Annotated in this window: 28 protein-coding genes; 21 read left to right on the top strand and 7 right to left on the bottom strand. The window is 43.2% G+C overall.

Annotation, left to right across the window (positions count from 1 at the left end):
* The first annotated feature begins 566 nt into the window (after window positions 1-566).
* The 14 genes from EO98_RS03035 to EO98_RS17370 all read left to right on the top strand — a co-directional run bounded on the left by EO98_RS03035 (window position 567) and on the right by EO98_RS17370 (window position 31,414).
* Window positions 567-2,279 (top strand): hydantoinase/oxoprolinase family protein, encoded by a 1,713-nt coding sequence (locus EO98_RS03035; RefSeq protein WP_048143094.1) that lies wholly within the window; start codon window positions 567-569, stop codon window positions 2,277-2,279.
* Window positions 2,276-3,892: a histone deacetylase gene (locus tag EO98_RS03030; RefSeq protein ID WP_048143098.1), complete on the top strand. Its 1,617-nt coding sequence runs from the start codon at window positions 2,276-2,278 to the stop codon at window positions 3,890-3,892. Before EO98_RS03035 ends, EO98_RS03030 begins: the two co-directional genes overlap by 4 nt.
* Before the next feature lie 741 nt (window positions 3,893-4,633).
* The gene (locus tag EO98_RS03025; RefSeq protein WP_048160025.1) at window positions 4,634-8,236 is read left to right on the top strand and encodes a NosD domain-containing protein; all 3,603 of its coding nucleotides are present in this window, start codon (window positions 4,634-4,636) and stop codon (window positions 8,234-8,236) included.
* Window positions 8,237-8,732: 496 nt separating this feature from the next.
* Window positions 8,733-10,937, top strand: coding sequence for a NosD domain-containing protein (locus EO98_RS03020; RefSeq protein WP_369799021.1), 2,205 nt, complete (start codon window positions 8,733-8,735; stop codon window positions 10,935-10,937).
* 752 nt (window positions 10,938-11,689) lie between these two features.
* Window positions 11,690-14,371, top strand: coding sequence for a PGF-pre-PGF domain-containing protein (locus EO98_RS03015; protein ID WP_052734504.1), 2,682 nt, complete (start codon window positions 11,690-11,692; stop codon window positions 14,369-14,371).
* A 312-nt stretch (window positions 14,372-14,683) separates the two neighbouring features.
* On the top strand, window positions 14,684-16,138 hold the full coding sequence (locus EO98_RS03010) for a NosD domain-containing protein (protein WP_235283583.1): 1,455 nt from the start codon (window positions 14,684-14,686) through the stop codon (window positions 16,136-16,138).
* 93 nt (window positions 16,139-16,231) lie between these two features.
* Window positions 16,232-16,909 (top strand): class I SAM-dependent methyltransferase, encoded by a 678-nt coding sequence (locus EO98_RS03005; RefSeq protein ID WP_048140150.1) that lies wholly within the window; start codon window positions 16,232-16,234, stop codon window positions 16,907-16,909.
* A 263-nt stretch (window positions 16,910-17,172) separates the two neighbouring features.
* Complete coding sequence (locus tag EO98_RS03000; RefSeq protein WP_235283582.1) at window positions 17,173-17,742, top strand: hypothetical protein; 570 nt, start codon at window positions 17,173-17,175, stop codon at window positions 17,740-17,742.
* Between the two features lie 852 nt (window positions 17,743-18,594).
* Window positions 18,595-18,969 carry a hypothetical protein gene (locus tag EO98_RS02995; RefSeq protein WP_235283581.1) on the top strand — a complete coding sequence of 125 codons (375 nt, stop codon included), beginning with the start codon at window positions 18,595-18,597 and terminating at the stop codon, window positions 18,967-18,969.
* A gap of 226 nt (window positions 18,970-19,195) precedes the next feature.
* The gene (locus EO98_RS02990) at window positions 19,196-23,539 is read left to right on the top strand and encodes a hypothetical protein (RefSeq protein WP_048140147.1); all 4,344 of its coding nucleotides are present in this window, start codon (window positions 19,196-19,198) and stop codon (window positions 23,537-23,539) included.
* A 670-nt stretch (window positions 23,540-24,209) separates the two neighbouring features.
* Window positions 24,210-26,330, top strand: a complete 2,121-nt coding sequence (locus EO98_RS02985) for a beta-propeller fold lactonase family protein (protein ID WP_162197881.1) — start codon at window positions 24,210-24,212, stop codon at window positions 26,328-26,330.
* A gap of 482 nt (window positions 26,331-26,812) precedes the next feature.
* Window positions 26,813-27,187, top strand: coding sequence for a hypothetical protein (locus EO98_RS02980; protein WP_156160996.1), 375 nt, complete (start codon window positions 26,813-26,815; stop codon window positions 27,185-27,187).
* A gap of 134 nt (window positions 27,188-27,321) precedes the next feature.
* Window positions 27,322-28,773 carry a C45 family autoproteolytic acyltransferase/hydolase gene (locus tag EO98_RS02975; protein WP_048140142.1) on the top strand — a complete coding sequence of 484 codons (1,452 nt, stop codon included), beginning with the start codon at window positions 27,322-27,324 and terminating at the stop codon, window positions 28,771-28,773.
* A 307-nt stretch (window positions 28,774-29,080) separates the two neighbouring features.
* Window positions 29,081-31,414: a M4 family metallopeptidase gene (locus EO98_RS17370; protein ID WP_052734502.1), complete on the top strand. Its 2,334-nt coding sequence runs from the start codon at window positions 29,081-29,083 to the stop codon at window positions 31,412-31,414.
* Window positions 31,415-31,522: 108 nt separating this feature from the next.
* Here EO98_RS17370 and EO98_RS02965 read toward each other — a convergent pair whose 3' ends face one another.
* Window positions 31,523-32,539: a cupin domain-containing protein gene (locus tag EO98_RS02965; protein ID WP_048140140.1), complete on the bottom strand. Its 1,017-nt coding sequence runs from the start codon at window positions 32,537-32,539 to the stop codon at window positions 31,523-31,525.
* A 526-nt stretch (window positions 32,540-33,065) separates the two neighbouring features.
* Between EO98_RS02965 and EO98_RS02960 the strand changes: the two genes are divergently transcribed.
* Window positions 33,066-33,848, top strand: coding sequence for an exodeoxyribonuclease III (locus EO98_RS02960; RefSeq protein ID WP_048140138.1), 783 nt, complete (start codon window positions 33,066-33,068; stop codon window positions 33,846-33,848).
* 125 nt (window positions 33,849-33,973) lie between these two features.
* Here EO98_RS02960 and EO98_RS02955 read toward each other — a convergent pair whose 3' ends face one another.
* Window positions 33,974-34,507, bottom strand: coding sequence for a flavodoxin domain-containing protein (locus EO98_RS02955; protein ID WP_048140158.1), 534 nt, complete (start codon window positions 34,505-34,507; stop codon window positions 33,974-33,976).
* 526 nt (window positions 34,508-35,033) lie between these two features.
* Between EO98_RS02955 and EO98_RS02950 the strand changes: the two genes are divergently transcribed.
* From EO98_RS02950 to EO98_RS02940, 3 genes are all read left to right on the top strand, one after another.
* Window positions 35,034-36,551 carry a catalase gene (locus EO98_RS02950; protein ID WP_048140136.1) on the top strand — a complete coding sequence of 506 codons (1,518 nt, stop codon included), beginning with the start codon at window positions 35,034-35,036 and terminating at the stop codon, window positions 36,549-36,551.
* 817 nt (window positions 36,552-37,368) lie between these two features.
* Window positions 37,369-39,753 carry a tetratricopeptide repeat protein gene (locus tag EO98_RS02945; RefSeq protein WP_082098450.1) on the top strand — a complete coding sequence of 795 codons (2,385 nt, stop codon included), beginning with the start codon at window positions 37,369-37,371 and terminating at the stop codon, window positions 39,751-39,753.
* A gap of 98 nt (window positions 39,754-39,851) precedes the next feature.
* Window positions 39,852-40,160 (top strand): hypothetical protein, encoded by a 309-nt coding sequence (locus EO98_RS02940; protein WP_235283580.1) that lies wholly within the window; start codon window positions 39,852-39,854, stop codon window positions 40,158-40,160.
* A gap of 322 nt (window positions 40,161-40,482) precedes the next feature.
* Here EO98_RS02940 and EO98_RS02935 read toward each other — a convergent pair whose 3' ends face one another.
* The 4 genes from EO98_RS02935 to EO98_RS02920 all read right to left on the bottom strand — a co-directional run bounded on the left by EO98_RS02935 (window position 40,483) and on the right by EO98_RS02920 (window position 43,549).
* A complete protein-coding gene (locus EO98_RS02935; protein ID WP_048140134.1) occupies window positions 40,483-40,839 on the bottom strand; it encodes a hypothetical protein in 357 nt (118 codons plus the stop codon).
* Window positions 40,840-41,364: 525 nt separating this feature from the next.
* Window positions 41,365-41,991 (bottom strand): LysE family translocator, encoded by a 627-nt coding sequence (locus EO98_RS02930; protein WP_048140132.1) that lies wholly within the window; start codon window positions 41,989-41,991, stop codon window positions 41,365-41,367.
* A 5-nt stretch (window positions 41,992-41,996) separates the two neighbouring features.
* Complete coding sequence (locus EO98_RS02925; protein WP_048140129.1) at window positions 41,997-42,749, bottom strand: ABC transporter permease; 753 nt, start codon at window positions 42,747-42,749, stop codon at window positions 41,997-41,999.
* The gene (locus EO98_RS02920; protein WP_048140127.1) at window positions 42,746-43,549 is read right to left on the bottom strand and encodes an ABC transporter ATP-binding protein; all 804 of its coding nucleotides are present in this window, start codon (window positions 43,547-43,549) and stop codon (window positions 42,746-42,748) included. The genes EO98_RS02925 and EO98_RS02920 overlap by 4 nt, the downstream gene beginning before the upstream one ends.
* Window positions 43,550-44,412: 863 nt before the next feature.
* Between EO98_RS02920 and htpX the strand changes: the two genes are divergently transcribed.
* The 3 genes from htpX to EO98_RS02905 all read left to right on the top strand — a co-directional run bounded on the left by htpX (window position 44,413) and on the right by EO98_RS02905 (window position 46,652).
* Window positions 44,413-45,297, top strand: coding sequence for a zinc metalloprotease HtpX (htpX, locus tag EO98_RS02915; RefSeq protein WP_048140125.1), 885 nt, complete (start codon window positions 44,413-44,415; stop codon window positions 45,295-45,297).
* A 46-nt stretch (window positions 45,298-45,343) separates the two neighbouring features.
* Window positions 45,344-45,973, top strand: a complete 630-nt coding sequence (locus EO98_RS02910; protein WP_048140123.1) for a hypothetical protein — start codon at window positions 45,344-45,346, stop codon at window positions 45,971-45,973.
* Window positions 45,974-46,121: 148 nt separating this feature from the next.
* Window positions 46,122-46,652: a metal-dependent hydrolase gene (locus tag EO98_RS02905; RefSeq protein WP_048140121.1), complete on the top strand. Its 531-nt coding sequence runs from the start codon at window positions 46,122-46,124 to the stop codon at window positions 46,650-46,652.
* A gap of 384 nt (window positions 46,653-47,036) precedes the next feature.
* Here the strand turns inward: EO98_RS02905 and EO98_RS02900 are convergent, their stop codons facing one another.
* Window positions 47,037-48,155: an ABC transporter permease gene (locus EO98_RS02900; protein WP_156160995.1), complete on the bottom strand. Its 1,119-nt coding sequence runs from the start codon at window positions 48,153-48,155 to the stop codon at window positions 47,037-47,039.
* Between the last annotated feature and the right edge of the window lie 87 nt (window positions 48,156-48,242).

The following is a 48,242-nucleotide window of genomic DNA, read 5'->3' as shown; positions in this document are numbered from 1 at the left end:
AAGAATCATGAGAAGGAGCATTAGCTACGTTTGGATAACATCTGGCAGCTTCAGTGCAACTAAAAACGTTAGAACCCGTAATGAGAATATCAATGTAGTCAATGTCGTTACACCTGGGAGGATTTATGCCCCGAACTCCGTACGTTTTTGAGGATTACTAATATATAATTATATTTTAAATGAAATTGAATTTTCGGCATTTCAAGTGCGTAAGTCCTAAGTATTATAGACGGTCGTATAGACAGTCATTGTTTTCTTTTCAGCGCCGCTCACCGCTTAAGTCCACCTGTGCATTGCAGACAAAAACTAAATTATTAGCTGTGTCAGGGTTTCGAGCCCGGAATATCAAGCGTGTGACCCGGGCATCAGACTAAATTGGTATGAAATGCACGGGCTCGGGATTACTTCTGAAAGAGATACTGTATAGACCTGCACTGTATCGAAACAAATTACACACTTATTTCTATATCGAAATCATTTGAAACTGAATTAATTAAATCCAGCTATAAAATACAGAAAAAAAGTTGAAAAATAAATTCATTCAGGTGAGGATAGGCGAATTGTGAATGCTTATAGGAATTGATGTAGGGGGCACCACCACAGATGCGGTGCTTATCCGGAACGGAGAAGTATACAGTACAGCCAAGGTTTCCACCGAGCGAGGGAATCTTCTGAAGTCTCTGCTCAATGCTCTTGATGAGGTCAGCAGAGGAGTTCCTCCGGAACAGCTCGAAAGGGTGGTTTTCAGTACAACCGTAATAACAAATCTTATTGCCGAGGGCAAAACTGACCGTGTGGCTCTACTGCTTATTCCGGGTCCGGGTGTTAACCCTTCAAGTTATATTTTTCCAGACAGTTTCTACCTTAAAGGAGCTATGGACTTCAGGGGAAGGGAAATCCAGCCCCTTGACGAAGCTGAGGTCCGGGAAACGGTGAACCGAATCCGGGAACAGGGTTATTTTAGAGCTGCCGTGGTAAGCAAATTCGGACAGAGGAATCCTTCCCATGAACTCAGGATAGAAGAAATCCTCTGGGAAATGTATCCGGACTGCCAGGTAGGACTCGGGCATAAGGTTTCGGGAAAACTGAATTTCCCGAGAAGAATCGCAACCTCCATGCTGGCCTCTGCAACAGGGGAACGTTACCAGGAGTTCGTTGCAGAGATCAAAAAAGCCCTTGAGGAACGGGACATCAGGGCTCCCGTATACATCCTTAAAGCCGATGGAGGGACTCTACCGATTGATAAATCAGTAGAGTTCCCTGTGGAAACTATTTTTTCAGGTCCCGCAGCAAGTACGATAGGAGCTCTTGCCCTTACCCCTGAGGGACAGACATCTGTTGTAGTGGATATAGGTGGGACCACTACCGACATTGCCCTTATCCTTTCCGGAAAACCGCTTATCGCTTCCAAAGGCGCAAAACTCGGAAACTTCCTGACCCATGTACGGGCTTTTGCCGTCCGCTCGATTGCGGTAGGAGGGGACAGCATTGTAAGGGTTAGAGAAACAGATCCCGGACTCAGGCTGGTAACCATAGGCCCTGAAAGGGCAGGTCCCGCTTACTGCATGGGAGGAGAAGAGCCAACCCCGACGGATGCCCTGAGAGTGCTCGGGCTTGTCGCGGTTGGAGACTCTGAACGCGCAAAAGAGGCAGTTGCATCCGTAGCCTCCAGCCTCGGGAAATCCGTAATTGAGACTGCTTCCTTGATAGTGGACACAACCGCAGGGATGATTGAAAAAGCCGTAAGGGAAATGTTTCTTGAATGGGAACAGGAACCTGCTTACAGGATATGGGAAGTCCTGCAGAAGAAAAAAGAAAGGCCTGAAAATGTTGTCGGGATCGGGGGCGGAGCAAGGGGCCTGATTTCCGTAGTCGCGGAAAAGCTGAACGCAAAACCGATTACCCCCGAATATTCGGAAGTCGGAAATGCCATAGGGGCAGCTGTTGCAAGGCCCACCCTTACCCTTAACCTGCGCATCGATACTCAGCAGAAGGTCTATTCGGTAGCTGAAGAAGGAGAAATTGTAAACCTTAACTCAACGGATATCGGGAATTTCAATAAAATGCGCTCGGAGGAAGCCGAAGCCCTTGCAACAAAACTCCTCAGGGAACGCGCAAAAAGGTTTGGGATTTCCGAGTATGCAGACGAAGCCGAGATTGCTAACAGTGAGGTCTTTAACGTGGTTGAGGGCTGGTTTACGGCAGGGCGGCTTTTTGATGTAAGTATGCAGATCCCGGCAGGCCTTATCCCCGAATGGAAGAGGGAGGAAAAAGCATGAAGCTAGGGCTTGGTAAAATTAAGGATGTTCTCAAAGGCGGAGCTGAAAAAAATACCGGGGCAGAGAAAAAAGCACGGAAAGAAGAGGAAATTGAGCCTGATAGAGTAGAGGGAGTTACAATGAAAACAAGAACTTCAGAGCCGAAATCTGAAGATGAATCGAGAAATGAACCGGAAAATGAATCGGAAAAAAAACCGGAAAACGAATTGAAAAGTGAGCCTGGGAAAATACCGGAAAACGAACCCATGGTTCCGGCAGACCGGGCAGGAGCAAAAAAGACCGGCCTTATTTTCTTCCCGGCCTTTGACTGGGCAATTTCTCCAACCCATCCGGAAAGAGAGGAGCGTCTCCTCTATACACGGGACCAGATTTTTGAAGAAGGCCTGATGGACCTGCCCCAGATAGAGGAGTATAAGCCCCGCCTCGCAGATTTCAAGGACATTGCAAGGGTTCATTTCTGTGTTCCTGACATAAAAGCCCAGGCTACAACCCCTCACCGGATTTCAGCAGGCAGCTGCCTGGTCCTTGCTGACGCGCTCATGCGGGGAGAGGTTAAAAATGCTTTTGCCCTTGTCCGCCCGCCAGGTCACCATGCAATGACAGTCGCCCACGGAAACCGCGGCTTTTGCAATATAAATAATGAAGCAATCCTTGTCGAATACCTGAGAAAAAAGTATGGGATTCGCAGGATTGCAATCGTGGATACTGATGTCCATCACGGGGACGGGACACAGGAGATTTTTTACAACGACCCGGATGTGCTTTTTATCTCCTTCCATCAGGACGGGAGGACACTCTATCCCGGCTCGGGCTTCATGAACGAACTCGGAGGCCCGAGAGCCCTTGGCAGGACAATCAACATACCTCTGCCGCCGGGTACTCCGGATGAGGGTATTCTCTACGTGCTCGATACCCTGGTGCTTCCCATTCTCAAGGACTTCAGGCCTGAACTTGTCCTCAATTCTGCAGGACAGGACAATCATTATACTGATCCGCTTGCAAACATGCGCTTTTCTGCACAGGGATATGCTAAACTGAACGAGAAACTTGCTCCCGACATGGCAGTGCTTGAAGGAGGCTATGCTATCCAGAGCGCGCTGCCCTATGTGAATACGGGAATAATCCTTGCCATGGCCGGGCTTGACTACTCCTGCGTAAAGGAACCCGAGTTCAAGCCAGGGATGTTTGTCCAGGCTGCAAGAGACAGGAAAATCCTGGAGGAAATTGTTGCAACCCAGCTCGAAAACTGGAAAAACCGGGACAGGCTTGTAAAAGCAGAAGTGGCAAAACACGGAGACTTTTACAGCCGGAAAAAACAGATCTTCTATGATACCGATATGATCCAGGAATTTCAGGAGGAAACAGTCCGGATGTGCCCTGATTGTCAGGGTTATGTGGCCATAGACTCCCATGCCCACAGGAGCATAAATGATACCAGGATCTTCGGGATTTCAGTCCCCATCTACGCCTGTGCCAGCTGCCAGGCTGAAGCCAGGGAAGAATACAGGAAGAGGCTCAATTATCCGGAATATGAATACGTTTACCTTCAGGATAAGAAAGTAGACGAATACAGGGCATACAATACCAGGACAAAACAGGAAACCGTTTACTGAAAGGCTCTATTTTGAGAAGCCCTTGAGAGGTTTTGAGAGTGGAAAATCATTTATTGAGGGACTATACAGGCTCCGGTCCCCATCTTCAATCTTTATATTACCCCGGCGGAGTTCGGGGACGCCGGAGCTCCTCTCCCCATTTTTAATATATGCATTTTACTCTTCATCTTCTTTATCTTCTATATCATCTTCATCTTCTTCATCTTCTTCATTTTCGTTATCTTTTCCAGTCTCCCCAATTTTTTTACATTTAGTTTTTCCTTTGAGTTAATTTATTTCTTACCTTTTCTTTTCTGGTTTTCTGGGAAGTTAATCCAAAATAATTTAAATATGATAATAAATTTTCAGAGAAAACATTTGAAATATATTAATCTTTCTCTGTATGATAAAAATTTAGATGTTTTTCTTAAATACTAATTCAAAAGTCAACCAAATTATTTCTCTAACTGGAAAGCTTACAGCCATCAAAATAATTTGATTTCAACTTCTATAATTATATTCAGTTGCCTGTAGTCCGCGTTAAATGATAGGCGAAGTGCCCTTTAATATAATATATTATACAGTATTAAGAAAGGGGGCAAAATTAATTCCAATAAATACAGATATGTATTGTCATAGTGCCTTATTATATTCCTCTTGAAAAATATTATTTCAGACCAATATGTTTATATTATACATATCTTTAATCCCTAATTAATTGAAGGAAGTGTAGTTGCAAATTTCTTCTATTTTTACGGAGGAATGAGAATTAACAGATTACAATTTTTAATGCTAACCACTCTCATAATCACATTAAGCTCCTGTATTGGGGCAGCGGCTGATATTCATGCCAATTCTACGAATTCTATACAGGCCGCAGTGGACAGTGCAAATTCAGGCGATGTAATTATCGTTGAATCCGGAACTTATATAGAAAATATTGATATCAGTAAAGATAATCTGGTAATCAGGTCAGAATCCGGGAACCCTGCGGACACGACAATTACTGCGGACAACCCAAATGCATCTGTAATCACTATACAGAATACAAACAACGTAACGGTTAAAGGGTTCAATATTACTGGGGCAGGAAATGACAACTCAGGAATTCATGTGCTCACAAGTCCTAACTGTACCATTGAGGACAACATATTATACAACGACGCCCTTGGAATATATTTGGAATATTCCGATTATAATGTCATCCGAAACAACATTGCTACCAAAGATAGTCCGGTAGGCGCAGGTCGAGGAATTAATATTGAGTGGTCTAAACATACCACCGTCTCAAACAACACGATTTCTAATCAGAGGTACGGGATATATCTCCAGAATTCCGACTCAAACAACCTTTCAGAAATCACTGAAAGTATGAGCAGTACAGGTATTGTTCTGGAGACCTCCAGTAATAATAATCTGGAAAGCAGCAGCTTTAATTCGAACGCCGTCTCTGGTATATATCTGGTAAATTCCAGTAACAATAAACTGAAGAGTAATACCGCATTTAACAACTCCAATAGCATTTACCTCGTAACATCCAATGAAAACACAATTTCAGGTAACGAGGTAAATCTGAATAGTGACCATGGTATTTTCCTGGACAACTCAAGTAATAACAACATTCTGAGTAATACGGCTTCAAGCAGCCCATACGGGATAGCTGTAAGGTATTCCGATAACAACAACCTGACTGGCAATAATGCGTATAACAACACCCAGGGCTTTTATATAACGCTCACATCCAGCGATAATACGCTTTTAGAGAATACGGCAAATTCAAACACCGGCTCTGGTATCAGTCTTTATAGAGTCAGTGATAATATCCTGGAAAACAATGAAGCAAATTTGAACCCGACTCAAGGCATCCTTCTGGACAATTCAAGCAATAATAAAGTGTTCAACAACAGCGTATCCCAAAACGGCAGAGGTATTTACTTAGGCTCGTTATCCAGTGGGAACACACTTTCAGGTAATAAGGCAAATTCTAATAGCGGTACTGGTATTGTTCTTGACGATGTCGGCAGTAATAATAACCTTATCAGCAATACTGCAAGTTCTAACAGTAATTATGGGATTTACCTGATAAATTCCAGCAACAGTAACCTGGTCAGTAATACAGCTTCGAGCAACTCTAAAGGAATCTATGTGAAATATTCAAACGGGAGTATGATCTCCAACAATATTTTATCTGATAATACGGCAGATGTTAATAACTCGAATGGGATAATGCTCTCGTATTCCAATGGCAATGTCCTCTACATGAATACGGCTGATAACAACGTCTATGGAATTTCTTTGGATTCTTCTCAAAACAATAATGTTTCAAGTAATAGTGTAACTTCAAGCATTAAATACGGTCTATTTTTGTGTTCTCGGAGCACTAATAACCTTATTTTCAACAATTACTTGAATAATACATATAACACAGATAATAAAAACAATGGAAGTGTCTGGAACACACCAAAAGCTCCAGGTAAAAGCATTGTAGGCGGGTCCTATGTTGGAGGTAATTACTGGGCAACTCCCCTCGGAACAGGTTTCTCCCAACTAAATGCAAATAATGATTCAAATGGGGACGGCATTATTGATACGCAATATAATGGAGATAACTTAATCGACTATCTCCCGCTTGTAGCTGTTTCTGCACCAGAGCCGGCGTTTCCTGTAGCAGACTTTTCAGCCACTCCTACTAGCGGCCCTGCTCCCCTCTCAGTTACCTTTACTGACCGTTCACAAAACGCAACATCGAGGAGCTGGAAATTTGGAGACGGAGCTACTTCAAACGATACGAATCCAACGCATTCTTATTCCCTGGCAGGAAACTATACCGTTAACCTGACAGTAAGCAACCTGAAAGGCACGGATTCAAAAACTGCTGTTATAACTGTGCTGGAAAACGAAATTGATGTACCTCCTGTCGCAGACTTTACCGCCAATCCCACTAGCGGCTCTGCCCCCCTTCCCGTTCAGTTTACTGACCGTTCACAGAACGCAACATCGAGGAGCTGGAATTTTGGAGACGGAGATACTTCAAACGATACGAATCCAACGCATTCTTATTACTGGGCAGGAAACTATACTGTTAACCTTACAGTAAGCAACCTGAAAGGCACGGATTCAAAAACTGCTGTTATAACTGTGCTGGAAGAGAATGTAGATAATGATGTATTTCCTGTAGCAGACTTTATCGCCAATCCTACCAGCGGCTCTGCTCCCCTTTCAGTCTCCTTTACTGACCGTTCACAGAACGCAACATCGAGAAGCTGGAACTTTGGAGATGGAGCTACTTCAAACGATACGAATCCAACGCATTCTTATTCTCAGGCAGGAAACTATACCGTTAACCTTACAGTAAGCAATCTGAAAGGCATAAATTCAAAAACTGCTGTTATAACTGTGCTGGAAGAGAATGTAGATAATGATGTACTTCCTGTCGCAAACTTCGAAACCAATGTCACCAGTGGCTATGCTCCCCTTTCCGTCCTCTTTACTGACCGTTCGCAAGACGCAACATCGAGGAGTTGGGACTTTGGAGACGGAGTTACTTCAACTGAGTTGAATCCAACGCATACTTATTCCCTGGTAGGGACTTACCCCGCCAAACTGACAGTAAGCAATGCAAACGGCACGACTTCAAAAACTATTCTGATAGCTGTAGAGAGAAAGAGCAGCGGAGGAAGCAGCAGTGGTGGCGGTGGCGGCTCTCCTGAATCTTCCAGAAACATTGAAGCAAAGGAACTTTCTCAGGTCTTCATTACAAACGGAAAAGCTGTAAAGTTTGATTTCACGAAGGAAGCAACCTGTGTTGTTTATGTGAGCTTTGATGCAAAGAAGACCGCAGGTAAAATCACAACCATTGCCGAGATGCTGAAAGGAAAGTCCTCACTGGTTTCCGAACTGCCTTCGGGTGAGGTCTATAAGTCCTTTAACTTATGGGTCGGAAACGGTGGGTTTGCAACCTCAAATAACATCGAAAACCCTGTAGTCTGCTTCAAGGTTGAAAAGGCCTGGATACAGGATAAAAAGATAGACAGATCTACCATTGCCCTGAACAGGTACAGCGATAAAAAATGGGGGCAGTTGCCAGTCAGCCTGTTAAAAGAAGATGACAAATACCTGTACTTCACAGCTGATGTTCCGGGCTTCTCTTCCTTTGCAATAACAGGGAAGGCAAATACATCTCCGGAAGAAACTGTAACTGAAATACAGCCCGATGATGAATCTGGCAACTCTGAAAAGAACACGGAGGATACAGGATCGGAAGTTGCTCAGGAACCCGGACAAGATGAGAATAGCACGCCGGGCTTTGAGATGGTTTACGGTGTGGCAGGTCTGCTTGCAGTATTACTGTATAAAAGAAAATAAAACAGCTAAATGAAAGTAAATAAATAGTAAATTTAAGTGTAGAAATAAGACTGGATGGAGGTTTGATACCTTCATCCTGCTTTTCTTTTTTGTTCTTTTCTCATACTTTTTTCTACACGCTTTTTTACATGTTTTTTTTACACACTTTTTTCTACACGCTTTTTTACATGTTTTTTTACACACTTTTTTCTACACATTTTCTTATTAAGTAAAACACCTGCCTGTAATAAACAGCAAATAAGGTTAATTTTAAAGGTTCAACTGTTAGCTTTTGTTATAAAAGCTAATCTGAAACCTCGCAAAAGAGAAAATATTGAGTTTATTTCAATAGACTGTATTGATCTGCTATTTTTCGTGTATTTCCATGGTTATCTTCGTGTACTTCCATGGTTATTATTCTGATATTATTTTCTAATACATTTATATTATTTCATGTTTATTTTAAATGGAGATTATAAATAGGGAATATAATAAATATCTGATGTGGGGGATTTAAATACACAGATTTATCGCTCTATTTTTAGCCTTACTTGTCTTTACGTTAGGCTCTGGTATCGGAACCGCAACTGAGATTATTGTCCAGCCAGGAGAATCAATACAGAATGCGGTTAATAATACTGTTTCAGGTGATGAGGTCGTCATAAGTCCCGGAAACTATACTGAAAATCTTAGAATAATGACGAGTGACCTGGTAATCAGGTCAGCTTCCGGGAATCCCGGAGATACGATAGTTACGGCGAAAAATCAAGCTGATGATGTATTTTACGTAGAAGCAGATAACATCACAATTACAGGGTTAAGCATTAATGGCGCCGGAACTGATCGTGCAGGGGTCTACCTGATAAGGTCCGGTAACTGTACCATAGAAAATAACGAGTTTTTAAATGACGCTCTCGGAATATACCTGAAGAATTCAAATTACAACCTTATCCTCAACAACACAGCAGTAGAAGGTAAGAGAGCAATTAATATCGAGAGATCAAACTATAACAGGGCTTCAGGCAACACAGTTTCAAATCAGAGGTTCGGAATATATCTGCTTGTCTCCGAAGGGAACATGCTCTCGGATAATAAGGTAAGTATGAGCGCTGACCACGGGATTGTCCTGGAAAGCTGCAGTGACACCAGCCTTGAAAACAACACCGCAAGCTCAAATGAAGATTATGGAATCCACCTTGTAGGTTCAAGCAACAACAACCTGACAGGCAATACGGTAGATTCAAACATGGTCTCTGGCATATATCTGAAGGATTCCAGTGGTAACAGCCTGACAAAAAATACAGCATTGAACAGCAGCAGCGGCATTTTCCTGTTAAGTTCAGACGAAAGCATGCTCTCGGGTAATGTGGTTTCAAATAACGGAAGAGGTATCCAGATCGCATCCACAGGAAACAATAATGTTTCTGAAAATTCAGTTTCGGATAACATTATCTCTGGAATCTCTTTATTATCCTCTACTAACTGTAATCTAAGTGAAAACATACTATCGAACAACGCAATTGGTATAAACCTGGCGTTTTCCAGCAACAGTACTGTCCTTAATAACAGTATACAAAACGGTGGAAGAGGACTTAACCTGCAGGATTCCAATTATAATATGCTCTTAAACAATACAGCTTTGTACAACAGGTACGGAGCTTACCTGTTGCGCTCAGGATGGAACGTACTCTCTAACAACAATGCAAGCGAAGGCAATGACCATGGTATTGTCCTGGAAAACTCAAGCAACTATAATGACCTTATCAACAACACAGCAAGGTCTAACCGTGCTTATGGGATATACCTCAAAGGTTCAAGTAACAATAACTTAAACGGCAACGAAGCTTCCGGCAATAATAGGGGAGTTTTCCTTACAACATCGAATGGGAACACTCTTTCGAACAATACTGTTCTGGATAACGGCGATTACGCAATCCTGCTGTCGTATTCCTCAGAAAACAATGTCTCAGAAAACGAAGCTTCCAAAAGCAACCGGGGCATCCATCTGAGCACTTCCGGCGATAATACAATTTCAGGTAATACTATTGTTTCAAACGACGTTTCAGGCATCTATATGGCCTCCACAAGCAACAACAATACCGTATTTAATAACTACCTGAACAACAACTTTAACGCAGATATTAAACCGAGAAGCGTTGGGAACGTCTGGAACACAACAAAAACCGCAGGCATAAATATTGCAGGCGGACCCTACATCGGAGGAAATCTCTGGGCAAAACCCGATGGGACAGGCTTTTCCCAGACTGCAACTGATGCGGATGGCGATGGCATTGCTGATGGAGTGTACAAGATCTCAACCAGCGGCTATACGGATTACCTCCCGCTTGTAGCTGTCTCTGAACCGGAACAGCCCATAACTCCAGTAAATTTAACAGATGATCAAACGGATACATCCATAGATGAAAATGATACATCCGTAGATGACTCTGAAACATCCATAGATGACTCTGAAACATCCATAGATGACTCTGAAACATCCATAGATGACTCTGAAACATCCATAGATGAAAATGATACATCTGTGGATGACTCTGATACATCCGTAGATGACTCTGAAACATCTGTAGATGAAAAAGATTCATCCGTAGATGAAAATGATTCTTCATCCGTAGATGAAAATGATTCATCCGTAGATGACTCTGAAACATCCATAGATGAAAATGAGGCATCTATAGATGAATCGGAGACGTCTACAAACTAAACAAAAGCAATTACTTCCAAAAATGAAACTAATTATGAAAGTGAAACCACAATCAACAAAACGGAGTTGATAATGCCTGGTTTCATAGAGACCATAACGAAATAGCTAAATCAACACTAAAAAAGCCGGGTGAAGGTAGGTTTCCTTCATCCCGATTTTTTCTTTTTCTTTTCTTTTTCGGTTATACTTTTTCCCTTACTTTTTCATAAGATCTTAATCTTCTGAATTTTAAAGTCCTTTCTTCAAGTAAGGGAATCGTTAGTTCATCCGACAGATGCCAGAAGCCGTATATTTTTTTTATTAGTATAAAAAAATTTAATTATATGTTCGTATTATTCAAGTTTACTTATTAATAAAATTTATATAAATCTTCGCTACTAAAATTTATTAGTACACATTAGATAACACCTCTTTTAAGGACTGAAAAATCATCTTACAGGTTGAATACAGTTGATTTTTTAGTAGCTGGAAAAAGTGTAACTTTTAAAGAGTGGAAGTATATTTAATTTTATCGATATTTTTTGACACGGACCATAACTCTAAAGACAAGCAGCTGGCTATTTTTATACATCACATAATTAATTTGAATAAACAAGACTATTAATTTCAGTGCCCCCTCGATTTTTAGAGTACTATTATAACTCCTTACTAATATTAGTTCAATTCAATATCTTTATATGGTTAAACGTTTAATTTCGGATTTATTATATGAAGTATCAATATAAAATTTAATTATATGTGGGGGAAATAAAATGCACAGGTTAGCCACCTTACTGGTGGGCATGCTGATATTTGTGGCAGTCTCGGGTATCGTGACAGCGGTTGAGATTATTGTCGAGCCCAGGGACTCGATACAGGCTGCGGTAAGCGGCGCAAGCTCGGGCGATGAAATAATTGTAAAACCCGGAACCTATACTGAGAATATCAGAATCACTACACAAAATCTGGTAATCAGATCAGAATCAGGTAATCCTGGAGATACCGTGGTTACGGCTAAGGATCTGAGAACAAACGTATTCAGCCTGGAACAGGCAAATAACACACAAATTAGCGGATTTAAGATAAAAGGGGCTGGAGATAAATATGCAGGAGTTTCTCTGGTCAGATGCAGCAAATGTACAATCACTAATAATGAGATTACGGAAAATTATGATGGGATATATTTGAGGTCCTCGGATAACAATAACTTATCTGGCAACAAGGTAAACTCGAACCGCAGATATGGAATGAGTCTCAGTCACTCCCAGAAGAATGATGTTTCAAACAACGCAGCAAATTTGAACAATTTTGGTATTGTTCTGCAGGAATCGAGCAATTACAACAACCTGCTCAACAACAGGCTGGATTCGAACAGGAACTACGGCATATATCTGGCGAATTCCAACAATTGCGAGCTCACCGACAACACAGCAATCAACAACGATAGAGGCATTTACTTTAGAAATTCAAACACGAACAAAATTTTGGATAATAAGGTCTCGGAAAATAATGTCTACGGGATTTTGATCTCATTATCGAACTATAATACTATCTCCGGAAACACGGCTAATAAAACCTCCAGAGGCATTCATCTTGACTCCTCTGACGGAAACACTGTCTCAGGTAATACTGTTGCCTCAAATAGCTATTCCGGCTTATTCATGTGTGCTGGAAGCAACGATAACCGTGTTTTCAACAACTATCTCAATAATACCTATAATGCAGACATCTATAATAGAAGAAATACCTGGAACACAACAAGAACCATAGGTACAAACATTGCAGGGGGATCCTATATTGGAGGTAATTTCTGGGCAACTCCTGCCGGAAAGGGTTTTTCCCAGATAGCGCAGGATGTGAACGGAGACGGCATTGCAGATTCTGAATATGCCGGAAGGAACTTTACCGACTATCTGCCCCTTGTATCCACATCCACACCGCAGCAGTCTATACTTCCTGTTGCGGACTTCAGCAGCAATGTTACCTCAGGAAATGCACCATTGGATGTAAGCTTTGCTGATAAGAGCACAGGAACTCCCACTGCATGGAACTGGGATTTCGGAGACGGAGCGAATTCAGAAGTCCAGAGTCCTGTGCACACATACTCCCTGGCAGGAACTTACACTGTAAAGCTTACAGTAAGTAATCCAAACGGGACGGACTCAAAAACCGGTGCAATAAATGTTCTTCAAAACTCTGAGCCTGTGCCGGAACCTTCTGAGCCAGTGCTTCCTGTTGCAGATTTCAGTACAAGCACTATTCCGGGCCCTGCCCCTCTCGCAGTCCAGTTTACAGACCTTTCACAAAACGCAGTTTCGTGGAGCTGGGACTTTGACAATAATGGACAACCTGACTCTGCCATTCAAAGTCCGGTTTATGTGTATGAAGTTCCAGGAGACTATACCGTTAACCTGAGTGTAAGCAATCAGAATGGAACAAGTTCAAAAACTGCTACAATAATCGTACTGGAAGCAGAAAACATCAATGACGGACTTCCTGTTGCAGATTTCAGCATGAACGTTTCTGAAGGCTATGCTCCACTTTCCGTCCTGTATACCGACGTTTCACAAAAAGCGACCGGAATAGGCTGGGATTTTGACAATGACGACCTGGCTGACGTGAGCTCTGGAACTGTGGTCTATGTGTACCCAGCTCCGGGAGTTTATACAGTTACCCTTACCGCAGCTAACGAAAACGGTACAGCCTCAAAAACTGCTACAATAACTGTGCTAAAAGAGAGCAGTTCCGGAGGAAGCAGCCACAGCAGCGGTGGAAGTGTTGGTGGATCTCCTGAACCTGCAAAAAACGTTGAAACCAAAGAGCTCTCACAGGTCTTCATCACAAACGGCAAGGCTGTAAAGTTTGATTTCACAAAGAACGCAACCTGCGTTGCATATGTGAGCTTTGACGCAAAGAAGACCCTGGGCAAAACCACGACCATTGTTGAGGAATTAAAAAATAAGTCTGCACTTGTTTCCGAACTGCCTTCGGATGAGGTATGTAAATCATTTAACGTATGGGTCGGAAACGGTGGAATTGCAACCTCAAAGAACATCGAAAATCCTGAAGTCTGCTTCAAGGTTGAAAAAGCCTGGATACAGGATAAAAAGATAGACCAGTCTACAATCGCTCTGAACAGATACAGTAACAAAACATGGGAACAGCTGCCAGTCAACCTATCAGGGGAAGATGAAAAATGCCTGTATTTCACAGCTGATGTTCCGGGCTTCTCTTCCTTTGCAATAACAGGAAAGATAGAACCCATGCCAGGAGAAGGTGCAACCGAAATAGAACCTGGGCAAGAAATCGGTTCCATTGAAGAGGAAGGTATGGAAAGTACAGGATCTGAAGTTAAAAAAGGGCCTGAACAGGAAGAAAATGTGAAGGCTCCGGGATTTGAACTGGCTATCGGAGTAGCTTGCCTGCTTTCAGTATTCCTGTATAAAAGGACGTAAATTCCTGTATAAAAGGACGTAAACAGCTAAACGAGAGCAAAAGTAAAACTGAAAAACTTAGATCTTGAAAAACAACCGGTGAAGGAATGAACCTTCACCTTATTTTTTTATCTCTGATCAATCGGATATTCGCCCGGAACTATGACCTTATAACTGTAGGGATATCAGACTTACTGAATATATTTTTTATACTTAGTTAAATATTTATAACCGATTATATTTATATTGCTTGTGCGAATTTCCGCCTAACTGTAAAAGTATCATCCATAAATATCTCTGGATGGAGGAGTTAGAATAAACAGACTAATCGTTTTGCTTGCAGCTTTTCTTTTATTTGCATCAATCACGGGTATAGGAACTGCGGCTGAGACCTTCGTCCAGTCAGAAGATTCGATACAGGAAGCAGTGAACAGTGCACGTCCCGGTGATGTAATTATTGTAAAACCTGGAACCTATGCCGAAAATATTGTTGTAACAAAGAATAATCTGGTAATCCGGTCAGAATCCGGGAATCCCGAGGATACGGTAATTGAGCCTTACGACCCGGATACGGATGTGCTCATAATAGAGGCAGATAACATAACAGTTAATGGGTTCATGATCACCGGAGCAGGAGACAACTGTTCGGGCATCTACCTGAATGATTCCAATAATTGCCTTCTCGAGAACAACAAATTTTTCAATAACTCCGAGGGAATACACCTTGAATCCTCTGCGAAGAACAGGGTTTTTAATAACGTAATCCTCAAAGTCAGCAGAGGAATTATCATTGAGCAGTCCGAATATAATTCAGTCGAAAGTAATAAAGCTTCTAAATGCAGATACGGAATTTATCTCCTGAACTCTAAAGGAAACAGGGTCTCTAAAAATACAGCTCAGGAAAATCGAGAATACGGCATCGTGCTTTCGGCTTCGAACGACAACACCCTTTCCGGGAATACAGCTTCTAATAATGGCAGGGGCATTCATATCGGAACCTCTGACGGTAACACGCTTTCAGACAATACCATTACTTCAAACGAGGTATGCGGGCTTTTTGTCTGCCCGAGAAGCGATAAAAACCTTGTTTTCAACAACTATTTCAATAATACTCTCAACGCAGAAGCTAACAACGGAACAGCAAATGCTTACAATAAGCCAAAGACCGCAGGCACAAATATTGCAGGCGGACCCTACATAGGAGGAAACTTCTGGGCAATGCCGAACGGGACAGGTTTTTCAGAAACAGCATCTGACCTCGACGGAAACGGTATTGCTGATGAGAGGTACAGGCTTGAAAACAGCCATTACATTGATTACCTGCCTCTTGTGGCTTTCAAACCACCAGAACCGGTTCTTCCCGTAGCAAACCTCAGCACCAATATCTCGGAGGGATATGCTCCGCTTTCAGTCCAGTTTACCGACAGTTCACAAAACGCAACTTCAAGGAGCTGGGACTTTGACAATGACGGAATCCTTGACTCTTCAGATGAGACCCCAATTCATACATACTCAGTTCCCGGTACCTGTATAGTTAATTTGACTGCATCCAATGAGAACGGTACGGATTCAAAACTTATTACAATAACTGTAAAGGATGAAAATGTAACAGATATACAGCCGGAATCCGAAACTGGCACGCCCGGAGAAGACTATGTGGATACTACAGGGTCACAGGCTGAGCAGAGTTCCGGGCAGGAAGGAATCAGTAGCATACCTGGCTTTGAAATGATTTATGGAGTCTTCTGTCTGTTTGTCATATTCCTGTATAGAGGAACTGGAAAGTGATCCATCAGCCAGAGAGAATAAATTTAATACGGAGGAACCTTCACACGAAGGAATATTAACAAATAGAAGTATTTTTCATACGGAGGGACCTTTATAAAGCCCTGGAAAGCCTTTGAAATATATGCAGAAGAATACGATGCATGGTACGATAAATATAAACCTGCATATGAATCCGAGCTTCTTGCCCTCAAATCCTTCCTCCCCGAAAACCTGGAAAAACTGGAGGTTCTGGAAATCGGGGTAGGTACGGGCAGGTTTGCCTGGTCTATGGGGGTCGGATACGGGCTCGATTCTTCCAGGCCAATGACAACTTTTGCAAAAAAAAGAGGCATTGAAGTGGTCCAGGGGGTCGCAGAGTCCCTGCCCTTCAAAGGGCAGGCTTTTGATCTTGTGCTGATTGTTACAGCACTTGCTTTTTTCAACGATCAGGTGCAGGGGCTCAGGGAAGCTGCACGGGTCCTGAAGCCCGGTGGGCAGCTTGTAACAGGTATACTTGATAGGGACAGTTTGCTGGGCCAGTATTATAACTTGAAAAAAAAGGAAAGCAAATTTTCTTCCGATGCCAGGTTTCTTTCGGCGGTGGAGGTGAAGGAGTGGCTGAAGGATCTGGGGTATGAAAACATAGAAACCTGCCAGGCGCTCTTTAATAAGCCAGAGGAGATTAAGGAGATCGAAGAGATAAAGCAGGGGACTGGAGAAGGGCTTTTAGCTGTGATCTCAGCCTGGAAACCGTTTCATGCTAAAGTTGGGTTAAGGTCCGAATACAGGTGAATTACCCCTTTATGCCCCGGTTTTTCTGGATTATCTCAGGTTTTATATCTTGCCAGCCCAATATTAATAAGGGATTTCGGGCAGATAATAGAGGATGGGAGGCCTGACAGGGAAGAGGTTGTGTTCTTTTTCCAGTGTAGATACATGCTTTATGAAACCGGTTCGGGGGAAAAGATATTAGATCAGGCACAAGAGCAGGCAGGAAAAAGAAGTTTTCAGGTGAAGGGACGGAAGCTCTTTACAGGGAGCACGCAGGAAAACCTGTGATTGAACTCGAACTCAAAAGCTTTCTTCAGCTCTTTGATTCTTTTGACCCTGCCCCGTTTCACGAAAAAGAGCTTAATCTGGATGCAGAAGAATACCTCTATAATGCTGTAGACGAATTTCCCCTGAGAAAGCCCCTTGAAATCATGATATACCTTCCTTCTTCCGAGGTCGGTGCAGAAATCGAAACCGACCTTAAAGAAGCTATAAAAAATCATTTTTCTTACAAAAAACTCCTTACCGAAATCGAACTGAAAAGGTTGATTTATCAGGGGCGAAGAAACCTTATAATAGCCCTTACATTCCTTTTTCTCTGCCTGCTTGTGATCCGGCTGCTTTCGGCTTTTGAAGAAAACCTGATGAACACTCTTTTCTCTGAGGGGCTCCTTATCATCGGCTGGGTTGCAATGTGGGAGCCGGTACATACTTTCCTCTACGGCTGGTGGCCGATTGTCCACAGGCGTAACATTTACGAAAAAATTGTACACATGGATGTCTACATTGGGAAAAGGTCTCCAGCAGGGAAGAGATCTCAAGGGTATCGTTTTACGCCAAAAAAAGCTCCCTGAATGGCTTAATATTTGAAGCCAGTACTCTTAAAGAAGCAATCAGGAATAATTTTCTCTACAAAAAAGTCCTTACGGAAATAGATCTGAGAAGACTTCTTCAGCGGGTGAGAAGAAACATGACAATTGCCCTTACTTTCCTTTTTCTCTGCCTGCTTAACTTCCGCAACAGTTGTTAAATATTTGATCCTATTAGAGGCTGGAACGGGGTAACGATTTCATTTAAATAGGCCAAAACTTAAGGCAAGCTTCTGTTGCAAAATCGATAGCTTTCGGGAAAGAAAATTCCTTAACCGATGACCAGTGTAAAATGTTTAGTATGGAGTAGCTTTTACATAATATAAATAAATCAAATGAGAAAATATAAATAGTAAAAGAGTGCACATATTTTTGCTGAGAAAGTATCCTTTTGGAGGACGCGGTGACTTTTGGCTATATGGAGCGAGCAATAGGGCGATGAAAACTCCTATGACCAGTTTGAACTATAGATCCTAATACAGATTTTTATTTTTTTACAAGTTTTCTGAACTCAGCACCAGAATCCAGTGATGAATTCAATATTAAAAATCATAGATATTATGATTTGTTATTATTCTTGTGATAAGATTTTTGGATCGAAATCTTTAGATCTCGAATATTGATTTTTATTCAAGGCCCGATTCTTCTTGTGAATTCAGAATTTCAATCAAGAAATGCAAAAATCACTGGATTTTAGAACAGAGTCAGTTTTCTGTGAATTATTATAAATAATACAGGCAAATAAACAGCCAAAAACAGGCATAATTGGAGTTTTTTTATACTTCTGACTATAAAGGATTATTTCTCAGGTTGCAGTTTGTTTTTCAAGAACGGAGCTTGGAAGGAGATGATTCTATATTTTTATGTGAGTGTGGAAAATTAGTACGGGAAGAGTTGTGGGAAGACACATTCAAGGATTATATAAGTACATCCAGAAATCCATCTACCAGAACTACAGGACACAGGAATTGCGGACTTATTTTTAATTTTGTGGATGGAAACTGGCCAAAGAAATATTCCTCAAGAAAAGAATTGAAAACTTTAGCGGCAACTTTTGCGGAAAGCAATAAATTATCTTGCGAAAAAACTGCAAAATTTCTGCTCGAGGTAGATAGGTTCAAGTCCTGTGGTAAGCTCTCTGATATCGAAATTTTGGTTCATGCATACAAGAATGTTTTGAAAATCCGAGAATCAGGTGAGCGAATTTTCTGAGCTGTAAGTCCGATTACTAACTGATTAAAAAATGAAAAAACGCAACCAATCGCCAATAATTAAATAATCTCATTTTACAGAATTTGCCCGTCGGATCATAATAAAGACGGCTATCGGTTTTTTTGGGTTGAATAGTTACTTTTAATCTTCAATTTTATTAAAAATCCAATTCTACGTATCGAATTCTTTTGTATACTGAGGAATGAAAAATCCAGGAGAATAGAAAATGATGATTGAGGAAGTAACGAGTGACAGAGAGGTCACGATCTACGAACATGGAAGTTATCAGGGTCGCAGCCAAAAGCTGAGCCCGGGTAAGTACAACATAGGTGATCTGGTGATTGGAAACGATCGCCTTAGTTCATTGAAAATACCTGAGGGCATGAGGGTCACGTTATATGAGCATGCGAATTTCATGGGTAGTGAGAAGATGTTCGACGCGGATGTTCCGTGGGTAGGTAATGATTTCAACGATAAAACATCTTCAATATTGGTCGAATTGGAAGTGATGACTGAGGAAGCAACGAATAACAGAGAAGTCATGATCTATGAACATGGAAGTTATCAGGGTCGCAGCCAAAAGCTGAGCCCGGGTAAGTATAACATAGGTGATCTGGTGATTGGAAACGATCGCCTGAGTTCATTGAAAGTACCTGAGGGCATGAGGGTCACGTTATATGAGCATGCGAATTTCATGGGTAGTGAAAAGATGTTCGATACGGATGCTCCGTGGGTCGGTGATGATTTCAACGATAAAACATCTTCAATATTGGTCGAATTGGCCGCCAATACCCAAGTAAATACAAACGATGTCGCTAATCTCTCAGGGGTGAGCCCTCAACAAACTTTTCTTGAGTCTCATCCAGAAAAACCCCTGGCAACCAGCACGCTATACATAAACCGCTTCACCACTACGAATCCAGATAAGTCTCAAAACCATACAGTGGTCGGTGTGCATATCGTGCTGGAAAAAGGCAATAAGAATGGACTGTGGGAGGCGTTTCACGTCGACCGGGGGGCTCAGAAGCTCAATCCTCTGGATCCTCGTGTGGCAACGCATTATCTGCAAATCTGCTGCGATACGCTCGAAATACACGACGAACTGTCCGTGCCCGAGGCCGACGTAGCCATCTTCGCGCGCCGGCTGGTGTGGGCAACGGCTGATGCAGCCATCAACACGTCTCCACTTCCCTGGGCGGTTTCCAAGGCCCAGAACGCCAGCGGATCAAGCCCTGGGCAGAATGGAGCAGCCGGACGGAACGCGGGCTCTTTTCAGGTGTTTGTGTCGAGGGTAGAACCTGCCACTGACTCGCGGCCCCGACTGGTGGCTTTGGGAGGACGTGGACAGGATCCCGGAGCAGGTCTGGACGGAAGGCCGGGTAAAACAATGGCTAGCTATTCGAACGTTACCTTCCGAGTCAAAGATTCCGGTATTTCCGAGAGCAAGGCTACGATCATTTTCAACCCAGTTGCCGTCTACATCGACTACGAGTGGCGCTGGGGACCATTTAAGGTAACCAGCAGTAACAAAATGGGGGAGAACTCGTTTCCTGAAACTGGAGGCAATGCACTGGCCCCAGGAATCCCGGGGGATGGCGGGAATGGAGGCGGCCTCATTACGAATCTTGGGACTATAGTATCAAGTTTTAAGAACTACGGCGGAGGGGCAGGAACCAGGGAGCGTGATTATCGGGGTGGCATGCCTGGCAAGCCAATTTCATGTGGAAAGTATAAAGTCAAGCTTTGGGAAGACCTCCGAGGCACCAAAAACGCCAGGAACGAGGTAAGCAGGACCGACTCAAACAATACTGTAAGGGGGGCAGATGCCAGAGCCCAGGGTGCATCTCATGGAGCTGGGAGTACGCCGAAGCCCAGCATCACACCTGAAACCAATGTGTGGCTACACCCCCTAAGTCTCCAAAAGACGCTCGAATATGCTCGGGACCTGTTTCTTGCAGGGGATCGAGACGAGGTGGAGCATTTGCTTTGCGCCTACGAGGTTGCGCTTGCATTGCCGTTGCCGAACAACAAAGCCTGGGACGAAGTCACTACGGCACAGTGGACGGCGGCGCAGAGCGATGTCGCCTCGATGCTGCAGCGCCTGCGTGGGCATCTCGACTATTTCGGCAACTCTGCAGGCTATACGCCGCTGTTATCTCTACAGGGAACAATCAAGTTGTACGAAAAGGAGACGCTGCGGGCGCTTCGTACACTCCTTCTCGTCGGCTGGATCGATTCCAGGGAACGTGATACAAAGGAAGCTGCCAAGGCCCTCGAAGACACCATTAACAGCCTGAACGAGGATACCCAGCAGGCTGCCGCGCAGGTAACCAGCTCAGAGGCCAAGATCAGCGAGGTAACGAGCCGCATTGATGCTCTTGAGCAAGAGCTGCATGGCATGAGCAATAAACTGGAGATTTTGCGGAATAATCTTCTTAGCAAGGCCCAGGGGGATCTTGATAGGCAGGCCCAGATCAAGTTCGCGATCAAGATGACTGCTGCCGTGTGTCAGGTCGTCCCGGTAGGCCAGCCGGCTCTGGGGACCGTCGGCTCACTTGCCAGCGTGGCAACCGGTTTCATCGGAGGCAATGATGCCAGCACACCGGACACGGTTTCCAAGATGGGTGATGTGCTCACGAAAGCGAGAGACGCGGCCAAGAAGGCCGAGGAAGTCAGGATAGCTGCCAATAAAGCCAGTATCAAGGTTGACACATCGGCGCTGACAACGGCAGGCTATGGCCTGGGTCCAGCCCTCTCTCAGATTTCGCAGGGTCTGCAGGCTTTGCAGGTGCCTCAGTCGGAGGTCGAAGCCGAGCTGCTAAGATTGGAGTCAGAGAGCGAGGAGTGGAACAAGCTCGTCAAAGATATCCGCGATATCAATGAGAGAAAGGTTGCTTTCTTTAGCGATCTGGTTGACGCATTCCAATCACTAGGGGATGGCTACGCCCGGGTTTCGTCCAATGCTGCGGCTGTCTTCATTATGCAGCAGGAGCGCGGTAAGAATCTTGCCAAGCTAAGCCCCGAGGCCACAGGCTGCGTTCGGCAGATGGGGCAGCAGTCCCGTCTAACCCTGCTCAGGTATCTATATTTCATGGTGAAGGCATACGAGACAACCGTGTTCGAATCCATAGATGTCGACTGGAAGCTGACAGAAGTGACCGACAAAATTAACGAGCTTCTGAAACCGGAAGAGGGATTCAATGCCGCTTCGCTGAACGAGCATGCCAGGGTACTCGAACCGCTCTACCAGAAGAACCTGGAAACGGTGCGCAACCAACTGCTGGATGATTTCAGCTTCAACGAGACCACAATCCCCCTTCAGCTGGGTCTGAGCAGCAAGCAGACTCCAGAGGTCATGGCTACCCTGAACGATTCCGGATATGTGGTGGTCGACCCGATCGCATATGGACTGGTTCTCCCCGATCGACAGCTCGCCCGCCTAAGCAATGTCGTGCTCAAGAAGCTCGAGTTTGACCCGGAAGGGCCAGCATTGCCGGAAACAAATAACCTCATAATTTCCGTTCAGCCCTCCCACCGCGGGACGATCCGAAAAGCAGAGAACCTGTACTCTGTTTACAGCGATATGCTGCTCAAGTGGAGTTGGACCTACCTGGCTTCCGGGGAGATCCGTGCGAGTGAACCAAGCAAGGGGACTGAGGATATGCTAAATCTGGTGATTGGCGAAGGAGCGGAGAAGATCAAACAAAAAGTTTCCATGCCACCGGTCTGGTCGGATCTGTCCATCAGCGTATTGTATTCGCCGGAGCTGCGGATGGACCAGAGACCTCGTATCACCAAGCTTTATTTCGAGTTCAGCTGTGATGTTACCTTGGCACCCTATCATCAGCGTGTCATGAATGTGCAGTCACTGGGATCTACGGTGGGTGCCGTCATCCAGTGTTCACCTGCCGATCTGGCTAATCGTAGCGATGGGTTTTACCGCATGATTCGCATCTTTTCTAAGGGCGCCAGTGTCCGCCTGAGCGTTCCCTCTCATGTTGCTGGGTCCGCATTCGATGCTTGGGACATAGTAGGGCAACAGATCAACCAGATTGGTGTCAAACAGACAGACGTTGACATCAAGATTGACGACCATGTGCTTGCTCAATGCCACTGGAGCCGCTACCAGAATCAGATACAGTCGGTTATACTGTCTGGAAAACTTGCTCTTGAGGACACGGCCGAGATTGCAGAAATCTATGAGGATGAAAGCATATGCTATGAAGATGAAAGCATATGTAATGAGCTACAACCGGTTGTATTGTCTCAAACACTTGCCCTTGAAGAGATGGCCGAAATTGCAGTAAGCCATGAAGATAAAAGCATACTTTGTGAGCTGAATGACCTTGTCTCGGCTGCGCCCCAGGCTCGAGACCTCCTTATGCGGGTCGAAGCTTCCGAGAGTGCTTCAGTGATGGGGGTAGTACCCACGTTGAATGACGCCGATCTGTTAGAAGAAGGGGAGACCGGGTGGAAATTGGTGAATTACCGAGGCATTGTCGGTTGGGTAAATGCAGGTTTGGCTGAGGGTGCAGCACTGGAGCTTGAGACTGAATCACATTGTAGCTGATTTATCGACTTGCCTAACCAGGGTATCTGGGCTACGGCTTGCAACCGCGCCTGATGCCCGACGTTCGCCAATCAAATATAAACAACGTCTTGACCTACAGAGCCTACTTTCGGCAGGTCGACATTTAACTTTTGACACTTATTACTGATAGTGATTTTGGAATAATACTCCATTATTATGTGTAGCTATTAGGTTTACATATGGTCCAAATATAATCTCTCATATAAACTTTAATGGAAAAAAAATGGTTCAGTGTTTATATGTGTCGTGGGAGTTGAGCCACACTTTAACCAGCTTTAAACATAACCTATAGTTAGCTAAGGTTCTAAAACATCATTAGAAAAAAATGTTCTAATTTATAATGTCAACCTGCCGAAAGCAAGAAAGAGACGCACATCATATCTTTTCTTCGTAAAGGAATTAAGGGATTTTCTGCGTTTTCTTTGTTTTCCATGATTATAAAATATTGAGTAACTAAGTGTAGGTATTTACATTAGTAACTGTTACTATTTTTTTACAATCTTTGGTAATCATTGAGTTTACTATATATTGGAGCAGGAAAATGAATGCAATTTTACTTCTTGGGTTTATATTAATCTGTTTTGGTTTAGTTTACCTTTTACTCAAAGGGACAGGCAAAATTTCAGATAAAGATGCTGATATTCAAATTATGGGCTCCAGATTAAAAGGAAGCCCGGGTATAATTGTAATTGTATTAGGGGTTTTACTTATTGTATTAGGAAATGGTTTGCTCCCAGAAGTTGGTTTACTATCCGACACAAAAGATAATAATTCACCCATCACAAACGATGATCAGCCCGGCATAAATAATAGTGATATTGTAGATCCGCAATATAATGAATACGAGACAGATGAGTCGGATCCACTACACAATTCCGCATTAAATTCCAGCGTTTATGCATATATTGCACATCTCAACAGCAACAAAGTTTCAGTAATTGACACTGCCACAAAGAAAGTTATAGCCACTGTGAATGTAGGAAGCGAGCCTGTAGGAGTTGCAGTCAACCCGGCGGGAACAAAGGTATATGTGGCAAACAAAGGCAGTAGCACAGTCTCTGTAATTGACACCAGCACAAACAAGGTTGCAGCGACTGTACATGTAGGAAGCGAGCCTGTAGGAGTTGCAGTCAACCCTACGGGAATAAGGGCATATGTGGCAAACTCCGAAGATGACACTGTCTCTGTGATTAATACTACTACAAACAAGGTTACAGCCACGGTTAAGGTAGGAAGCAATCCTGGGGGAGTTGCAGTTAACCCGGCGGGAACAAAAGTATACGTTACAAACTGGGAAAGTGGCACTGTTTCTGTAATTGATACGGCAACTAACGATGTTGTAAACACGGTTAATGTCGGAAGTAAGCCTGAGGAACTTGCAGTCAACCCTGCAGGAACAAAGGTATATGTGGCGAACGGAGAGAGCGACACTATCTCTGTAATTGACACAGTTACTAACGGCGTTATGAAAAGTGTGCCTGTAGGAGATCATCCTTACGGAGTTACAGTCAGCCCTGATGGGAAAAAGGTGTATGTGACGAACGAGCGTGAAAATACGGTCTCTGTAATTAGTACAGACACAAATAGGGTTACAGCTACTGTGGACGTAGGAAGCTGGCCTGTTGGAGTTTCAGTGGACCCTGAGGGAACAAGCATCTATGTGGTAAACTATAAAGACGGCACCGTTTCTGTGATTGATGCAGCCACAAACAGGGCTACAGCCACTGTGAATGTAGGAAACAAACCAATGGCAACCGGACAGTTCATAGGGAAACTTTCCGGTGAGGGACAGAATAATACGGAAACTAAATCATCAGTCAATACAACCTCAGAAGATAAAGAGACAGATCTCCCTCCCAAAAATCAGGTAATGGCCGGATCTACTATTTATGCATACATTACTAACGGAGGCAGCAACACTGTCTCTGTAATTGACACTGCCACAAACATTGTTACAGCCACGGTGCCTGTCGAAAAGAGCCCTGAAGGAATTGCGGTCTCCCCGGATGGAAAAAAAGTATATGTGGCGAACTTACGCAGTAACACTGTCTCTGTAATTGATACAGCCGCAAAAAGTGTTACAGCAACAGTGAGCGTAGGAGACAAGCCTCACGGAGTTGCAACTACCCCGGATGGAAAAAAGGTATATGTGCCAAATTACGGTTCCAGCACTGTCTCTGTAATTGACACTTCAACCAATACTGTTACAGCAACAGTAAGAGTGGAAGATAGTCCTTTTGGAGTTGTAATCACAGGAACAAAGGCATATGTGACGAACGATATCGGCAAAACGGTCTTTGTAATTGACACTGACACAAACAGTGTTACAGCTACAATTAACTTAGAAAATCAATACCCTGGTGGAGTTGCAGCCTCTCCGGACGGAGCAAAGGTATATGTGACGAGTGGAGCCAACGACACTGTCTTTGTAATTGACACCGTAACCAACACTGTTACAGCCACGGTGCCTGTAGGGGACCGGCCTACTGGAGTTACAGTCACGGGAACAAAGGTATATGTGGCGAACTTTGGCAGTAATACGGTATCTGTAATTGATACAGCTACAAATACTGTTCAAGCGACGGTAAAGGTTGGGAAAAGCCCTTATGGAGTTTCAGTCACCCCTGATGAAAAAAAGGTATATGTGACAAATGACCACGAAAACACTGTTTCTGTAATTGATACAGCCACAAACACTGTTACCGCCACAGTGAGCGTAGGAAATCTTCCTAAATCTTTGGGACAGTTTATAGGCACATTCCAGAACTGAAACAGTACTTCCTTGCAAATTTCAGTGGCAATGTCACCAAGGGTGATAAAAGGCAATCTTTATGCTTCAATTTCGGAATATTGGCAGACTTTTCCGAATCATTGAAGCTCATTTTCAGCCAGGGACGTGTCATATCAGGGGGAAAACAATATAAAGAAAATGGTTCTGAAGACCGCGTAGAACTCTGGTTTTCTTGCAGGTAAAGAAGACGGGAAGCAAAAAAGGTTCTGATGGCTGGATATCTTTAGAATGGTACAAAAATACTTAAAAGTAACACAGCTGGCTGTGTAAATACACGATCCAATCATTTTTGGTTTCCATTCCTATTTTTCAGTTCAGTTTAGATCTTTTCTTTGAAGGATTCTCAGGTTTCCAAAACATTTTATTATTTATTGCACATTTCTCTTGCTTCTTCAGATCCTGAAATCCTGTTTACAGGAAACGAAATATACGATAAACTCCTAGAATTCCAGGGGGAGTATATGAGACGCAGGCGGAGGATAAAATCCTTAAAGAAGACTCTAAAAAGCTGGCAGTTTCTGGTTTTTGCATCCGTATCTCTTGTTCCGCACCTCCTTTACACGGCAGGTGCTGACTTTGCAGGCATGTATTCCGTTTATCCATCTTTTCCTGCGGGGATGGGCTTTTTTGCGCTTGCGCAGCTTTATCTTGTTTTTACCTTCTTCGGGTGGACTTCTCCTCTTGCCTACCTCTCAGCTATCTTCTTTTCCCTGCTCTGGACCAGGGTTTTGCAGTGGGTTGAGAGTATTGACAAGTTTGCAGTGGTAATTTTCTATATCTTAGTCTTTTTATCGGTGTGCTGGGGGCTTCTTATGGAGTTCATGCCTCCTGACTGATATTGTTTTCAGCTGGGACTATCGCTTGCCTGGGAGTGGACAAACGAAGGATATGAGATTGGGCACTCATTAATTTAATTCATAAACTCCGTATACAAACAGTCTTAAATAATTTAAGAAAATATATTTTACTAATGAACAAAAATGACATTCTTAAAAAAGCATGTTTTGAGGAGATAAACAGAGTTAAGGTCCTGCATCTAAAAGGCAAGCCATATGAAATGGGCTATCAGCATGGTTATTTGCTTGCAGATAAAATAGACCTGATGGTCAACAGGACCCTTTTAGCCACTGCCGCTTATGTTGCTGCACAGACCGGGTCGGACCTGGAGAAAGCCGAGGAAATCTTATGGAAGGGGCAAAAGGCGGCTGAACCTTTTTTACCGCAGGAATTCAAAGAAGAAATGAAAGGAATTGCTGATGGGGCGAAAGATGCCGGAGTAAATGTAACCCTTGATCAGATCCTGCTCTGGAATACCAATTATGATCAGTGGTGTATTTACTGCCATCCTGATTACTGGCAGGGTGAAAATCAGGGGGATAACCAGCTTGCTAATAAAATTGAGGATCAGAGTGGATCCCAACAAAACGCAATAAAACCGGCTGGCGGGGGCTGCAGCAGTTTCTGTGCCTGGGGAGAGTGGGCTGGAAGCGATGGAAAACTGATCTTCGGAAAAAATGAAGACAATTTCAATATGCCGGAGCAGTTGCCAAACCGGATACTGGTCGTATCCAGCCCGGATAATGGGATTGGACACGCTTTTTTAACCTATCCGGGAATGATCGGGCTGGACGGCGGTATAAATGCGGACGGCCTCGCAATGATGACTCAGTTAAACTCCATGCAGTATGAGAGCATGAAAGGCTGCGGGATCGCCATATTTACTCGTTTGTTGCTGACTCATGCACGGACGGTGGAGGATGCGATCAGGATTTTCCAGGAACATCCTCGCTGTGCCGGGATTGCCTACCACGTAGCTGACGCAAAGGCTAAAAAGGCAGTCGTAGTAGAAACCTCTTCCCGGAATGTATGCTGTCGTTATCCGATTCAGGATGTTAAAGCCCTGTGGCAGACGAACCATTCAAACTGCTATCCGGGCTGGATGGGTTATTCCGGTTATAACATGGTAGCCGACCAGGTCCTGGTAAACCAGCTTAAGGACATCTCAACTATCGAAAACTGGCAGAACAGTCTGAAAGAGCCTTACAACTTCTATGTCCAGGCACCCAGCCGTTTTGAACGCTATCAGCAGTTGATTCACAAATATTACGGCAATATTACGGTTGAAAATGCGATTAAAATCTTAGGCGACTGCTATGATCCTTATACCCGCCTGACCCGTGACAAATTCTTCCCGTCCTGGACAAATAATATCCTCTGTACTATTTGTGCATTGTACCCTGATTTTTCATATAAGGCAAAAGAACCGGTGGGGTCATTCAAAGCACATATAGCAAATATGTGGAGCCTGGTTGCATATCCGGAAACCGGAGACTTCTGGCTCGCAATCAATGACTTCCCTGCACAGTACGGGGGTTATGAACACTTTAATTTAAAGGAATTATTAATGCGTACTTCTGTCTAAACTTCTGTCCCAACTTCTGTCTAAATTTTGGTCTACACTTCTGTTTAAACGTCTGTCTAAACAGAAGTTTAAGACTGAACCATACTTCAAAGACTGAACCATACTTCATTTACTTCCTTTAATAGAATTATTGTTTCACAAATATTCACTTTTTTATTTTTGTTCTTCGTTCTTCTGTTTTTTCGTGGGATGGGCTGCTCTCCCGCGTAGAGCGTAATAAGACAGACTGTTCACTAAACTCAGGATAAGTTGTTTACTAATTACTTAAGGATGAAAAGAAAATATACTGAGAAGGAAAATAAGATATGTGGAAAATATTCTGGGACTCAATGAGAAGCAAACCAAAGCTGTCGGGAGATTAAAGGAAATAGACCCTGAATCTGAAATTTTCTGGGATTCCGGGATGAAAATTCCTGAATTCATCAAGGGCACTCTTTCGAGACCCTCAGTTAAAAGCCCCGAAGAAATAGCAAGAAAATTTCTGGAAGACTGCAGGGAGCTTCTGGATATGCAACCCGGGCTTGACGAGAGCCTGGAACTTTTCACTGCCGAGACCGATTTTTCCGGGTTTCACCATGTTATTTTCCTCCAGCACATAAAAGGCATCCCGGTTTTCGAAGGTTCTGTCCAGGTTCACATAAACCCCGCCGGGGAGGTCATCGCATACAAGGACTTTCGCGTGACAGAGGTGTCGGTTGCCCTTGAGCCTAAAATAAAAAGAGAAGAAGCTATTGAAATTATCCTTAGGGATATTGGCTCAGAACACGTGGTAGTGGTTCCCCGTTCAAAGCTGATGCTTTTTCGGGACGGTGAAATTCAGCTTCCCATGAAAAAACTCCCCCTGAAAAAGCTTCATCTGGTGTGGCAGATTGAGTCCATATTTGCCGAAGGGTTCGCAGGGAAGTTCCATTTCATTGATGCCCATACCGGCGAGCAGCTTTACAAATTTTCCCAGATACGGTCCGCCATTTTTCGAAAGACCTACACTGCGAAAAACGAGGCATTCCTGCCCGGAGAACTGCTGCCCGAAGATAAAATGGCTGCGGATGAGGTAGCCCTGTCAGCTCATGAAAATATGGGAATTGTGTATAACTATTACAAAAACAATTTCGGAAGGGACAGCTATGATAACAGGGGCTCTCCTCTCGTTTCTACAGTTCACTTTAAGCAAAACTATAATAATTCATTCTGGAGCGATTACCACAAACAGCTTGTTTTCGGGGACGGAGACGGTTTTCGCTGGAGACCCATGGCGTTTGCCCTTGATATTGTAGCTCATGAGCTGACGCATGCAGTTGCCGCCCAGACAGCCAGATTCGTGTACAGTGAAGAGGCAGGAGCTCTTGATGAGTCCTTTGCGGATGTTTTTGCAGTTTTTATCTCAAATGGAGAAAAGATAACGAACTGGGAAATCGGGGAAGGAGTTTACACCCCTTTCCATGCAGGAGACGCCTTGAGGGACGTTTCCGATCCCACAAGGTTCGGGCAGCCTGACCACATTGACAATTACATGCGGCTTGCTCCCGGAGAGATCCCTGATCTTCACAGGAATCAGGCCGGGTATATTCATTACAACAGCGGAATCCCTAACAAGGCTGCTTACCTGACCATTGAGGGTGGGACCCACTATGGAATAAAAGTCAAAGGAATTTCCAGGGTGAAAGCCGAAAAGATCTATTACCTCGCCCTCACCGCATATATGTGCAGTGCGACCCTCAGCAGGTGGACATTCCGGGAAGCAAGGTATGCTCTGTTGAATGCCTGCCGCCAGCTTTACGGGGACAAAGGACCCGAGTATACGGCAATAATAAATGCCTGGGCTGCGGTCGGGTTTGGAAAGCCGGTAGAATACCTTGAGAATCTTTTTCTGGTTGAAAAGGAGATTTATCCCGGAATTTCTATCCCGGATATGAGTCCTGACGGAATCCTCAGCTCCATCGATTTTCCCGAAGACGGACTTGTAAAAGATATCAGGGTCAGTATAAACATTGAGCACTCATATCTAAGTGACCTCAGGATCACATTGTTTACGCCTGACGGAAAAAGTATAGCCCTGCACGACCGGCTTTCCCGAAAGGACAGGAGCCTTGTAAGGACATATAACTCGGGCTCAGTTCCTGCTCTCAGGAAATGTATAGGAGAACGGGTCTGGGGAAAATGGGCTTTGAAGGTTGAGGATCTTGCAAGAGAACACACAGGTTCTTTCCACAGCTGGGGAATTAAATTTCTGGTACAGAAGGTCGAAAAGGAAGAACTTAAAAGGGAGATTTTTCCCTTCCTCAAAATTTACGATAATGATCCAGCAGGTATCGAAAGCTTCATAGAGATAGAAAGAAAGGGAAAAATAGTAAGTCTCGGCGTGTCCATGGAAATTACCCACCCTTCGATAGGAGAACTGAAAGCCGCACTTGTCCTGCCTTCCGGGGAGGAACTGGTACTGCATAACAGGGCCGGATACGGAATAAAACATCTCAAAAAAACGTTCAGTACCGAATCTGACGAGTTCCTGCTGCCTGCTGTGAATAAAGAGATGAAAGGAGTCTGGACCCTGAAGGTCGCAGACCTAAAAGAAGGAAATGAAGGCAGCCTTGACAGCTGGGGGCTGTGCATTATATACGAGAGTGACCCGGAGTTTCTTTAAGGGCTATCCCGATGGATATCGGGATTTACTCTTAATTCAAAGACTTTAATATTATTCAAAGGTTTTAATATTATTCAAAGACTTTAATATTATTCAATGACTTTAATATTATTCAAAAACTTTAGTATTCTTCTCTGACCATCCGGGCTGGTTTATGGCAAGGAATTTGAGGGTAGCGTTTCCGGTGTTGTATGTAGTTTGAATCGCGCCTGCCGGGATGTATATGAGCTGGTCCTTACACAATTCGACCGGGATTCCGTCAATATAGAGGATACCTTCCCCTTCAAGGATATAGTGAACTTCCGGATTTTTCATCAGGTGGGGAGCGATATTTTCTCCCGGCTCGATAACAGCATGAGCTATACTGTAGTTAATGTCAAGGTTTCTATCAATATTTCCGGGGTTCAATAGTTCCACAACATGGATATTCCCAGGCTCTTCAAGATACGTACATTCGCTAAGGTTCCTGCAGAAGATATGGTCATCCGCATAGAAGCTTGAACCGACTATGTAAGATCTTCCTTCAAAGGTAGCCTTTTTAACGAAGGTGAACCTGCGGGAAGGTTCGGAATTTCCTGGCTTCTGCCAGCTGTGATCTATCCAGCCTTCACCATTTTCGCTCAGGGCGGTCTCTATGAAGAGCTCACCTATAGGCTTGCCGTCTGCGTCCAGAAGACTTCCCATGTCTTCTCCTTCGTTCCCCCTGTCCGGAGGGCAGACTAACTGAGTCCCATTTATTGTCCATACAAAAATATAGAAGTCGTGATTGTGCCAGGGTGAATCTTCTTCTCTGAATGCAGGAAAGAGCTTTTCTCCCTGTCCCTCAATAAGTCTGACTGTAGCCCTGACTTTATTTTCGATGTTTTTCCTTTCAGCTGCCATTTTGCTCTCCCCTTTTGCAAGAATAAGAGAGTCTGGCGGCGCAGGTCCCTGGACAGCCCGTTCTTCTGTTGTGTTTTCTCTTGCAGCAAGAGCTTTTCCATTAACTCCTGAGGGAGATTCGCCTATGGCTTCATCTTCAAGTTCTTCCGCAATTACTGCCGGTTTGTCCTGATTCCCACAGGTAAGGATGCCAAAAAAAAGTGCAACTGCAAGCATTCCACATATAATCCGTATTAAATCCATACGACTCCCTCATTTTTTTCACTTATTATTCAACGCTCTTGAAACTGCCTTCAGGATATGCTTAAATATATACTTATAATAATTATCAGAAGTATTATTTTATTTTTATCACTCAGTTTACGTAGGAAGATGTTTTAAGAAGCTTTTATTTACTGAAACTCAGGATAATTTCATAGTAAATCAGATGATTCTATAGCTGTGTGACTTATGAATCTATGACTTCTTTATGACTCTGTGACCTTATGTTCAATCCTGAATAACTTTATATCGATCTGATCTGAAAAATCCAGCTTTCAAACAACCAATAAAAGAGCCGAATAAGGTTGCAGTACAAATCTTTAAACAAGGTAGTATAGGGTTTTAGGCAGATCTGAACCATCTTAATAAAGCATAGCTCTGATGACATAAAAAGTAGAGAATAGGTGGAGAATCAGTAAAAAAGAGCAGAGGCCAGGTAAAAAAGCGCAGAGGATAGGTAAAAAAGAGCAGAGATGGAATAAAAGAGGTAAAAACAAAGAGGTAAAAAATGCCGGAACATTATAACCTTATTTCCTGGAATGTAAATGGCCTCCGGGCTGCAATGAAAAAGGGCTTTCTGGATTTGTTGCTGGAACAGAAATTCGACGTCATCTGCATCCAGGAAACAAAAGCCTCCCCGGAAAAGCTCCCTCGAGAAGCAAAAAACATTCCCGGCTACTACAATTACTTCGTCTCTGCGGAACGAAACGGTTACAGTGGGGTCGGGACGTTTTCAAAGAAAAAACCCCTGAACGTCGAAACCGGAATGGGAATTGAGGAGTTTGACAGGGAAGGCCGTTTTCTCAGAGTTGATTATGATAATTTCACCCTGATGAACATCTATTTCCCAAACGGCAAAGCCTCACAGGAACGCCTGGAATACAAAATGGCTTTTTATGATGCCTTTTTGGATTATGCAAATGCTCTGAAAGCCGAGGGCAAAAAACTTGTCATCTGCGGGGACGTTAATACCGCCCATAAAGAAATAGACCTTGCAAGGCCCAGAGAAAACGAGACTATTTCCGGGTTTCTTCCCGAAGAGCGGGAATGGATGGATAAATTCCTTGAAGCCGGATATCTTGATACCTTCCGCATGTTCAACAGCAAAGGTGGAAACTATTCCTGGTGGTCAATGAGGACCAGGGCCCGTGAAAGAAACGTTGGCTGGCGCCTGGATTACTTCTTCATCAGTGAAAACCTTCGGGAAAATGTAAAAGCTGCCCCGATTTACCCTGAAATCACAGGTTCGGATCACTGTCCTGTGGGGCTTGAACTCGAATTCCAGGTTTGACTTCTTTCAGTCGAACACTTTCTTTGCTCTTTTTTCTCGAATCCTTTTCTTGAATTCTTTTCTCTAATCTTTTTCTCTAATTCTTTTCTCAAATCTTTTTCTCTAATTCTTTTCTCAAATCTTTTTTAGTGTGCCAAAGCAGGCTGAAATTGTGTGGCCAGGTTGCTCGCCCAGTCGCGAATCGCTACCCAATCTCGCGCGTCGCTCGCCGGCATATTGCGTAAAGGGCTTGCCGGCAGCTTGGCAATTAAGTTGTCAGGAAAACGCAGCTTCTCCGGGTCGAACTTGCCGCCAAATATTTCTATAGCGATAGGTCTAAGCCATGGGAACTTCGCAAGCTCTTCATCGAGCTGGGCGCGTACTTCCTTCCATTCCTCTTCTTCATTATGAAATGGGCCTAATGCAAAGATGGCCACTGGTACCTTCGTGAGGGCTTCACGATGCCGCGAAAGAAAACTTTTTGCTTCCTTGTGCCAGTGGAGCATGTAGATTGGTGCACCCAGCACAACTGCAGTGTATTCGTTAAGGGTCTTTACTTCTTTCATGGGCTCAAGATCTACCGCAAGGTCACTTTCGCGTAAAGTAGCCGCAATTGCCTCGGCCACTTCCTGCGTCGAACCATACTTAGAAGCATAAGCCACAAGAACTTTGGTTTGCATCTGGATCAATCCCCCCATTATTTGTTATCGTTGCTCCTATTACTTGTTATCTTCGGAAACAGTTGTGGATAACATCGTCATGCCAATCAACATACCTTTATCCCTGGTGGGGTCTGGAGGACAGCAACGCTTGAAACCGGGCCGATATTACTGGGTTGTGGTGCCTTTCTGGAGAATTGGTGAACTTAGTTATTATTGCATTTGTGCTCATTATTATCGCAAAATAGTTGTTTCAAGAAGAAAACATGACCAAAAAGTGCACAAAATGTAACTGGAAAACAGTTATTTATCTCTTTTACGGGTCATAAGGCAGAAAGCCCCGATGCTTTAGCTAGGAGTAATTCACTTTTGCTCAGTCACAATTCTTATTATATCTAAGTGCTGGCAGCATACGTAAATCTATTTATAAACAAACGTTTATAATTATTCATTACTTTTTTGGGGTGGGTTATACTGAAGAATCCGGTGCGGCTATTGCTTAATTAATCTACCAATATGCCCCTATATAATGAGGAGTGACATACAGATGAGTGAAAAGAAGCCTTCTAAGGTGTTAACTACCGGTTTTGGAATCCCGGTGGGGGATGATCAGAACAGCCTTACAGCAGGAGAACGGGGCCCTGTCCTTATGCAGGATGTCCATCTGCTGGACAAGCTCAGCCATTTCGACCGTGAACGCATTCCTGAACGTGTGGTACATGCCAAGGGTGCAGGTGCAGGCGGGTACTTCGAAGTGACTGCTGATGTTACAAAGTACACAAAAGCGAAGTTCCTTTCAGAAGTTGGCAAGCGTACTGAAGTTTTTGTCCGCTTTTCCACTGTCGGAGGAGAAAAAGGTTCGGCTGATGCAGCCCGTGACCCGCGTGGGTTTGCCATAAAGTTCTACACTGAAGATGGGAACCATGACCTGACCGGGAACAACACTCCTGTATTTTTCATTCGCGACCCCTTGAAGTTTCCTGATTTTATCCACACTCAGAAACGTAATCCAGCTACAAACTGCAAAGATCCGGACATGTTCTGGGACTTCCTTTCCCTGACCCCTGAATCAATTCACCAGGTCACTATCCTTTTCTCTGACAGGGGCACTCCTGCTACCTTCAGGAACATGAACGGTTACTCAAGCCACACCTACAAATGGTACAATGATAAAGGCGAATACTTCTGGGTACAGTACCATTTCAAGACCGACCAGGGCATAAAGAACCTGAACCGGGAGGAAGCGGAGAAATTAAGCGGGACGGACCCGGACCATGCAACAAGGGACCTGTATGCGGCTATCGAGAGAGGTGACTATCCTTCCTGGACCCTTGAGATGCAGATAATGACCCCGGAGCAGGCAAAAGATTACCGGTTTGATATACTGGATATTACCAAGGTATGGCCCCACGGTGATTTCCCACCCATCAAAATAGGGAAACTGGTATTGAACCGGAACCCAACCAATTACTTTGCTGAAGTGGAACAGGCAGCCTTCAGTCCTGCAAACCTGGTGCCGGGCATTGGTATCTCTCCGGACAAGATGCTGCAGGCAAGGGTCTTTTCTTATCATGACACCCACATCCACAGGCTTGGGCCCAACTATAACCTGATCCCCGTGAATGCGCCAAAGTACTCTCAGGAGGTCAATTACCAGCGGGACGGTTTCATGCGCGTTGACGGCAATCAAGGCGGAGGACCCAATTACTGGCCTAACAGTTTTGGCGGGCCTGCCCCGGACCCTGCTTTCCTGGAGCCTCCATTCGAGGTCTCGGGACCTGCAGCCCGTACGCCTTACAACTACCCCAATGATGACTTTGTACAGCCCGGCAACCTTTACCGTAACGTCATGACCGAAGAGGACAGGGAGCACCTGGTAGGCAACATTGTATCCCATCTCTCAGGAGCCCAAAAACGCATCCAGCTCAGGCAGACAGCTCTGTTCTTCAAGGCTGACCCCGGCTATGGGAGCCGGGTGGCTAAGGGCCTCGGACTTGACATAAAAGAAGTTGAACGCCTTGCTAATATGACCAAAGAAGAACGTGCAAAGGCGACTGAAAAATAAAATCGGTTTTTCAATGAAATAACCCGGAAAACACGGAAAAAATCACTTCAAACTCTGCAACCACGGAAAAGCACGGAAGACACGAAAAAATTGTAATTTTGTAGCTCCGTTTTTCCTTTATTCCGTTTTTTTCCGGGCTTTTAAATCACAGTACCGCTGAAAAAAAAGCTCCTGATCGTCGTTTATTTATACCTTTAACTACATAATTATTATTGGTCCATAGGGTCAGTCCCTGATGTATGAAGAAGACGTACAAAGAAGATATGTAACTTAAATAAGTAGTAACTTGACTAAGGTAACTTAAGTGAGTAATGACTTAAATAAGTAGTAAATTAACTGAGTACAGAACTAAATTACATAAAATTGGACCAGACCTTATGGATCACTTTAAAAGATTCTAAAAGGCTTTTCTAGTAAATTAATTTCTTACTAACTCTTTCTCATTTTAAATTCTAATTCTTCCATATCCATTCTTCCGTATCCCTATTTCGTGCTTGTTTTAGCTCACAGATGCTACCGATTATTTCCCGCTTTAACAATTCCGCACTCTCACCGGCCTCCTGCCATCGGCATCTCAAAAAACGCTCTGAATTTTCGTGCCTGTCCGGAAATGGCTTCATGTAGATGGGAAATGATGAAAGGATAAGATGTTCTTTTATGCCGAGTGCCTTTTACCTAAAAGTTAAATGGAAAAGTTGCGCCGGGAAGTTTACTGTTTTTGTCGGGAACTTCCGGAAGAGACGCTTAATTCTAATACTCTGAGTTCCAAATTCCCTTTATGTCCAGGCGGCTTGTAGATTTAACAGTTCGAGAATTGATGAATGCCACCTCTTTTTTTGAAAAGGGGAAGTATGAAAAGACCCTTGAGAAGCTTAATATGGCTGAAAAACTAGCGGAAAAGGCAAAAAGTCCGGACCTTTTGTGCTGTGTCCTGCTGCATAAAGGAGAGGTTATGGATGCCACGGATAAACCATATGAAGCGCTGGCGCTGTATGAAAAAGCTCTGGAGATTTCTTCACGCCTTTTTTTAAATGAGTTACAGGATTCTTCCTCCCAGAAATCTCTTTATAATTCCATTGGGCTCATTGTAAATACTCTTAAAGAAATAGGTAGTGTTTCGGAAGCAGAGGAGTCTTATGAACGCACGAATAAATTTTTTGAGGGGATATTTGATGCATATGAAAAGCTGATTGCGGAGCAGCCTGAAAATCCTGAGTATTTGTTGAATTATTTAAAAACACTGGTGAATTTCAGGGGCTATTTTTTAATTGTCGGTCAATCTGAAAAGCGAATCCCGTTGGTCAACAGTACCCTGAAAACTTTCAAGAAAATATTAAATATCCAGCCCGAAAATCCGGAACTTTTAGAACGCTTGGACTCATTTGTGAAGAAGCTTGGAGAAGAGTTTCTGGAAGATGAGCTTTTTGAAGATGCGAATAAGCTCTACGAACAGCTACAGGGAATTTACAGAAACCTTCTTGAAAAATATCCTGATAACGAACTTGCACTTCATTATCTTATTTTCTCCTATGGGTATTTTGGAGAACTCTATTCGAGACAGGGGTACCTTGAAAAAATGGACGAAACTTACCAGCAGGCTCTTTCAATAGTAGAAGACAACTTACGTAAAAATCCTGAAGACACTGCATTTCTTGTAAACAGGGGTAAAATTTACGAAGAACTTGGACTCCATTATTCCGAGGCAGAAGATCCCGAAAAAGCAAATTATTACTATGAAAAGGTGCTCGAAAACTTTGAAAATATGAATGGGAAATTCCCGGATAACCTGGATTATCAGTTTGAACTTGCACAAACTTTTGATAATCTTGGGAAGCTTTTTGCAAAAATAAATCGTGTGGAGAACGCAAAAAAATGCTATATGTATAAAATTGAAATCTATGAGCCCCTCTTCGAAAAAGATCCGAAGGACAAGGATCTCAAACTGGATATTATCGACACCTTAATGCAGGTCGGGAGTCTCTATGCCGAGGCAGAGGATCTGGAAACGGCAAAACAATACTATGAGAAGGCAATTGAAGGATACGAAATGCTGCTTTCCGGAAACCCGGGGGAAACCGATTTTGAGATGGGTATTGCAGACGTTCTCAATACTCTTGGGGACCTGTATGCGAAAGTGGGACCTGAAGATATGGTGCCTGAAGATGCAGAACTCGAAACTGCGCGGGAATACTACGAAAAAGCCCTCGTACTAAATGAAAAAGCATCTGGACTGTATCCTGATGATGAAACCTGTCAAGAAGCCCTCGTAGGAACACTGGGCAACCTTGGAGATTCATTTGCAGCCCAGGAAAGGTACGGAGATGCCATTCCATTTTACCGGCGCATTGTTGAAATTAAGGAGCAGGTATTCAGGGATAAGCCCGGGATCTGGCTGGATATAAAGATGCTTGCCAATTTCCTATATCAGCTGGGGTTCTTTTATGGAGAAATAGGAGAAACGGAACTGGAGAGTGAACAATATTCAAAAGCCACGGAACTTTACTCCAGAGTATTGCACGATGAAAACCTCCAGCTTCCCGTACGAAAAATATTGGCTGTTGATGTCCAGTTTCATGGGGTAGACTTTATCAGTTCCAAAAAATATGATGCTGCAAAAGAGTCTCTGGACCTTGCCCTCGAATTCTTTGAAAGCCTGTATGAAAAAGATCCGGAAGACCCGGAAAACTATCATTTCATCTGCGAAGCCCTCTACCAGAGTGGAAATCTGCAACTAGCCCTGGGAAACTTTGGGGAAGCGGCTAAAATCTTTGATTCTCTGCTCCCTACTGTGGAAAAACTTATCGAATCAGACCCCGAAAATCCTGATTCCCGGGAAAAAGCAGGAATCAATTATGCCGATGCCGGGAAAGTGTATTCTCTTATCGGGGAATATGATAAGTCAAAACAGGCTTTTGGAAAAGCCCTGGCTATAAATGCAGCTCTCCTTGAGGAAGAGCCGGATAACCCCCTATATAAGATAAACCAGGCAGAAACATTTGAAAAGTATGCAAAATTGCTCTCGAAACTGGGCAGGAATGAGGAAGCAGAGGATTACACCGCAAAATCAACAGAAATATACAGGAAACTGGCTGAAGAGGACAGCGGCGAAGGGGACACTGACGAAGAAGACACTGACGAAGAGGGCACTGACGAAGAAGACACTGACGAAGAGGGCACTGACGAAGAGGGCACTGACGAATAAAAAATGAAATTCCAAATATCATTTTTTATTTTTTGGCTGTCCGGGCCCGCTTCGTGAACGTTCCCGGAACTGGTCGTATTTATCATCACTAAAAAGGTGTGAAAAGAAGAGAAAATGATCAAAAAGTAACTGGAAAAAATTTGACAGCTTATATCCTCAAAAACCATGTGGCCCTGTTAACAATGCATAAAACTTTCCGAGAGTTTAATGGTAAAATGTACATGCTCGATGAGCAAAGTTATTTCGGGCTTGAAAAATCCGATGCAGAGAAAAGAAAAGTTATATTGAAAAAGAGTGGGCTTGGAGTCAGATGCATTAAAAAGGCAAATGGCAAGTACGTAGTATATCGCGAATACTCAGGCGATATAAATAAAGAAGATGGTTCTTCGTTTTTTAGAGTCGGCTAAAAATGATTGCTTAGTTATAATATAATTAAGTGAGGTTTGGGATCTGCTCTTGAATCACCCCGCACTCTCACCGGTCGCAGGCGACCGGCCTTTCCGAAAAAGAGCCTTGAAAAAGAGCCTTGAAAAAGAGCCTTGAAAAAGAGCCTTGAAGTCTGAATAACGAGTTTTTAAACCTTGAAGCTCTCAATCTTTCTGTGAAATCGTATTTTTATGAGATAAGTTCCCCTGTGAAGGCTTTCTGCATAAGGGCGTTTATTTTTTACTTTTTTCTGGTGGGAATCTCATGTGAGGATTTCGTTTTAAGTAAACATGGATTGAAAAGTCAGTTAGTTATATTCCAGTTCCATTTTTCCCATTTATGATTTCTGATCCTCTGGATCTCTTTTACGAAAAAAGCAATTTTGTCGCCCACATCAACATTAACAAAATTCAGTGTTCTAATAAATCCATCACCGGGCATTCCGTGTTTATTTATAACAAGTGCAGCCAGAAAAGGTTCGCCTTTCAGTTTGTTGTATACAACTATAAGGTTTAATACATCTGTAAGTTGCTGCAAATTTTTTGGGTTATGCTCAAGCCCACATATTTCTTCCATTTCTTTGTATCTTATTGTATTTTTCGAGCTGTTTGCGATGGTAATAAGGTAATTGTAGACATTTTCTGCATTCAGTTCTATCAAATTTTATCACCTGTGAGATTCAGTTTTCTCAAAACTTCATTTTTATGAGCCCAGTTCCCTTGTGAAGGTTTTCTGCATGAAGGTGTTGAATAAGGTGTTGATTTCAAGGGAGGATTGTTTTTGAGATTTCTATATTTGCATCCTTACCGGTTTTTTCTGTTGTTCTTAGTTTGTGGTTGCTTTGTGGCTCTTTCTCTTGTTCTTCTTCTCTTTTGTATTTTTTGGGAAGGCCGCTCTCCTGCGTCGAGCGTGACAAAAACGACACTGTGTGGCGAATGACGTTGCACAGGTAAGAGAAACCGTAATTTAGTTTTCTTGAGTGAAGCGAAAAAAGTTATTTACCCATAATTAGTCCGCTTGAGCGAGCGAAGCTCACTGCTAAAACCCATAGATTAGCCCTCTTGAGCGCAGCGAAAATGACCTCGTGCTGTTGCACTTACAGTGCAACTCCCAGAAAATCTCCGATTTCCTGTGATCCCGAAGCGAAACTCGGGAAGCGAAACTCGGGGTGTAAAGGTGCCGACCTCAAATTACATTCAATGAATCCAGGCCTACTTTGATGAAAGTCAATCCAAAAACAATTTGTGCAATTCCCAGAACACGGATGATAGAAAAGTAATATTTACTGTTAATAAAATGTTTTGATTTCTCTACAATTAAGGCAACGATCACTTTTGAGCCTACAAGAAAGATATAGAAACCGGCTATGAACAAGATTATAGCCCAGATATGGGTGTTTAAACTCTTCAAAATTATTGGTCCGCCTATAGAGAGCCAGAAAACATATGGGTGTGGGTTCCCGAAGTTAACAATAACTCCTTTTTTAAGGGCGTCTTTCTTTTCGAAATTTAACTCAACGCTGTCCTTTTTGATTTTCAGCGATTCGATTCCTGAATGAATCAGATATGATGCCCCAAAAAGAGCAATGATTCCGATAATTGAATTATAACCTGTCAAATGTGAGAGAACAAACAGTACGGATAAAATTATTGGCAGGTCTGTAATCAAAGGGGATATTGCAACCTTTATTCCTTCCCACTTGCCGTGTTGCAGAGTTTCTGAAATAGTTATAGCCAGGAGCGGACCCGGAGACGTCCCTGCAGCAAGGCCGAGAAACGCTCCCAGGGCTAAAAACTCAACAACATCTGACATTCCCGTCACGCCTCGAGCTTCGAAAACAGCAATGCTCCGATCGCACAGACAAGTATGGACAATGCCCCTATCACTGCCAGGTCGTTATATATGCCAAAAGTGCTCATCCCGGCAATGGCACCCCTCAGACCGTCAACGCCGTAGGTAAGGGGGTCGATCCTGCTTATAAAGTAAATTGCAGGGGGCAGGTTTTCCAGAGGGAAGAGGGCGCCGGACAGGAAGAAGATGGGCATGATCAGGAAGTTCATGATCAACTGAAAGCCGTGCATATCTTTCATTTTTGAGGCTATGGCAAGGCCGAGGCCTGTAAAGAAGATGGCTATCAGGGACATGAAAATTAACCCCAGCCCAAGGCTGGCAAGGCTGGGAATCCTGAACCCCAGCACATAGGTCAGGCTCAGCACGATAAGGCCCTGGATCATGGCTATGGTTGCGCCCCCAAGGGTTTTTCCGACCATGATTTCGGTCCTTGAAATCGGTGCTACAAGGGTCTCTTTAAGAAAACCGAACTGCCTGTCCCAGATGACCTCCAGGCCTGAAAAGATAGCCGTAAAGAGAATTGCCATGGAAACTATTCCCGGGGCAAGGAAATCCATGTAGTTTGCCCCTCCGCTGGCTCTGGTATACATGGGGCCGAACCCGAACCCGAAAGTGATCATGAAGAGGAGTGGCTGTCCGAGAGACCCCAGCAGCCTGGCTTTCGAGCGCCAGTAATGTTTGAGCTGTCTGAGCCAGAGGATGTAGATTACCTCGATCAATGCCTGTTCCTCCTTCCCATGCCTCGAATCATTCTCATTTTATTTGCAGTTTCATTATTCTCATCACGGATGCCCCTGCCTGTCAGCTTCAGAAAAGCTTCTTCTAAGGATTCGGTTTCTGTCCGTGTCCTTATTTCTTCAACTGTGCCGGATTCGATTATATTTCCGTGGTCAATAATTGCGATCTGGTCCGCAATCGCTTCGGCTTCTTCCATGTAGTGCGTGGTCAGGAAAATTGTCATTTTTCGTTCTTCGTTCAGGTTTTTGATATGGGTCCAGATGGAGTTTCGGGTCTGGGGGTCAAGCCCCACTGTGGGTTCATCAAGGAAAAGAATTTTGGGGTAATGGACAAGCGCTCGGGCAATCTCAAGCCTGCGCTTCATCCCGCCTGAAAACTTTTTAACGTAATCTTCCCGCCTGTCCCAGAGCCCGACAATCTCCAGGGCTTTCTGGATTCTTTCTGCTCTTTCTTTTTTAGGCACTTTGTAGACGACTGCGTGGTAGACCATATTTTCGTAAGCAGTAAGCTCTTCGTCAAGGCTGTGGTCCTGAAAGACTATCCCGAAAGATGCCCGGGCCCTGTCCTGGTCTTTAAGCACATTGAACCCATTGATGCTTATTTCCCCTGACGTGGGCTTCAGGACTGTTGTGAGCATTTTGATGGTCGTTGACTTGCCTGCACCGTTTGGACCCAGAAAAGCAAAGATCGAACCTGTTTCAACATCAAAACTGATGTCTTTTACAGCCGTAAAATCATCGAATTTCTTTGTGAGAGATTTGACTGAGAGTATGTTTTGCATGACAGGACCTGATATGTTTTTTATGGAAAGATTGAGTTAATGAGTTTTTTTCAAAAAAATCCTGAACTGCGCAGGTTCAGGAGGAATTCCGCGAAATATCTCAGGAAGAAGGTGCGTTTTTAAATACTGTCTGATTGAGAAAATAGATGGCATTTTTGTAGCCTTCTACGGAAAGCAGGAATATTCTATCTGGAAATTTCTGCAAATAAGATGTGAAAGTCAGCACAAAATGTTTTGTGTGAGTGTTTTGCTTAATTATTTGTTTGATTTTATATGGTTTGATTTCTAACCAGAATGAATTGATTGTATTTAAATTATTTGGATCTTCACGAAAGAGAGTTAATAAATGAAAAAACAAAATAGGCTTTAGTCAATGAGAATATTCAAAGCCATCCGTTACCTTGCTCTTTTCTATATTGGAGGAAATAATTTAAATCCTTAGGGAAATGTTTTATGGAGAAAGAAAGAGATTACTTTTCGTTTCAAATGAATATCAGCTATAATCAATTCAGATCACCGTTATCCGAATTTTCGAATTTATCCGTCTTTATAGCTTTATTCAGGTGTATTTTATCTACATGTAATTCACCTATAAGTTCAAAGTTCATTTAACGTGTACTTAAGTAGCAAATCAACTTAATTGTTAAATTGTTATTTAGTCTGGACTTAATTCTCATTTAACCTGACTTCATTTATCGTCATTTAATTGTGGAATAAGACTAAAATTGTCTAAGACTAAAATTGTCTAAGACTAAAATTGTCTAAGACTAAAATTGTCTAAAGATTATAATAATCTAAAGACAATAATTATCGAACATCTTAATATATCTATCATCTTAATATCAGGATAGGCGAAATAACATATGAAAAGAAAATGGGAACGGGACTTAGGACTTCAGGGACGAATGCTTTTCACGATGTTTCTTCTGGCAGCAGTTTACCTCTTTTTCCTGGCATTTCTTTCTTACTATGGAACGTCTCAGATTTTCATGATTTTATTTATAGGGCTTTTCATGGGCATCCAGTACTTTTATTCGGACAAAATGGTGCTCTGGACAACAGGAGCACACATTGTCTCTGAAAACGAAGAACCGAAGCTGCATGACATGGTCACCAGGCTGTGTGCAATAGCCGATATCCCTAAACCGCAGGTAGCAATTGTCCAGACGCGGGTTCCAAATGCCTTTGCCACAGGCCGGAGCCCGAGTAAAGCTGTTGTTGCAGTCACGACAGGGATTATGGACAAACTCTCTCCAGCCGAACTTGAGGCAGTGCTTGCCCATGAACTGAGCCATGTAAAGAACAGGGACATGGCTGTCCTGACGATTGCCAGTTTCATCTCAACAGTGGCTTTCTACATTGTCCGCTATAGCCTTTACTTCGGAAATATGGGAGGAGATAGGCGGCGGGAAGGTGGAGGTATTATACTTGTCTGGTTAGTTTCAATTGCAGTCTGGGTCGTCAGTTTCCTGCTGATCCGCGCCCTTTCCCGCTACAGGGAATTTTCTGCAGACAGGGGGTCGGCAATCATCACCGGCCAGCCTGCAAATCTTGCCTCTGCCCTTATGAAGATAAGCGGGCTAATGGAAAGAGTGCCGAGCGAGGACCTCCGAAAAGTAGAGGGAATGAATGCCTTCTTCATTATCCCCGCAATTTCAGGTTCTTCGTTTATGGATATCTTTTCCACTCACCCTTCTGTGGAAAAAAGGTTAGCCCAGCTTGAAAAGATGCAGAAGGAAATGAGTTAAATAAGGCAGAGCTGAAGAAGAGTTTTTCAAGAGGAGATAGGTTAAAATGGGTTTGCGGGATTTTATGGATGCAGTTATGGGACGGAGCAGGCTTCCGAAAGCAAAAAGTGACAAGCTCTTTGCAATTTCCACAGCCAGCATTACTCTGGAGAGCAATATGGGCCTTAAACCTTCAGGGGCTGCGGGGATTTGTTTTAAACCGTTAGGAGCTACAGCTTATGAATCCGCCCGCCAGGAGATCGAAGAGCTTCTGGAGTACAGCTCAAAGGAGACTGAAACGGAGTTCAGGCTGGAAAAAGATGATTTCAACTTCCTCTGGGCTATTTTCAAGGACCCTGATTTCGAAGACCTTGTTGCAAGCATCCACCTTGTAAGCCAGACCCTTGAAGACCGCGGCTTTGGCGAGCAGATTCTCTGTGCCATTTACAGGTTTGACAGCGAACCTGAAGCCGGGACAGCCGGACACGAAGGAAAAGCCGGGCGAAAGGCTGGCGGTGGAAAAGCAGTTTACTGGATCTACAATTTTAAACAGGGAACTTACTATCCTTTCATTCCGCTTTCCAGCAGGCAGAGGGACAGTCCCTTTGAATTCAGGCTCAGATCTGCAATGGAAAGGGAAATGCCTGTCGAAAAAAATGTGGAAAAATGGTACCCTCTATGGGGAATTCCTTTTTAAAAACTGCCAGATTTTTATAATTTGCAGACTTGTATAATTTGATTTCAAATTTTCTTTATTTTTGAAGGTCCTATATTGGACTTCTTTCAAATAAAGGTTTATATACAAACAATCATTGCTTAAATAGAAAAGGACAGTCAGGTTTCCGATGCTTCTCTTTGGACACCTGGGCATTACGCTCGGGATATTTTTTGGGCTGGGGATTTTTATACCCCGATTAAGGACTATCATAGATCCACGATATCTGGCAATCGGAGCTATTCTGCCCGATTTAATAGACAAGCCGATAGGTGAAGTAATCTTTGCTTCAACTTTTGCAAGCGGACGCATTATATGCCATACCCTTTTGTTCTCTCTTCTTCTCTTCCTGATAGGTTTATATATGTACGAAAAAAGAAGAGATATCAGGGGCCTTTCCCTTACTTCGGGCACTTTTTTGCACCTTTTTGAAGATCAGATAGTGTTAGATCCCCCAACTTTCTTCTGGCCCCTCTTTGGATGGAGTTTTCCCAGAGATTCCATGGATTACATTGGACTTGAACATTTAATGGAAATGTTTGAAGAATCCTTTCATCTTGAATTCTTGCAAAGTCACACAACTGAAATCCTGGGAGTGTTAATAGGGTTCGTTTTGGCTTTTTATTTGTCGAAAAAAATTATCGGAAGAGAAGAACTGTGATGAAATCGTAAAAGAAGAAGATGAAATCGTAAGAGGATAACTCTGCTGATACAATAAATCCTCAACCTAAAAAATGCTGGGATCTCAGATAATTGTTTCTGAATCTACTCCGGATTCCGTACTCAAGCACAGAAGAATGTCAAATGTCTCAAATGTGTGCATCTGAGGAAATCAGCTTATAATGTCAAAATGGCTTTTATAATAAAATATCCGCATATTATGAAGCCTGTTATGTACAATCCGGCTGTTAGAGTATCTGGTTTGTCATTGTTTTTTTCATCCATTTTCTCCTCTGTTTTTTCTCGATGTGATTTATTCTCCTCTTCAGGATGTTACATTGTACCACGTCTGACCCTGTTATACAGCTTTTGTACGAAGTCATATCTATACTTTTGAAACGGGCTTTTTGTTTAAAAGCAGCAGGATAACGACTAGCAAAACAACAACAATACCATTGATGATGATTATTTTTCTATTGATGATGATTATTTCTCGCAGAACACTTTCGTTAAATGTCTTTTTCCATACAGAAACATATTCGCTGGAAATGTAATTTTCGGCAGGATATTCTTGAAAAAGCTTATCCAATATCGGTTTTTCTGAGCCATCCGCTGTAAAGATAAAGATTTCATTTGCATATTCCGGATAAGAATAATCATTCGTTTTCTTATTGTCTATATTTCTGGTTACAAATTCATCAAAAGTGTCCGCGTCATACTGATAGAGTCCATAGTTTCTTTTTGCGTCAAAGGAGATGTAACAAATATCATTGTAATAAATATCATTTATGTCTACGGTAGTATAGGTTTCATTTTCATAGTTAACCCTGCTATCATAGTTGTTTATGATACCTACGATGGTATAGGTTTCATTTTCATAGTTTACCCTGCTGCCGATTGCCCGGGTCAGCGTTTCATTGGTATATGCAAAGTGCTTTTTCAGCAATTTCTTTGAAATTGTAATTTCATGGGCGTTATCCAGAGGAAGTCTGCCTTCTTCCAGATATTCTGTACCGTAGGGGATATCAGTCTGATGAAGATAGTCCTGTGCTATAGATTCAGGCACTGCAATGAGATTCAATTTACCCGGTAATCTATCTTCGTTTGCAGTCTTATAAAGGGTATCAAAATAACTGTTATCGTAAAGAATTACATTTTCAACCCCATCCATTGAAACAATATCAGGTATGTCTTTGTAGGTTATCATCCGGTCATAGTTCTCGGAATCGATATCCAATCCGGCACCTCTTGTATAAACTGCATTAAGGTCCCCATATGTGTAGTCTGCCTGATAGATAGCAATGATATTGCCTGGAGGTATGGTGTCCGTACAATAACCATCGGTAATCTGAGAATATGTGAACGAGAGTAAGCCTATGATAACAACTAATGTTAGTAAGACTAACAGATAGGTGATTCTTTTATTTGCAGGGATTATTTTTAGCCACCTCCATGCTGTAAATAGGGAGATGCATCTACTATTTAATAAAATTTCATTGGTCATCGGTTAAGCGTTAGGGAATCACTCTCGCATGTGTTTTTATAATAATAATCTAAATATTAGTGCATCTATGTCTCCTCGTCCCCCACC

It is taken from the genome of Methanosarcina sp. 2.H.T.1A.6 (genome assembly GCF_000979455.1).
In the GTDB taxonomy this organism is placed as follows: domain Archaea; phylum Halobacteriota; class Methanosarcinia; order Methanosarcinales; family Methanosarcinaceae; genus Methanosarcina.
This window is presented reverse-complemented; position numbering and strand designations above follow the sequence as displayed.

Coding starts and splice junctions, on each gene's coding strand:
- EO98_RS03035 (WP_048143094.1), top strand. CDS start 567: ATGCTTATAGGAATTGATGTAGGGGGCACCACCACAGATGCGGTGCTT.
- EO98_RS03030 (WP_048143098.1), top strand. CDS start 2,276: ATGAAGCTAGGGCTTGGTAAAATTAAGGATGTTCTCAAAGGCGGAGCT.
- EO98_RS03025 (WP_048160025.1), top strand. CDS start 4,634: ATGAGAATTAACAGATTACAATTTTTAATGCTAACCACTCTCATAATC.
- EO98_RS03015 (WP_052734504.1), top strand. CDS start 11,690: ATGCACAGGTTAGCCACCTTACTGGTGGGCATGCTGATATTTGTGGCA.
- EO98_RS02990 (WP_048140147.1), top strand. CDS start 19,196: ATGATGATTGAGGAAGTAACGAGTGACAGAGAGGTCACGATCTACGAA.
- EO98_RS02985 (WP_162197881.1), top strand. CDS start 24,210: ATGGGCTCCAGATTAAAAGGAAGCCCGGGTATAATTGTAATTGTATTA.
- EO98_RS02980 (WP_156160996.1), top strand. CDS start 26,813: ATGAGACGCAGGCGGAGGATAAAATCCTTAAAGAAGACTCTAAAAAGC.
- EO98_RS02975 (WP_048140142.1), top strand. CDS start 27,322: ATGAACAAAAATGACATTCTTAAAAAAGCATGTTTTGAGGAGATAAAC.
- EO98_RS02965 (WP_048140140.1), bottom strand. CDS start 32,539: ATGGATTTAATACGGATTATATGTGGAATGCTTGCAGTTGCACTTTTT.
- EO98_RS02960 (WP_048140138.1), top strand. CDS start 33,066: ATGCCGGAACATTATAACCTTATTTCCTGGAATGTAAATGGCCTCCGG.
- EO98_RS02955 (WP_048140158.1), bottom strand. CDS start 34,507: ATGCAAACCAAAGTTCTTGTGGCTTATGCTTCTAAGTATGGTTCGACG.
- EO98_RS02950 (WP_048140136.1), top strand. CDS start 35,034: ATGAGTGAAAAGAAGCCTTCTAAGGTGTTAACTACCGGTTTTGGAATC.
- EO98_RS02945 (WP_082098450.1), top strand. CDS start 37,369: ATGAATGCCACCTCTTTTTTTGAAAAGGGGAAGTATGAAAAGACCCTT.
- EO98_RS02930 (WP_048140132.1), bottom strand. CDS start 41,991: ATGTCAGATGTTGTTGAGTTTTTAGCCCTGGGAGCGTTTCTCGGCCTT.
- EO98_RS02920 (WP_048140127.1), bottom strand. CDS start 43,549: ATGCAAAACATACTCTCAGTCAAATCTCTCACAAAGAAATTCGATGAT.
- htpX (WP_048140125.1), top strand. CDS start 44,413: ATGAAAAGAAAATGGGAACGGGACTTAGGACTTCAGGGACGAATGCTT.
- EO98_RS02910 (WP_048140123.1), top strand. CDS start 45,344: ATGGGTTTGCGGGATTTTATGGATGCAGTTATGGGACGGAGCAGGCTT.
- EO98_RS02905 (WP_048140121.1), top strand. CDS start 46,122: ATGCTTCTCTTTGGACACCTGGGCATTACGCTCGGGATATTTTTTGGG.
- EO98_RS02900 (WP_156160995.1), bottom strand. CDS start 48,155: ATGACCAATGAAATTTTATTAAATAGTAGATGCATCTCCCTATTTACA.